This window comes from Xanthomonas sp. LMG 12459 (assembly GCF_009192905.1).
In the GTDB taxonomy this organism is placed as follows: domain Bacteria; phylum Pseudomonadota; class Gammaproteobacteria; order Xanthomonadales; family Xanthomonadaceae; genus Xanthomonas_A; species Xanthomonas_A sontii.
The window spans coordinates 115,344-160,787 of sequence record NZ_NSGT01000033.1; the positions used below are offsets into that span (position 1 = coordinate 115,344).

Annotated in this window: 27 protein-coding genes and 1 pseudogene (1 of these 28 cut by a window edge); 9 read left to right on the top strand and 19 right to left on the bottom strand. The window is 66.7% G+C overall.

Annotation, left to right across the window (positions count from 1 at the left end):
- Positions 1–1,681 carry the 5' portion of an autotransporter assembly complex family protein gene (locus tag CEK65_RS08970; RefSeq protein WP_152181476.1) on the bottom strand. It extends 101 nt beyond the left edge of the window, so only the first 1,681 of its 1,782 coding nucleotides appear in the window; its start codon is at positions 1,679–1,681; its stop codon lies beyond the left edge, outside the window.
- A 216-nt stretch (positions 1,682–1,897) separates the two neighbouring features.
- On the opposite strand from CEK65_RS08970, the gene CEK65_RS08975 reads away from it, so the two are divergent.
- Together CEK65_RS08975 and CEK65_RS08980 are read left to right on the top strand one after the other, a co-directional pair.
- Positions 1,898–2,434, top strand: a complete 537-nt coding sequence (locus CEK65_RS08975) for a GNAT family N-acetyltransferase (protein WP_152181477.1) — start codon at positions 1,898–1,900, stop codon at positions 2,432–2,434.
- 2 nt (positions 2,435–2,436) lie between these two features.
- On the top strand, positions 2,437–2,979 hold the full coding sequence (locus CEK65_RS08980) for a DinB family protein (protein WP_152181478.1): 543 nt from the start codon (positions 2,437–2,439) through the stop codon (positions 2,977–2,979).
- A gap of 160 nt (positions 2,980–3,139) precedes the next feature.
- Here CEK65_RS08980 and CEK65_RS08985 read toward each other — a convergent pair whose 3' ends face one another.
- From CEK65_RS08985 to CEK65_RS09045, 12 genes are all read right to left on the bottom strand, one after another.
- Positions 3,140–3,790 carry a DUF480 domain-containing protein gene (locus tag CEK65_RS08985; protein ID WP_152181479.1) on the bottom strand — a complete coding sequence of 217 codons (651 nt, stop codon included), beginning with the start codon at positions 3,788–3,790 and terminating at the stop codon, positions 3,140–3,142.
- Between the two features lie 19 nt (positions 3,791–3,809).
- Positions 3,810–4,196, bottom strand: coding sequence for a hypothetical protein (locus tag CEK65_RS08990; RefSeq protein WP_192578937.1), 387 nt, complete (start codon positions 4,194–4,196; stop codon positions 3,810–3,812).
- Between the two features lie 121 nt (positions 4,197–4,317).
- On the bottom strand, positions 4,318–4,599 hold the full coding sequence (locus CEK65_RS08995) for a colicin immunity domain-containing protein (RefSeq protein WP_148828862.1): 282 nt from the start codon (positions 4,597–4,599) through the stop codon (positions 4,318–4,320).
- Positions 4,600–4,716: 117 nt separating this feature from the next.
- On the bottom strand, positions 4,717–4,971 hold the full coding sequence (locus CEK65_RS09000) for a hypothetical protein (protein WP_152181480.1): 255 nt from the start codon (positions 4,969–4,971) through the stop codon (positions 4,717–4,719).
- Positions 4,972–5,194: 223 nt separating this feature from the next.
- A complete protein-coding gene (locus CEK65_RS09005) occupies positions 5,195–5,470 on the bottom strand; it encodes a YrhB domain-containing protein (protein ID WP_148828864.1) in 276 nt (91 codons plus the stop codon).
- 175 nt (positions 5,471–5,645) lie between these two features.
- Positions 5,646–6,269 carry an S-layer family protein gene (locus CEK65_RS21165; protein WP_226980528.1) on the bottom strand — a complete coding sequence of 208 codons (624 nt, stop codon included), beginning with the start codon at positions 6,267–6,269 and terminating at the stop codon, positions 5,646–5,648.
- Between the two features lie 97 nt (positions 6,270–6,366).
- Positions 6,367–6,864 (bottom strand): hypothetical protein, encoded by a 498-nt coding sequence (locus CEK65_RS09020; RefSeq protein ID WP_226980529.1) that lies wholly within the window; start codon positions 6,862–6,864, stop codon positions 6,367–6,369.
- 2 nt (positions 6,865–6,866) lie between these two features.
- Positions 6,867–10,094 (bottom strand): hemagglutinin repeat-containing protein, encoded by a 3,228-nt coding sequence (locus CEK65_RS09025; protein ID WP_226980530.1) that lies wholly within the window; start codon positions 10,092–10,094, stop codon positions 6,867–6,869.
- 3 nt (positions 10,095–10,097) lie between these two features.
- A complete protein-coding gene (locus tag CEK65_RS09030; protein WP_226980531.1) occupies positions 10,098–10,919 on the bottom strand; it encodes a hemagglutinin repeat-containing protein in 822 nt (273 codons plus the stop codon).
- A gap of 204 nt (positions 10,920–11,123) precedes the next feature.
- Entirely contained in the window at positions 11,124–11,450 is a 327-nt protein-coding gene (locus tag CEK65_RS09035) for a hypothetical protein (protein ID WP_152181483.1), read from the bottom strand.
- Between the two features lie 2 nt (positions 11,451–11,452).
- Positions 11,453–25,576, bottom strand: coding sequence for a hemagglutinin repeat-containing protein (locus CEK65_RS09040; RefSeq protein ID WP_152181484.1), 14,124 nt, complete (start codon positions 25,574–25,576; stop codon positions 11,453–11,455).
- Positions 25,577–25,655: 79 nt separating this feature from the next.
- Positions 25,656–27,296: a ShlB/FhaC/HecB family hemolysin secretion/activation protein gene (locus CEK65_RS09045; protein WP_193314737.1), complete on the bottom strand. Its 1,641-nt coding sequence runs from the start codon at positions 27,294–27,296 to the stop codon at positions 25,656–25,658.
- 343 nt (positions 27,297–27,639) lie between these two features.
- Between CEK65_RS09045 and CEK65_RS09050 the strand changes: the two genes are divergently transcribed.
- The 3 genes from CEK65_RS09050 to pyrF all read left to right on the top strand — a co-directional run bounded on the left by CEK65_RS09050 (position 27,640) and on the right by pyrF (position 30,004).
- Positions 27,640–28,263: a hypothetical protein gene (locus CEK65_RS09050; RefSeq protein ID WP_152181486.1), complete on the top strand. Its 624-nt coding sequence runs from the start codon at positions 27,640–27,642 to the stop codon at positions 28,261–28,263.
- Positions 28,264–28,358: 95 nt separating this feature from the next.
- On the top strand, positions 28,359–29,273 hold the full coding sequence (locus CEK65_RS09055) for a 5'-nucleotidase, lipoprotein e(P4) family (RefSeq protein ID WP_152181487.1): 915 nt from the start codon (positions 28,359–28,361) through the stop codon (positions 29,271–29,273).
- Positions 29,270–30,004 carry an orotidine-5'-phosphate decarboxylase gene (gene pyrF, locus CEK65_RS09060; RefSeq protein ID WP_152181488.1) on the top strand — a complete coding sequence of 245 codons (735 nt, stop codon included), beginning with the start codon at positions 29,270–29,272 and terminating at the stop codon, positions 30,002–30,004. Before CEK65_RS09055 ends, pyrF begins: the two co-directional genes overlap by 4 nt.
- A gap of 187 nt (positions 30,005–30,191) precedes the next feature.
- Here the strand turns inward: pyrF and CEK65_RS09065 are convergent, their stop codons facing one another.
- From CEK65_RS09065 to CEK65_RS09080, 4 genes are all read right to left on the bottom strand, one after another.
- Positions 30,192–31,709, bottom strand: coding sequence for a tryptophan halogenase family protein (locus tag CEK65_RS09065; protein ID WP_152181489.1), 1,518 nt, complete (start codon positions 31,707–31,709; stop codon positions 30,192–30,194).
- A gap of 117 nt (positions 31,710–31,826) precedes the next feature.
- Positions 31,827–34,859, bottom strand: a complete 3,033-nt coding sequence (locus tag CEK65_RS09070) for a TonB-dependent receptor (protein ID WP_152181490.1) — start codon at positions 34,857–34,859, stop codon at positions 31,827–31,829.
- A 91-nt stretch (positions 34,860–34,950) separates the two neighbouring features.
- On the bottom strand, positions 34,951–35,997 hold the full coding sequence (locus CEK65_RS09075) for a LacI family DNA-binding transcriptional regulator (RefSeq protein WP_152181506.1): 1,047 nt from the start codon (positions 35,995–35,997) through the stop codon (positions 34,951–34,953).
- Positions 35,998–36,008: 11 nt separating this feature from the next.
- Positions 36,009–39,074 (bottom strand): discoidin domain-containing protein, encoded by a 3,066-nt coding sequence (locus tag CEK65_RS09080; protein WP_152181491.1) that lies wholly within the window; start codon positions 39,072–39,074, stop codon positions 36,009–36,011.
- Positions 39,075–39,452: 378 nt separating this feature from the next.
- Here CEK65_RS09080 and CEK65_RS09085 point away from each other — a divergent pair, with 378 nt between their 5' ends.
- From CEK65_RS09085 to CEK65_RS09095, 3 genes are all read left to right on the top strand, one after another.
- Positions 39,453–40,391, top strand: coding sequence for a hypothetical protein (locus CEK65_RS09085; protein WP_152181492.1), 939 nt, complete (start codon positions 39,453–39,455; stop codon positions 40,389–40,391).
- Positions 40,391–43,063 carry a glycerol-3-phosphate 1-O-acyltransferase PlsB gene (plsB, locus tag CEK65_RS09090; RefSeq protein ID WP_152181493.1) on the top strand — a complete coding sequence of 891 codons (2,673 nt, stop codon included), beginning with the start codon at positions 40,391–40,393 and terminating at the stop codon, positions 43,061–43,063. The genes CEK65_RS09085 and plsB overlap by 1 nt, the downstream gene beginning before the upstream one ends.
- 216 nt (positions 43,064–43,279) lie before the next feature.
- Entirely contained in the window at positions 43,280–44,122 is an 843-nt protein-coding gene (locus CEK65_RS09095) for a DUF2884 family protein (protein WP_152181507.1), read from the top strand.
- 94 nt (positions 44,123–44,216) lie between these two features.
- Here the strand turns inward: CEK65_RS09095 and CEK65_RS09100 are convergent, their stop codons facing one another.
- Both CEK65_RS09100 and CEK65_RS09105 read right to left on the bottom strand, forming a co-directional pair.
- Positions 44,217–44,795 carry a DUF488 domain-containing protein gene (locus CEK65_RS09100; RefSeq protein WP_152181494.1) on the bottom strand — a complete coding sequence of 193 codons (579 nt, stop codon included), beginning with the start codon at positions 44,793–44,795 and terminating at the stop codon, positions 44,217–44,219.
- Positions 44,792–44,995, bottom strand: a complete 204-nt coding sequence (locus tag CEK65_RS09105; RefSeq protein WP_010342388.1) for a DUF465 domain-containing protein — start codon at positions 44,993–44,995, stop codon at positions 44,792–44,794. Before CEK65_RS09105 ends, CEK65_RS09100 begins: the two co-directional genes overlap by 4 nt.
- A 165-nt stretch (positions 44,996–45,160) precedes the next feature.
- Here CEK65_RS09105 and CEK65_RS09110 point away from each other — a divergent pair.
- Positions 45,161–45,444, top strand: a pseudogene (locus CEK65_RS09110) (hypothetical protein); the annotation flags it as partial.

The window sequence follows — 45,444 nt, forward strand, 5'->3', positions numbered from 1 at the left end:
AGCGCAGGCCGAAGCCGACGCCGGTGTGCCAGTCCGGCGTGTCGTCGAAGGCGCTGCCGCTATCGACGAATACCGCGCCGCCCCAGGGCCCGCCCTTGAAGTAATGCTCGTACTCGGCGCTGCCGGTGAGGATGTGCTTGGCGCCGAGCGCGAAACGGTCCGGCCGCGGCGTGCGCGGGCCGACTTCTCGGAACGCATAGCCGCGGATGCTGTTGTCGCCGCCGGCGAAGAACCGCAGGCTCGGCGGCATCGCCACCAGCGCGTCGGTCCAGGTACTGCCGGCTTCGCCGCGCAGGATCAGGCGGTCGTTGTCGCCGATGCCGTGGAACCAGTTCACCCGCATGTGCGCCTGCACGAAGCTGGCATCCGAGCCCACACCTTCGGCGCCACCGCGCAGGCTGATGTTGCCGCTGAAGCCCTTGCGCGGGAACACCTTGTCGTCCACGCCGACGTAGTCGGCTTCGATCTGCGGATAGAACAGCGTCGAGGTCTGGTACAGCGCACCGTCGAAGACCTCGTCGGTGGCGTAGCGCCAGCGTTCGCGCAAGGCGTTGATCGAGGCGATCGCGGTCCAGTGCTCGTTGATCTGGCCGCTGCGGCTGCCGGTGAGCTTGACGTTGCGCAAGTCGATGTAATCGGTCTGCTCGTCGTAGACGCGCAGCGAGGTGGTGTACCAGCCGTCGAGCCAGCGGAACGCCGGGATCCGGTAGCTGGTGATGAAACTCTTGCGCTTCTGCGCGTAGTCCAACTGCGTGCTGAGCTTGTGCCCGCGCGCGTTGACGTAGCGGCGGTCCACGCCCAGGCGCACGCCGGCGCCGCTCTCGCTGCCGTAGCTGAGGCCGGCGGTGTAGATGCTGCGCTTGGCGCGGGTGAGGTTGACGTCCACCGGCACGTCGCCGTTGGCGTCGGCTTCTTCCGGCTTGGGCTGGATGTCGATGACGCTGAAGTAGTCGAGCTTGACCAGCGACTCGCGCAGGCGGTCGAGCTTGCCCTCGTGGTAGTAGCTGCCTTCCTTCCAGTACACCAGCGGATCGAACAGCGTCTGGTTGAAGTAGTCCTGGTGGAAGCGGATCGGACCCATGTTGTAGCGGCGGCCGCTGTCCCAGCTCAGGTCGATGTCTGCGGCGTGGTCGGCGCGGGTCACCTCGACCTTGCGCTGGGTGAAGTCGGCATCGAAGTAGCCGCGCTCGGCCAGGCGCCGGGTGATGGTGACCTTGCTGGTCTCGTAGACGCTGCTGACGAAGATGTCGCCCTTGCGCGGGCGGAAGTTCTTCAGGTCCTCGCCCAGGTAGCGGTCGTCCTCGGCCGGGCCGGTGATGCCCACCTGGAAATTGCGCACCCGCACCGGCTCGCCCTTGTCCACGTGCACCACCACGGTCAGCTTGTCGTCCTGGCGTGGCGCGTCGACGGTGATCTTGGGAGTGAAGTAGCCGAACGGCTCCAGCGCCTGCCGGGTCTGGCGTTCGGCCTGGCTCAGCAGGTACTCCAGGCGCGACTCGCCCTGGTCCTTGCCGATGGCGTCGTACAGCGACAGCGAGACCTGGATATTCTCGATCATCGCCGCGTCCTCGTCCTTGTTCAGGCCCTGGATCTGCACCTTTTCGATGACGCCACGGGCCTCGGCGAGGCCGGCCAGGGAGAGCAGGGACAGGAAGGTGGCGAGACGGGGGATGGGTCGCATGGGCGTCAGAATACCGGCACCCCATGTGAAGCTGTTAACTAGACGTTTGTTACATGTGACCGGGATGTCGGGGGCGGCGGCCTTTGCGCGGGGATGTTTCGCGGTTCCAGACCCAAGGCAGCGATGCGTCTGCGTCACGAGTCGCCCGCCGAAGGCGCCGCTTGCCAAGCCGCTGCTGCGGCGCCACGCTGGCCGCCCCACCCGCAGGAGCGCCGCATGTCCACCGTGATCGAGACCGGGCGCCTGCTGCTGCGCCGACTGGACCCCGAGCGCGACGCCGCGCCGATGCTGGCCCTGCTCAACGACCCCGGCTTCCTGGCGCACATCGGCGACCGCGGCGTGCGCGACGAAGCGCAAGCCAGCCGCTACCTCGCCGACGGCTCGGTGCGCAGCTACGCCGAGCACGGCTTCGGACTGTATGCCGTGGAGCGTCGCGACGACAGCGCCTGGCTTGGCGTGGCCGGGCTGGTGTTGCGGCCGACCCTGCCCGCGCCCGACCTGGGCTATGCCCTGCTGCAACCCTACGCGGGCCATGGCTACGCCAGCGAGGCGGGGAGCGCGGTGCTGGAGTATGCGCGCAGCGTACTGGCGCTGCCGCGCGTCTACGCGATCGTATCCCCTGGCAACGCACGCTCGCAGCGTCTGCTCGCTGCGTTGGGCTTTGTCGCCCAGGGACGCGTGCGCCTGAGCCCGGAAGCGGCCGAGGTCGAACTCTATTTGTGCGAACTGTACGCACCCCAGGAGCACGCCTGAGCATGGACACCTTGCACACACTGCGGCTGTTCGCCAACTACAGCCAATGGATGAACCAGCGTCTCTACGCCGCGGCCGCAACCCTGCCGGACACCGCGATCACCGAGCCGCGCGGCGCCTTCTTCGGGTCGCTGTTGGGCACGCTCAACCATTTGGTGGTGGCCGATACGATCTGGCTGCAGCGCTTCGCCCAGCATCCGGCACGGCACCCGGCGCTGCGGGCCATCGCCGCCAAGCCGGTCCCCACCGCCCTGGATGCACCGCAGGCGGACTGCCTGGCGGACCTGCGGGCGCAACGCGAGTCCCTGGATGCGACGATCGCCGAGTGGATGTCGCAACTGCATGCCGACGACCTCGACGTGGCGCTGCGCTATCGCAACACCCGTGGCGAATCGCACGCCCGGCGCTTCGGCGACCTGCTGCTGCACTTCTTCAACCACCAGACCCACCATCGTGGCCAGGCGACCACCCTGCTCAGCCAGGCGGGTGCCGATGTCGGTGTCACCGACATGCTGGCGGTGATTCCGCAGGTGGAGATGGGGTGATCCTGCGATCGCGGGGCGCTGCGCTTGGTGCGTGCCTTGATGTTTAGGGCACCTGTAGTAACGCGCCTTGCCGCGGTTTTGCGGGGGGCTGCCGCCGCTCCTACAAGTGAGCGTTCTTTGGTTAACCAGAGGCTTCGTTTAGAATCCCATCCACGCAGCGTCACTCGTGCGCGAGCTGCGCCTGCAACTGCGCCACGATCTCGCGCAGCTCCGCCACCTCGGCCTCCAACGCCTGCACCCGCCCTTCCAACTCATCGTTGCCCGAGGCGGTCGGCCGCGCCTTGAACGTGGTCGCCAGCGCCTCCGCATCCACCGGACCAGCGAGCAAATGCATGTAGCGGTCCTCGCGCTGCCCGCTGGCACGCGGCAACTGCACCGCCAACTGACGCTGCGCCAGCCGTTCTAACTGATGGCGGACGTCGTCCGCATCGGCGAAGCGCGCCATGCGTTCGGCACGCGTCAGCAACTCATTGACCGTCTGCGGGCCGCGCAACAACAGCAGGCCGAGCAAGGCCACCTGTTGCTGGGTCAGATCCAACGCCGCGGCCAACCGATGCTCGTAGCGCTCGGCGCGCGAGGAGAACTGCTGCCGCACCAGACCGCGCCCCTCCAGTTGCCGTAGCGCGTGTTGCACATCGCCCGGACTCAACGCCATCACCGGCTCGCGCGAGGTCTTCTGATTGGCCGCCACCACCGTCGCATTGACCGTGAGCGGATACGCATCCGGCGTGGTCGCCTCCTTCTCGATCAGGCAGCCTAGGGCGCGGGCTTCGATGGCGGAAAGAGTGGGGGTGGTGGGGGTGTCGGTCATGGCATTGGCTTCTTGCTGGTCAGGGGCGAAGCATACTGCTTGAGAGTTTCGGCTCTGCGGGCTGCTGCCGTACCGATCTTGGTGCCGTGTCATTGAAATGCTTGCGCGTCTGCAGGTTGGTGCTGCTGTCGACCATGGTCAGGGTGCTGCTGTTGAGGTCGTTGCCGGCGACCACGGCCAGGCCGTTGCCGGCGTCGAGCTTGGCGGCGGTCAGGTTGACGTCGTGGCCGGCGGTGAGTGCCTGCTGGTCGAGGTCCTGGGTGGTCGTGGCGGTGACGACCCTGGTCTTGCCCTGACGGCTCTGGTCGGTGACGGTGCGGCTGCCGTACAGCACCGAGGTCACGTCAAGGTCGTAGCCGGCCACGGCGATCAAGTCGCCGTCCGCCTGTGGCGATGCTGTGCGCACCGTGGCCTTGTCGTTGGCGTCGGTGACCGGGGTCAGCGACAGGACGTGGCCGGCCTGTAAAGACTATTGTGTTGTCGACGGTTAGGCTGATGCCTGCACCATCAGGCAGTATTAAAAATGGTCAGACATTGGCTTTTTCAAACCTATTTATTTCATCGCATACTTTGCTAAGTAACCCCGCCTCATCCAATTCGAAATATTGCCTTGCGTCGGCATCTTCACTATACATATCAGCGAAACAAAAAATACTAGACAAACACTCACTTAACGAAGCCGCATCTTCCCGTAAAACTCCTCTGTCGCGCTCTATTTTCCAAATCTCCATATAAGCCTCAGAAAAAACGCGCGCATCCATTCGACCTAGCGCAAAAGATTTTGCGACATCAAAAAGAAGAGTACTCATCTAAGAATGACCTGATTTTTCAAAAATTTGCCTCCAAATGGAGCTTTTGCACCGGCATATAGCCATAATTCAACCGTGCCTGATTCATCAGGAAAATAAGTTTCGCGATATTCATGGCTAATCTATCAGCCCAAGATTTTCAGGCAAGCTCAATATAAAAGATGAAAACTCCTTATCGTAATTACTCGCTATTTCGTTAAAAATTTCACAAACACTTTCTTTCTGACTCTCTGAGAGACCCTGTAGTTCAGATGCAATTTGCTCCATCATTTTAATTGCAGCGTCACGATCTATAACACTTGAACCCGAAAACTCAAAAAACAAACAAGCGTCTATAACTATTTTTGCCAAGATAGTGCTCATCTCATTCATGACTTGAACACCTTTACTTTTGTGTTTTTAATTTCAATCTGCGGCACCTGGCCGGTACCTGGATCGATCTGCTGGTACCGGCCGGGCACGCTGCCGGCGGTCAGTACCGCCTGTACGCCGCTCTGAACATGAGATGCAGATGCCGCGCTTCAAACCACATGTTGCGCTTGCAAATTGAAACCGCCCGCCCCACCAGATACTTTTGCACCGACTATTTATCTTGCTACTTGCCTCTCTTCCTCAAAGAGTATTCTTCAACATATTCCTTTGGCGGAAATGCCGTACCAAAAACTTGCAATTCGCCGGTGTCCTTATCAATCAAAATAGGACCATTTCCAACGAGATGGAAAGAGAAATCACCCGTTTCAACATATTCTTTAGAATCGAAGCAAAACAACCACCCTTCAGGAAACTCTTCAGAGTGAGTTATCACCAACTGCGCTGAGGACTTACTCAGGTGACCAACGACCACCTTCAAAGCCTCCTCAAAATCTATCATTGATTTGTCCTCAAAAATTTAAACGACTTGAATTTATCAAGGTCAGCCGCCTTCCCTGTTTGCCCATCCAAAAATCTAATGGCCCCATTTTGGTTTACAACATTAAACACATGCCCAGGCTGACCAGGACCATATGAGCCGTATACAATTCCACGCGCACCAGCGCCTATGTCAATCATCTTCTGATAGATACTTTCAGCAGATGGGACCGACACAAATTTTGTGCCGACAGCGCGCCGTCGCTGCGCAGGGTCAGCGCGGTCTTCGACGACAGGTATACCACCGGCACCAGCACCTTCTGGCCCTGGTATTCCTGTTCCACCATCCACACGATGTCGTGGGTCAGCGCGGCGACCTGGTCGGCGGTCAGCGCCACGCCCACGCTCAGGTGCAGCGTGCCGGCCTCGGCGACGCCGCCATCGAGCAGCGCGCGGTACTGGGCCACGCCGTCGGCGTAGTTGCCCAGGTAGCGGCGGCCGGTGAGCTGGGTGATCTGGTCCAGCACCAGCCGCTGTTCGTAGAAACCATCGCCGAGGCGGGTCTGGGTCCACTGCGGATCCACGCCGAGCTTGTCGAGCAGGTAATCGCTGCTGATGAAGTTGTTGTAGTCGACGCAACGCGGATCGGTCTCGATCAGGTAGCGGCGGCCGGGGGCGCTGGTGTTGGCCTTGACCCCGCCCAGGCCGTTGGCAGCCCGACCCAGCGTGTTGACGCTGGCGCCGTTGCTGCCGACCAGCCGGTACAGCCCGCCCATCGGCAGCACGATGTTGCCCAGCGGCGCGCCAACGCCGCCGACCACCTGCGGCACCTGGCCGGTGCCAGGATCGATCTGCTGGTACTGGAGGCGACTAGGCCATCAGAACCAATATTAAGTTAAAACTAATATATTAGCTTACTCACTGAAGCCAAAAGGGGGTAGCATCTTTTTCAAGACTATCATAATCTTTCAATGGCCTCATTTTTTCAATAACTAAATTCGGCAAGTCTGAAACTAAAATTCTAACCGGTTGGTATATGTTGAATTCATCATAAAATGACATAGCGGATTCTTTGGCCTTTGAAAAGGCTTCGAAATAATTGTAAAAAATACCACTCAAATTAGAACTTCTAAAAGCAAGCAATGTCTTACCATCAACATTTAAAATTGACTTATTCCACTCGATGGATGAAGCTGAAATTTCGCTAAATGTAATTTTAACGAGCCCCATCAACTCGGAGCACCTCTCCAAATCATCAAGTCGCAGATACCTCCGATAAAGCCGATCCGTTAACAAACCCCATTCTTTTCCATGATATTTTCTTACAACAAAAGCGTTTATGCAGTCAAAAAAAAGCACAACATCCGATGGCGTTCCCAGATCATATGTCGTATGTCCGCCGTTAATTCCGATCATTCTCATTTGTCTTTGAAGTCTATGTCGGTGGGCCCAATTATGCCATTAGTTTTTTGCACAATACTTTTAATGATCGCATTTTTCTCTGCAGTAGTTACATTTTGACCACGGATGTCAATAACCACTTTCTGTTGCATGCCTGCAGGTAGCTCTGTCACTCTCTGCAACGCTTGCTTTGAAATTTTATCAATCAGTCCCCTTTGATTTTTTGCAATGCTGTAATTTTTTACCTCAATGCTGCAAACATTTCCAATACACCAATCAGGACGAACACTGTTCTTCGTTCCATAAGGAACTTCTTGACCATTTTTGAAACTGACTTGTGGTCGAGCACCTGCTCCAAGGCCTGCCCCAACATCTATTTCAGATTGTCTGGGGGTTGGCCTGACTAAATTAGAGCTATCTGGTGTAACAGTTAACTCCGGAAGATCAACTATACCTTTCGAAGCACTGCCTCTCGAATAGCCAAGCCCTGCCACAGTTGCTACCAAAGTCTGGGCTGCCATTGCGTATCCCAAATCCTTGGCCACATCTGCATATGAACGGCCGCTATCCTTAGCGATTTTGGCTATACTTGTATCCCATATCCTACTTTCCGGATCCAAGCCGGACGCGCTCTTGCCTGCATTTGCGGCATCTTGCGGATAAAGTTCCTTATAGGAAATCATCCAACTAGGTCCGCGTTCGTAGCCTGCTACAGCGTCTAAAGCCCCTTGCGCCAAACTCAGACAAGCAGCGCTTGCTTTGTTACCTTGAGTGCACGCATCAGCTATTGCCTTGTCTCTTGCACCATCTACACGCTGAATTTCTGCGAGCTCTTTCTTTTCTGAATCAGAAATAGATCCATCGCTTTGCTTTTTCTCAAGCAAAGCCTTTCGAGCTGCTTCTTCGTGGCTTAGGTAATTGTTCACCACCTCATTGCTGGCCGTCGCAGCACCCGCAGTGCCGCCCGCAACCGCACCCGCCGCTGTCGATGCCAAGGCGGTCAACGTGTCTGCCAACGGTCCGGTGACGCCTGCCTCCCGCAGCGCGGTTGCCACGGCGGGCGCAGCGAGCGTGCCTGTAGCGGCGCCCGTAGCACCTTCTAGCCCGCCTGTAAGTCCCCCCACCACGGTGTGCGCCAGTACGCGCAAGCTGCCGTTGTCGCCCCACTGGCTTTCCAGTTGGTCGGCCTGTGCGGTCAGTTGCGCCTTCTGGTCGGGATCGGTCGTGTCATTGGCCTGCCGACGTAGGTCTGCCGCCTCCGTCATCTTCTTCTCGGCGTAGTCACCGATCACGTGCGTGGCCTGCTGCCCGAACGTCGCCGTGATCTGCGCCTGGGCGGCCACCTGCTCCTGCAGCTTTTGTCCATCCCATTGCTTGGTCAGGCCATTGGCGTCATCGCCGGTCACGACATCCCGCTTCAGACCCGCCAACGTGTCGGCGACGCTCTTGCCGGTCTTTGCTTGCTGCCCCACTTCGTCGGTGATGACCAGCGCCCCACCACTGATACCGCTGTGGGTAGTGGATTGCGCATCGCCACTCTCATGACCGTAGCCGGCTGCGGTCCCGCTGGCGCCCGTCTTGAAGTTCTGCCACGACCAGTTGGAGCCGTTGCCGGTCGTCGGCGCCGTTTGTCCATCTGCAGCCTTGGCTTTGTCATCTCCACCTGAGCCGCCATAGCTGTAGCCGCCCGACAGGCTGATGCCCTTGGCGTCATAGCTGCTGGTGTTGGCGATGTCGCTGTACGTCAGCGTGCCGGTGCTCAGGCGGTTCTTGCCTTGGTCGATCGCATCCTGGCTGCTGGCGATCACCGCGCCCTTCAGGTCGGTGTTGCCGCCCACGGTGATGTCGAACCCGCCCTTGCCGGCCTGGATGCCGCTCTGCTCGGTGACGCTGGCGTAGTCGCCATTGACCTTGTTGCTGCTGTAGCTGGCGCTGGCACTGAACCCGATGCCGAACGTGACGTTGCCACCGATCGACTTGTCCTTGCTGGCGTAGCTGCTGCTGTCCTGCAGGCTCTCGATGTTGAGGTTGCCGCCGACATCGGCGATCACCTTGTCCGCGGAGACCTGTGCGCCCTTGAGCGTGGTGTCGTTGCCGCTGATGATCGTGGCGTTGTTGCCCGCAGCCATATGGCTGTTGGTGTAGCTGACATCCTCGCCATTGGCCTTGCCACGCGCCCCACTGGCGCTCAACGTCACGCCCGCCGCGAACCCATCAGCGCCGTAGGTGATCGCAACGCCGACCGCAGCGCTGCTGCTCTTACTCGTGCTGTGCTGTTCGGCCGTGTTCTTCGCGGCCTCGATGGTGACATCATGATCGGCGGCCAGCAGCAGGTCGTGACCAGCGGTGACGTCGCTGCCGCGTACCAGCAGGTTGCTCGCATCGCCGCCGCCAGTAGCGATCAGATTGACGTCGCCGCCTGCCTGTAGCTTGGAACCCTTGGCCTGGTCGGCCGACTGGGTACTCTTGCTCTCGCTCTTGCTGCCACCCACCGTCACGGCGATGCTGATGTTCGCGCCTTGCGCAGCGCTTGCGGCGCTGCCGCTGGCCAGTGCGCTTCCGGTCTGACTCAGCGAGCTGGCGGCGCCATAGGCGCTGTAGGCCGCGGACCCCGCCGCCAGCGCCTGCATGCGCGCATCGCCACTGACTTTGGAGCCAGCCTTGGCCGTATCGTAAGCGGACTGGGCCAGGTTCAGTGCTGCGGAACTGAGCGTGATCGACAAGCCGCCTTGGCTGAACTTGCTGCGCTGCTCGGCATCGGTGGTGTCGTGGACCTCGGTGATGGCGATGTCCTTTGCCTTCACCGTGATGTCGCCGGCATTGGCCAGCACGTCGCTGCCGGTCTGCGCGTAACGATTGCCCGCAACCAGCGTGACGTCGCCCGCCACGCTGCCGACCGTGCTGCCCACATGCGTGACATCGGCGGTGTCGGCATTGTTCTGGATCTTCTGCGTGCCGAACGTCACGCCGATGCCGCCGCTGCCGAACATGCCGGACTTCTTCGTTTTCTTCTCGTGCTCCTCGCTGTGCGTGTTCTGCGCCGTCTCCAGCGTCAGGTCGTTGCCCGCAGCAACGACCACATTGCCGGTGCCGGCGACCTGCGCGCCCTGCGACAGCAGGTCGTGGCCGGCGGCGATCTGCACGGTGTTGCCACTGAGCGTGGTTGCCACCGCGGTGCTGTCGTGCCATTCGTCATGCGTGGTCGTGGTCTTGCTGGACAGGAAGCCGGTTTTCTTCTTCTGCATGTCCTACACGGCGTCGTGCTGCTCCTGCTCGGTGAGCAGGTTGACGTCGTTGCCGGCGGACACGGCCAGCGCACCGGTCTCGGTGAACGCTTTGGCCGCGGTCAGGTTCACGTCGTGGCCGGACTGCAGGGCGATGTCGCCGCCGGCGGTGAACTCGCTGCCGTGGACGGTCTCGTCGCGGGTGCTGGTGGTCTGCTTGAAGCGCTTGCGCGTCTCCAGGGTGGTGCTGCTGTCGACCGTGGTGAGCGTGGTGCTGTTGAGGTCGTTGCCGGCGACCACAGCCAGGCCCTTGCCGGCGTCGAGCTTGGCGGCGGTCAGGTTGACGTCGTGGCCGGCGCTGAGCACCAGGTTGCCGCCGGCGGTGAGTGCATGCTGGTCGATGTCCTGGGTGGTCGTGGTGGTGACGACCCTGGTCTTGCCCTGGCAGGTCTGGTCGGTGGCGGTGCGGCTGTCGCCCAGCACCGAGGTCACGTTGAGATCGTGCCCGGCCGCGGCGATCAGGTTGCCGTAAGCGCTGACCTGCGCCTGGCGGATGGTGAGGTCGTTGCCGGCGGCCAGTTGCAGGCTGCCGCCGGTAGCGATGCTGGTGCGCACCGTGGCCTTGCCGTTGGCATCGGTGACCGGGGTCAGCGACAGGTCGTGGCCGGCCTGCAGGGCTGCGTCGCCGCCGGTGGCGATCGCTACGCCGTGCAGTTGCAGGTCGTTGCCGGCCTGCAGGGACAGGTTGTTGCCAATGGTCAGGCTGGTGCCGGTGCCACCGCGGGTCAGGCCTGACTCATCGCGCAGCGCTGTCGGCTGTAGCGCGGCGCTGTTGCCCGCCTGCACCGCGGTGCCGGTGAGGCTGAGGTCGCGGCAGATGGGTAGCAGGGATTTTAGTCAGCGCACCACTGAACTTATTTTTAAAGGAGCTATTGGTCAAGTTTACGCCAACCACATCATGTTTTTCTGGATTTAGGCGAGCCCATGGCGCCACGAGGGAACAGCCGCTTAATTTGAAAATTTTTTACTGATTTTTAGAAAATTTATTTTTTAATTTTTACTTGAACTATAGAAGAAATTCGTTTTTGCCTCGCCGGACGAATTTAATTTAACCGCGAATTTTTCCCAATTTCCGCGATTTTCTTGCTCCATTACTTGGTGCAACTCACGGACTAAACCAGAAACTTCATCATCTGGATCGTCCAACAAATCACTAAATGAAACCCCACCTCGCACAAAAGAGTATTTAGATCCTACAGACCAGCTGTCTTCATACTTTTCGTACGAAAATTCGCAAATCGCCTCCTCATAACCATCAGGAGCAGAATCATGCATCAGTTGAACAATCTCATTAAGAATATAAATCTCTCTTTCCATCCTCAACCCCCGGCTTCATTTCTGAATGTTTTTCGCATCAATTCGCCATTTACAGAATAATCAATAGTTAATGCATCAGGCCTTGCTGATTTCGGGTCCGCTCTTGAGAACCTAACCTTTACGAAATCGACATCACTGCCATTTTTTAGCTTTGCTTTAATTTCATTCTCCCATTTCTTGTAAGCGGAATTGTTAAAGTTCTTGTCTTGAGGAAAAAGATTGAACCTATGGCAAGATCCGTCGAACTGGCATCCTTGGATATGCCCACCAACGTCTGTTGAGCGCCCCTCTTTACCAACAGCAGCCTGCCTAGCATCACGCTCGCCTTTAGCTAAAGAGGGGGTAAAAGTTATTTCTTCCACATATCCACTGCTATTAGTTTTGAACTCAGTTCCATTGCTAAGTCTAACGTGACTATTTGGAGGGGGGTTATTTAGCACATTGTACTCAGGCGTCCCTTTTACAGCTTTTGAAACATCGATATCCAGAATACCCTGTTGCTCATACTTGGCTGCGACCCTATCAGCATTTCTAGCTTCGCTAGAGATATCAGACACTGCTTCCGCAGTGTGTTCCAAAGATTTTCCAACTGAGCCAACAGGCACAACACTGGTAGCAAAATTTATCGCGGCATCATTGACAACAGTCTTGTAGTCGCCGTCCGCCAACGATACCCACGTAGCACCAGGTGGACCAAAGATGCCGAGCTGTGCCATCTTCCGCAGATCGTTCTTATGAACGAACCCAACCATCGTGTTCAGATCTTCGTCGCTCCACTTTGAGACGTCCGCTGGCCGGGTCGCGCGCCATTCTTGGTACTGTCCCTCCAACTTAAGATCAGCTGCAGTGGAAAGATACTTATCATTCGAGATCGAGAATGTTCCAGTCCAATTGGTCCCCAAGACCTTGTCCGTCAACTTAGTGAAGATGGTTCCGCGATAAGGACCATCGAATAAAGTCGAGTCATAGAACTGGCTAATAGTCGCTGTAAATGCTTGTTGCGACTGACCCTTTTCATTAACGAAGCCCAGATTGACGTTTGCCGCTTCATTGGCAAGCCAATTCGCAGCCGCTTGGTATGTTGCCGCGTCCTTGCTCCTCGTGCGCTGCTGCGCACCGTTATCTACTTGGTCCAGGGTCGCATTAATCAACAATTGCACCGCTTCTTTCTCGCTGATACCGGCGTATGCAGCGTAGTCGTCGGCTTTCGCCGCGATGAAGCTGAGTTCGATTGGATGGAGCTGTCGATTGAACTGTTCGCCTGCCAATGCAGTACTGGCGCCAGTCTGCTGACCAACCAGTCCCCCCAATGCGGCACTGCCCAGTTCCATCACGCTCTTGAACGTTGGGTCGTTCGGCGAGAGTCCTTGAGCGAGCAGGTAGTCGAACATCGCCTGCTTTGCTTTTTCGGAGACGGCGGCGCCAACTGCTCCGCTGAGCGCATCGCCACCACCGAGCGCCGCTACCGCAGCGCCTGTGACGCCATGCAACAGGGTCTTCGAAGTTCCACCATCACCCCAGCTCGCCAAGCGCGACAATGCGTCATCGATCCCCGCTTGATCGCCGGCCGCCTGGGCCTGGGCGAGATCTGTTTGCGCCTTATGCTGCATGGCTACGGCAACATCGCCAGCAACACGGAACCCGACCTCGCCCGCCACAGCGGCCAACTCCTTCTGCTCTGCCAGCTTCTTCTCGTCGAAGATTTCCTTCAGGCCCGACTGCTGCAACTCGGTGGCCTTGCGGTCCAGGCCCGACAGCGCCGCGGTGTCGCCGTTGCGCACCTCCACCGTGCCAGCGGCGATGTCGCTCTTGGTAGTGCTACTGCTGCTGTCGCTGCTGTTACCCAGCATGCTCAGCCCGGTACGCGCGGCAACACTGACCATGCTGCTTCCGGTCCCACCGCCGACCGACACGCCACTGCTCTTGTACTCGGCCTTGTTCTGCAGGTCCTCCACCGTCAAGCCGTTGGTGGACAGATGGTTCTTCTCGGCGTCGGCAGTGCTGGCGATGGCGGCGCCAATGAGATGGGTGTCGCCGCCGACGGTGATATCGAATCCACCATTGCCGGCCTGGATGCCGCTCTGTTCCTTGACGCTGGTGTAGTTGCTGTTGACCTTTTGCTGGCTGTAGCTGCCACCACTCCCGGAGCCGGTCGCCAGGGTCAGGCTGGCCTGCTGCTGCTTGCTCTTGTAGTCGTTGGTGTCCTGCTCGCTCTGGATCAGCAGGTCGCCACCAACTTTGGCCAGCACGGTGTCGCCGATCGCTTGCGCGCCCTTGATCGTGGTGTCGTTGCCGCTGGCCAAGGTCAGCGTGTCGTTGGCCGTGACCACGCTTTCGGTGTGGAGGTTGCTGTTGCCCTTGGCGTTGCCCTTGCCGGCCGACACGGTCAGGTAGTAGCCGGTCGTTGCGCCGACGCTGACGCCGATCTCGCCGCCGGCGTTCTTGTTTTCCGACTTCGTCGTGTTGGTTTCCTGCTGGCTCAACAGGTTGAGATTTTTCGCCGCCGCCAATGCGACGTTGTCGCCGGCGATCTTGCTGCCGATGACGTTGAGATCGCCGCCCGTGGCCGCGATGGTCACATTGCCGTCGCTAAGGATGCGGCTGCCGCCGGTGGTCTCTTCGTGGGTCGTCGTCTTGCTGGACGAGCTGCTGGCACCGATGCCGATGCGCAGGCTCACGCCGGTGGCATTGGCCGCTCCCTGGGCACCATCGGCTGACGCCTCACCGGTTCTCGTCATGTTGCCCGCAACTGCTTCGCCGTTGTAGCCCTTCAGGCCGTTGCTGGCCAGGCCAGCCGCATCGCCGATCGCGTAACCGGCCTTCGCCGCGTAAAGCGCCTTGAGCCGATCGTCGTCTACGTCCGAGCCACGCTTGACCACCCCATACGCGGTTTGCGCCGCATCGACCAAGCCACCGGTCAATCCAAGGGTGATCCCCGCACTCTGCTGCTTGGACGTCTGCACCGTATCCACACGGTTCTCGACCGCTGCGATTGTCACGTCCTTGCCGACGATGGCGGTGCCGGTCTTGCTCAGCACGTCGCTGCCGGTGATCGCCACGGCATTGCCGGCGGTGAGGGTGACGGAGCCATCGGTACTGCCCACCAAGCTGCCGCCCTGGCTCACCTCGGTGGTGTTGAGTGTATTGGTCTGCTTGCTCGCGCCCAGGGTGACGCTGAAGCCGCCGCCGCTGTACAGGCCGGTCTTCTTGACCTTCTTGTCGTGCTCCTCGCTGTGCGTGTTCTGCGCCGTCTCCAGCGTCAGGTCGTTGCCCGCAGCAACGACCACATTGCCGGTGCCGGCGACCTGCGCGCCCTGCGACAGCAGGTCGTGGCCGGCGGCGATCTGCACGGTGTCGCCACTGAGCGTGGTTGCCACCGCGGTGCTGTCGTGCCACTCGTCATGCGTGGTGGTGGTCTTGCTGGACAGGAAGCCGGTTTTCTTCTTCTGCATGTCCTGCACGGCGTCGTGCTGCTCCTGCTCGGTGAGCAGGTTGACGTCGTTGCCGGCGGACACCGCCAGCGCGCCCTTGTCGGTGAACGCCTTGGCCGCGGTCAGGTTCACGTCGTGGCCGGACTGCAGGGCGATGTCGCCGCCAGCGGTGAACTCGGTGCCGTGGACGGTCTCGTCGCGGGTGCGGGTGGTCTGCTTGAAGCGATTGCGCGTTTCTACGGTGGTACTTGTATCGACCGTGGTCAGGCTGGTGCTGTTGAGGTCGTTGCCTGCGACCACCGCCAAACCCTTACCGGCATCGAGCTTGGCCGCGGTCAGATTGACGTCGTGGCCGGCGCTGAGCACCAGGTTGCCGCCGGCCGTGAGAGCTTGCTGGTCGATGGCTTGGATGTTGCTGGCCGTGACGATCTTGGTCTTGCCTTGGCGGGTCTCGTCGGTGGTGGTGTGGCTGTCGCCCAGCACCGAGGTCACGTCGAGGTCGTGTCCAGCTGCGGCCATCAGGTCGCCGCCGGCCTTCACCGGCGCCTGGCGGATGATTAGATCGTTGCCGGCGGCCAGTTGCAGATTGCCGCCGACCGTCAGACTGGATGTATCGCCGCCGCGCATCAAGCCGGATTCGTCACGCAGCGCTGTGGGTTGCAGCAACAGGTTGTTGCCTGCTTGCAACGCGGCATTGTTGCCGGCCTGCACGGTGGTGCCGGTGAGGCTGAGGTCACGGCCGGCCTGCAGCAGCAGGTTGTTGCCGGCAGTGATGCCCGAACGCAGGTCGCCGCCGGCGAGGGCGTCGCGGGTGGTGCTGGTGAGGTCGCGGCCGGCACTGAGCAGCACGTCGCGGCCGGCGATCTGGCCGCCGAGGTTGAGCAGGTCCTGATTGGCCTGCAGCGCCACGGTGCCGCTGGACACGATGCGGCCCTGGTTGAGCAGGTTGCCGACGTTGGCGCTGACATTGGCGCCGCCGATGGTGCCGGTGTTGCTCAGGCCGGCCGTGGCGTTGAGCGAGACGTCGCCGTTGTCGCTGGCCAGCAGCGCGCCGTCGCTGCGCAGGGTCAGCGCGGTCTTCGACGACAGGTACACCACCGGCACCAGCACCTTCTGGCCCTGGTACTCCTGTTCCACCATCCACACGATGTCGTGGGTCAACGCGGCGACCTGGTCGGCGGTCAGGGCCACGCCCACGCTCAGGTGCAGGGTGCCGGCCTCGGCGACGCCGCCGTCGAGCAGCGCGCGGTACTGGGCCACGCCGTCGGCGTAGTTGCCCAGGTAGCGGCGGCCGGTGAGCTGGGTGATCTGGTCCAGGACCAGGCGCTGTTCGTAGAAGCCGTCGCCCAGGCGGGTCTGGGTCCACTGCGGATCCACGCCGAGCTTGTCGAGCAGGTAATCGCTGCTGATGAAATTGTTGTAGTCGACGAAACGCGGATCGGTCTCGATCAGGTAGCGGCGGCCGGGGGCGCTGTTGTTGGCCTTGACCCCGCCCAGGCCGTTGGCGGCGCGGCCCAGCGTGTTGACGCTGGCGCCGCTGCTGCCGACCAGGCGGTACAGCCCGCCCATCGGCAGCACGATGTTGCCCAGCGGCGCGCCGACGCCGCCGACCACCTGCGGCACGTGGCCGGTGCCAGGATCGATCTGCTGGTATTGGGTCGGCACGCTGCCGGCGATCAGCACCGCCTGCGCGGTGCCGGCCTGGACCTGGCTGCGGCTGCCGCTGCCGGCGCCGCCGAGCTGGGCCTGCACGCCGCTGGCCTGGACCTGGGACGCAGTGGTACTGCCGCCATCGGCCAGGGTGGCCTGGCCGTCGTCGATGCGGATGGCACCCAGGCTAGCGGTGGCGATGTGGTTGCCGACGTTGGCCTTGGTCGGCGCCGCAGCGGTCTGCGCCTGCACGGCGATACCACCGGCGCCGTCGGCGCTCATCGTGCCGTACTGGTTCAGGGCACCGCCCTGGGCGACGTTGAAGGACGCGCCGCCGATGCTGCGGCCGTCGCTGCCGACCGCGCCGTTGCTGATGGTGGCGCCGCTGATCGATACGCCCTGGCCGCCGGTCATGTTGGCTGCTAGGGCAATGTAGCTATTGTCTATTACGCCAGAACCTATTTCGTTTGTCTGCACTGCATAAGTACATCCTTGGTCCGTATAGCCTCTCGCGCAATCTCCATCCTCTAGAACAGCTACTGTCTCGATGTCCGTGTACTTAGTTTTCTGACTAAGAGCCAAAGCGTTGTTACTTATAACCTCCCCATGATTTATAAGGCTGTCGCTCAACCCAGCGGACCCGGCCTTGTTGATTTGTAACGCTCTAGCAGCAGCAACTGTGGAAGCAGCGTTATTAAAACTTCCCGAAATTAAAATGTTTCCACCAGAAACAATACGTCCCTCCGCACTTGCGGAGATGAGCTTGTCTCGGCTCATCACATCATAGGTTCTCGATGCGCCTAGGCGGATCTCCGCTCCATGATTCCTACCGTCGCGCGGCGGCATCTGGTCTCCAACATAGAGAACCTCATCAGGCGTGCTTCTATTGATTTCCTCTCTTTCTGAATCTGAGAGAGGTGTAGTTACTGCATTGACCACCCGCCGCCGATTGTTGATCTGATTGGCCGCAATCAGGATGCTGCCATCGGCCTCGATGCTGCCGGAGACGTTGTCCAGCGTGCCGGTGCGCGCGGTGAGCGTGCCGTTGCCGTCGCGCGCGGCGCCGATGGCGATGTTGCCGAGGCTGAAGATGCGCGCATCGCGGTTGACCAGTTGGTCGCGCACCAGCAGGGTCATGCCGCTGGTGGCGCCGATCAGCGCGCTGCCGTAGGCGGCGTTGTCGGTGGCGCCGCCCAGGTCGGCACCGTTGACCAGGGTGCCGGTGTCCACCAGCACGTTGCCGCCGACCAGGCTGCCGGTGTTGGACACCGACCCGGCAGTGACCTGCAGGTTGCCGCTGGCGGAGAGGTCGCCGGCGTTGCTGACGCCACCGCCGGTGTTCAACTGCACGTTGCCCGAGCGCATGCTGGCGCCGGCCACGTTGTTGATGCTGCTGGCATTGATGCCCAGGCTGCGCCCGGCCTGCAGCGTCGAGGCGTTGACGAAGTTGCCGCCCACCGCCAGGCGGAAGTCGCCGTTGCTGGTGATTTCGGCACCGGCGCGATGGGTGTAATCGCTGCGGATGGTCAGGTCGAGCAGGTTCTGGCCGAGGATGCTGCCGCCGCCGTCGAAGCCGACGGTGTCGATCACCACGTCGCCCGCGCCGCCGGCGCTGCTGCCGGCGCCGATCTGGCCGCCGCTGTTGCTCAGGCTCTGCAGGGTCAGTCGCACCGCCTGTTCGGCCTTGATCCTGCCGCTGCGGTTGTCGAGCGTGGCGCCGCTCCGCTGCAACAGCATGCTGGCGCCGGCGTAGACGCTGCCGCCCTGGTTGTCGAGCGCATTGGTGTTGGCGATCAGGTCGCCGCCGGCCACCAGTTGTCCGCTGCCGTTGGCGATGCTGGCGGCGTCGAGCACGACGCTGCCGCGCCCGCCCAGGCTGCCGCCGACGTTGCGCAGGTCGCCGCCGGTGGTGAGCCGGGTCAGGCCGCCGCCGTTGTTGACGACGCTGCCCTGGCTGTTGTCGATGCGGCCGCCGGACAGGGTCATGGCGTTGCCGCTGTCGAGCTGGCCGCCGCTGTTGAGCAGCGCGCCGGTGACGGCGACGCTGAGGTCGCGGGCGGCGCCGATGCGGCCGCTCTGGTGATTGTCGAGCTGGCCGCGCGCGGTCAGCGCCAGGTCGCGCCCGGCCTGCAGGGTCCCGGCGCTGTTGCTCGCGTTCTCCGCGTTCAGCGTCAGATCGGTGCTGGCGCCGATCACGCCCGCGTCGTTGTTCAACGTATGCGCCAGATCCACGCGCAGGTCGCCACCCGCACCACCGCTGCTCAGCGCCTGCATGGTGCCGCCGCGGTTTTCGAGGCTGTCGGCGCGCAGCACCAGGCTGCCGCCGGCGGCTTGCACCACGCCAAGACGATTGTCGAGCGCACCGCTGCCCAGTTGCACATTCAAACCGCGCCCGGACACGCTGCCGCCGATATTGCCCAGCCCGGCCGCGGTGACGCTGGCATCGCCGGCCGCGGCGACGGCGCCGCCCTGGTTGTCGAGCGTGTTGCCGGTGCTGAGCTGCAGCTGGCCCTGGGTGAGGATGCGACCGCCGGCATTGCCGAGGGCGCCGCTGCTGCTGACCGTCAGCGTGCCGCTACCGGCGTGTTCGATGCGCCCTTGCGCATTGTTGATGGACGCAGCGCCGAGTTGCAGGTCGTTGCCGTTGCTGACCAGGCGGCCGCCGCCGTTGTCGAACGCGCCGGTGACGGCGATGCGGGTGGTGCCGCTGCCGCTCTGCACCAGGCTGCCGCTGCCGTTGCGCAGCGTCGCCGCGCCCAGGTCCAGGCCCGCCGCCTGCAGCGTGCCGCCGACGCCGTTGAGCGCGCTGTTGTCCAGCGCGCCACCGGCGCGCACGGTGAGCAGGCCGCCGGCCAGCAGGTCGGCGCCGCGATGGTCGACGTCGCCGCTTGCGGTCAGCGCGGCGTTGCCGCCGACGCGGGCGGTGCTGCCGGCCAGCGCGAGTTGCGCGGCATCGGCGGCGAGGTTGCCGGCGGCGATCAGGCGGCCGCTGGCGCTGAGCGTGCCATCGGCATGCAGGGTCAGCGCGCCGCTGTTGCCGAGGCTGCCGTCGCTGCGCACGCCGGCCGCGGCCACGCCGCCGATGGCGACATCGGTGCCGCTCAGGCGCAGGTTGCCGCTGGACAGGGTCTGCCCGGCGTTGTCGATGCGCTGGCCCTGCAGCGCGATGTCCGCACCGCTGACGGTGCCGCGCTGGAGCACGCCGGCGTCGCTGCCGAGCACGACCTGGTTGGCGTTGAGGGTGCCGGCCACGGTCAGGTCGCCGTGCGCCTGCAGTTGCAGCGTGGTCGCTGCGCTCAAGGCGCCGCTCTGGTTGAGCGCGCCGCCGGCCTGTGCGCTGAACGCGCCGGCCGAGGCCAGGGTGCCGCCCAGGTTCAGGTCGCCCTGGCTGACCAGGGCCACGTCGCCGGTTTCGCTGCCGAGCTGGCCGCTGCTGGCGACGCTGGCCGCCTGCACGCGCAGGGCGCTGCCGGCGATCAGGTCGCCGCGGTTGTCGACGGCGCCATTGGCGGTCAGCGCCAGGCGCTGCACGCCGTAGCTGCGCCCGGTCTGCTGCAGCGAACCGACGTCCAGCTGCAGGCGCTGGCGCGCACGCAGCGCGCCGGCGTTGCTGAGCAGGCCGCTCACGGTGAAGGTGGCGTTGCCGAGGGCGGCAAGCGTGCCGCTGCCGCTGTTGGTGGCACTGGCGGCAGTGAGGCTCAGGTCGCTGCCGGCGACCAGCTGGGCGGCGTTGGTGAGCGCGCCGGTGGCACGCAGGTCGATGGTCGATGCGGCCTGCACCAGGCCGCCGAGGGCGAGATCGCCCGTGCTGTTCATCGCCAGGGTGGTGCCGGCGTCGACGGTGCCCTGGCTGTCGATGGCGGTGCCATTCAACTGCAGCGCGCCGGCGCTGTGCAGCACGCTCTGGCTGCCGCCGCGCAGGGTGCCGCCGGCCTGCAGGGTGGCGTCCCGGCCGGCGCTGACGCTGCCGTTCACCTGCAGATCGCGCTGCGCCTGCGCTTGCAGTTCCTGTGTGGTGGCGAGTTGGCCGCCCAGCGACAGGTCGCGCCCCGCACGCAGGTCCAGCGCCTGCGCGCTGAGCGTGCCGGTCTGCAGCAGATCGCCCTGCGCCTGCGCGCTGAGTCCGGTGGCAGCGGCGACGGTACCGCCCAATGTCAGATCACCTTGGCTGGTAAGCGTCACCTGGCCGCTCTGGCTGCCGAGCTGGCCTGTGCTGGCGATACGCGCGGCGTCGAGCTGCAGGTCGCGCTTGGCGATCAACTCGCCCTGGCTGTCGATGGCGCCGCTGGCGCGCAGGCTCAGCGTGTCGCCGGCGTAGGCCTGGCCGCCGTGCTGCAGGTCGCCGACCTGCAGGGTCATGGCCTGGCCGGACTGCAGGGTGCCGGCGTTGGCGAGGGTGCCGGCGGTGGTCAGGGCCAGTGCGCCCTTCGCGGCGAGGCTGCCGCCTTGGGCATTGGCGATGCCGGCGGCGGCGACGCTGAGGTCGCGGCCGGCCAGCACCTGCGCGGCATTGGTCAGTTGGGTGCCTGCGGCGAGCGCGACGTCGCGCCCGGCCTGGGCCACGCCGGCCACGGCCAGGGTGCCATCGCTGCGCAGGGCCAGATCGGTGGCGGCGTCGAGCGTGCCGCGGCTGTCGAGGCTGCCGCCTTGCAGGGTGATGGCGCCGGCCGTGCTCTGCAGCACCGCCGCATTGCCGGTGGCGACGCTGGCGCCTTGCAGTTGCAGATCGCCGGTGGTCAGGGCCTGGCCATCGATACGCAGCGCGCGTTGCGCCTGCAGCGTGGCGTTGGTCGCGCTCTGCAACCCACCGGCGACGCCGACATCGCGCCCGCTCAGGGCGATCGCGCGCGCCTTGGCCACGCCGTCCAGGCGCAGGTCGCCCAGCGCGGTGGCGTTCAATGCCTGCGCGGCGATCACGCTGCCGCCCAGCTGCAGGTCGCCCTGGCTGGTAAGCGTGACCTGGCCGTTCTGGCTACCGAGCTGGCCGCTGTTGCTGAGGCTACCCACGTCCACCAGCAGGTCGCCGCCGGCGATCACGTTGCCGCGGTTGTCCATCGCGCCGCTGCTGCGCAGCGTCAGTGCCTGGCCGGTGGAGAGCGTGCCGCCGTGCTGCACGCTGCCCGCCTGCAGTTGCAGCGATTGTTCGCCGCGCAGCAAGCCGGCGTTGTCGAGCAATCCATCGACGTGCAGATCCAGCCCGCGGCCGGCGGCCAGCGTGCCGGCAGCGCGGTTGACCGCGCTCGCCGCTTGCACCTGCAGATCGCGCCCGGCCACCACGCGGGCGCTGTTGTCGAACGCACCGGCGGCAGTCAGCAGCACGTCGTTGCCGCCCTGGGCGATGCCAGCCAGGCGCAGCGCGTCCTGGCTGTGCAGGGTCAGGTCGGTGCCGGCGTCGAGCGCACCCCGGCTGTCGATGCTGCCACCGTCCACGGCGATGGCCGCGGTGCTCTGCAGCACCGCGGCGCTGCCGGTGCCGACGCTGGCGCCGCGCAGCTGCACGCTGCCGCCGGCCAGCGCCTGCCCGTCCAGTTGCAGCGCGTGTTGCGCCTGCGCCTGCAGGGTCGACGCACTTTGCACCGTGCCGGCCATGCTCAGATCGCGCCCCGCCTCCAGCTGCACGGACTGCGCCTTGCTGGTGCCAGCGTGCAGCAGATCGCCCGCCGCCTGCAGGCGCAGCGCGGTGCCGGCGATCTGGGTGCCGGTGAGTTGCAGATCGCCGGCGCTGACGACGCCGAGCTGTCCGTCCTGGCTGCCGAGCTGGCCGCTGCTGGCGACGCCGCCGGCGCTGATCGCCACATCGTGCTTGCCGATCAGGTCGCCGCTGTTGGTCAGTGCGGTGGCCGCCTGCACGGTCAAGGTATCGCCGGCATAGCTGCGGCCGCTCTGTTGCAGGCTGCCCACGTTCAAAGTCGCAGCCTGGCCGGCCTGTACCAGACCGGCGTTGTCGACGTTGCCCTGCACGTTGGCGTCGAGCGTCCCCTGCGCGAGCCACTGGCCTTGCGCCTGGTTGCGGGCGCTGGCGGCGGTGAGCTGCAGCGCGCGTCCGGCGAACACCTTGGCCTGGTTGTCGAGGGTGCCGCCGGCCAGCACCGCGACGTCGCGCCCGGCCTGGGCGATGCCGGCCAGGTGGATATCGCCCGTGCTGTGCAGGCGCAGATCGGTGCCCGCGTCCAACGCGCCCTGGCTGTCCAGCGCGGCGGTGTCCACCTGCAGGGCGGTGGCGCTCTGCAGGATGGCGCCGTTCCCCAGTGCGACGCTGGCGGCGTTGACGCCGACCGCGCCGCTCGCGCTGGCCTGGCCGTCCACGCGCAGCGCACGTTGCGCCTGCAGTTGCAGGGTGTCGGTGCTCTGCACCGTGCCGGCCACGCCCAGGCTGCCCGCGGCAGCGAGCTGCACGCCGGCCGCACGCAGGCTGCCGCGCTGCTGCAGATCGCCGAGCGCCTGCGCGTTCAAGGCGCCGGCAGCCACGACCACGCCGTCGAGTTGCACGTCGCCGCGGCTGTTCAGCACGACCTGACCGCGCTGGCTGCCGAGCTGGCCGCTGCTGGCGAGGCTGCCCACATCGAGCTGCACGTCGCCGCCGCCGACCAGGTCGCCCTGGTTGGCAACGGCACCATCGACGCTCAACGTCAGCGTCCTGCCGGCATTGGCCGAGCCGGTCTGCGTAAGGCTGGCGGCGCGCAGGCCCAGCGCGCCGCCGGCGTACAGCTGGCCGTCGTTGGACAGCACGGTCGCGCTGCTCAGGCTGGCATCGCCCAGCGCCGACAGGCTGGCGCCAGCGGCGTTGCTGAGGCTGCTGGCGTTGGCGCTGAGCGCGCCGCCGGCCACGACCTGGGCCTGGTTCTGCAGCGCCCCGGCGCTGCTCAGCGCGAGGTCGCCACGCGATTGCACGGTGCCGGCCAGCGACAGGTCGCCGACGCTGCGCAGCGCCAGGGTCGTGCCGGCGTCGAGCACGCCGGCCTGGGCGATGCTGGCACCGTCCAGCGCCAGTGCGCCGCCGCTCTGCACCTGACCGCTCTGCAGCAACGCGCCCTGCGCATGCAGCGTGGCGTTGCCGCCGGCCGCCAGGGTGGCGCTGCTGCGCAACTGGCCATCGGCACTCAGCTGCAGATCGCCATCGGTGCGGACCACACCGTCCAGCGTGGCGTCGCCCGCCGCCTGCAGTTGCACGCGGCCCGCGCCCAGGGTGCCCGATTGCAGCAAGGCGCCGCCGGCCTGCGCGGTCAGCGCGCCCTTTGCCGCCACCTGCCCGGCCAGGGCCAGGTCGCCGCGGCTGCGCAGGGCGACGTCGCCGCCCTGGCTGCCGAGTTCGCCGCTGCTGCGCAGTTGCGCCGCGTCCACACTCAGCGCCGCGCCGGCCACCAGGCTGCCGCTGTTGTTCAGCGCCGCCGTGCTGGCGAGCGTGGCGTTGCGCCCGGCGTAGCTGCCGCCGGAGTTGCCGACGCTGGCCGCGTCGATGCGCAGGTCGCGGCCGGCGTACAGGGTGCCGGCGTTGTCGAGCGCGCCCGGCGTCGCCAGCGCGATGTCGCCACCGGCCGAGACCACCGCACCGGCCGCATTGCCGATCGCCGCCGCGCCCAGGTCCAGGCGCCCGCCGGCGCTGAGCTGGCCGAGCGTGTCCAGGCGTCCGCCGGCCTGCACGCTGGCGTCCTGCCAGGATTGCGCGAGGCCGGACAGGCGCATGTCGGCGTCGCTGCGCAGGCTGAGGCCGGCGCCGGCGTCGAGCACGCCGGCCGCATCGATCCGCGCCGCCTGCACCGCCAGGCTGCCGGCGCTCTGCACGGTGCCGGCGCGCTGCAGCCAGGCCGCGCCGGCCTGCAGCTGCGCTGCGCCCCCGGCGTAGGCGCTGCCGCTGCTGCGCAACTCGCCGCTGGCACTCAGCGCCAGATCGCCGCCGCTGTACAGGCTGCCGCCGGCATCCAGCTCCGAACCGAACAAGCTGATGGCGCCGGCGCTGCTGCGCCCGCTGTGCGCCAGCGCGCCGCTGGCCGCGGCATCGAGTAGGCCATGGGCGATGGTGTCGCCGCTCAGCGCCAGTTGCGCGGCGCGCAGGCGCACGCCGGCCTGCTGCGAGCCGAGGACGCCTTGCTGGCTCAGCGCGCCGGCCGCGCGCAGGTCGACGTCGTCGCGGGCCACCGCGGTGCCGGCCAGGCTCAGCTGGCCGGCGCTGTCGATCTGCAGGCTGCCGCTCTGCGCGGACAGGGTGCCGCGGCTGACCACGCCGACACCGGCTTCGGTGGCGATCAAGCGGATGCGGTCGGCGTACATGCCGCCCAGGTACGCCACGTCGATGCCGATCGCCGGCGGTGCGCCGTCGCTGCCCGGCAGCACCTCCAGCAGCATGCCGTCGTAGCCGATACGCTGCGCACCGGCGCTGGCCAGCAGATCCTTAGCCCACACCGAACCGCCCACGCTCAACTGCCGCGACAGCAGATCCAGGCGGTCCACGTTGTACGCGTCCAGACCGTTGCTGCCGATGCTCAGCGCACCGCCGGTGATGGAGAAACCGTTCAAGGCGCCATCGGCGCCGAGCAGCGGCGTGCCGGTGGCCAGGGTGACGCGCGAGGTGTTGAGGAAGCCGCAGCCGTCGCAGACGATGCCGTTGGGATTGGCGATCACCAGCTGCGCCTTGGCCCCGGCGATCTCGGTATAGCCCTGCAGGCGGCTGGTGGTGGAGGTGACTTCGTTGAGGATCAGCGTGGCCGCGCCACTGTTCTTCAGGTTGTCGTTGCCGGCGATGTAGCCGCCGAGTTCGGTCTTGGAGATCTGCGCGCTGTTGTTGAGGATCAGGCCGTTGCTGCCGACGTCGAAGCGCGAATAGCGGTTGTGCGAGACGCCGCGCGCGTTGGGGGCGACGATGTCGACCACCGGCACGCCGTTGGCGGCGGCCTGCTGGCCGGGCTGGCGTCCGTCCGGATTGGCGACCGGTGCGACCTGCGCGTACAGCGGCAGCGAGGTCCAGGTGACGGTGCAGCACAACAGCGCGGCCAGGCCGCGCTTGAGCGGCTCGAGCAGGCGGTGGCGGCGGTCGTCGGTACGGTCCATGTGCATCGTCGTCTCTCTCGTGCCGCGCACCGCGGCAAAACCCATCGCGTTGCCTGCCGCCGGCTGGCGGCAGGCTGTGTCAGAACTGGTAGATCAGGCGCACGCCGTAGGCCGGCTGCGCGCTGTGGAAGTCGCGCGGTGCGTGCAGGTCCCAGCCGGCGAAGCCATCCCAGCTGAGTCCGCCGCGCGCGCCACGCACGCCGACGAAGCCGCCGACCAGGCTGCGCCCGGCCAGGCCGGCGGCGCTGGGCCCGGCGATGCGGCCGGCATCCACGCCCAGGTACGGGGTGATGCCCAGGCGCTGCACCGGCAGGTTGAGGGTGTTGCGCCAGTACGCGCCGCGCTCGGCGCCGAGGGTGCGTTCGCCGTCGAAGCCGCGCACGCTGTAGCGCCCGCCCAGGGTGATGAATTCCGAACCCAGCAGCAGTTGCGGGGACGTCTGCGCATGCAGGCTGCTGTCCCAGCTCATCGCCACCGGGCCCAGCGCGAACGGCAGACCGGCGCTGACATCCAGCGTGGTGACGCCGTAGCGGTAGCCGGGGAAGCCCACCGCCGGGTCGTAGCCGGTCCATTGCCCGTCGAACCACGGGGTGCCGCGGCGGTGCCCAAGGCGCGTGTCCAGCTGCAGCTTGCCCAGGTAATGGCGATGGCTGAGGTAGAGCTCGGCGCTGGTGGTGTGGCGGCGCTGGATGCCGATCTCCACGCCGTCCAGGTAGCTGCGTGCCGCCCGCTTGGCCACCACCATGCCCAGCGTGGTCTTGCTGGTACCGGTGCGGTGGATCACCCGCTGCAGATCCAGTTGCGCGCTGTCGGAGCTGCCGCTGGACTGGAAGCTCTGGCGAAAGCCGTCCACCTGCTGGTGGTAGTGATACGACGACAGCGACAGCGACAAGGTCCACCAGCCCCACGGCACGCTGTAGGACAGGCTGTTGCCGCGGGTGCCGCGCGCGGCGCCGTCGTCGACCAGGTCGTGGTTGTAGCCGATCGAGAGCAGGTCGTTGATGCCCAGCGGCGCATCCAGGGCGAAATCGACGCCGCCCTGGTAGCGGCCGGTCGCCTGCACGCCCGAATCGTCGGCGTTGAGCACCGCGCGCCAGCGCTTGCTGCGCTGCATGGTGATCAGCAGGTCCGACTCGCCGGGCTGCTCGCCCGGCGCGATATCGATCTTGGCGTCCTGCGACGGCACCCGCTTGAACTGCTCCACGCCCTGCTCGATCGCGCGCAGGTCGAGCACGTCACCCGGCCGCAGCGGCAGCGCGCCGCGCCAGAACACGCGGCCGTCCGCCGACTGCACCCGCACCTGGCGCAGGCGCCCGGGCAGCAGCTCGAAGCGCAGCTCACCGCGGGACAGGTCCTGCGCCGGCACGCCGAGGCGAGTGGTGACGAAGCCGCGCGCGACCAGTTGGTCGAGCGCGCGGCGGCGGATCAGGTCGATGCCGGCCGTGCCGATGCAGCGGCCTTCGTAGCGGCGCAGCGACTGCCACAGCCAGGAAAAGCGCGCCGCGTCGGGACCGGCGCCGCTGAGGCGGACGCGCTGGATCGGGAAGCACAGCGCTTCGGTCGGCAAGACGGTGCTGCGCATGTCCGCCGGCGCTTCGGCCTCGCGCGGGCCCACGAACGGCGCCTGCCGGTCCTGCTCCTGCTGGCGCTGGACCTGCTCGGCCTGGCGCAACTGTTCCTGGCGATCGAGCGTGCTCGGCGGGTCCTGCGCCTGCGCCATGGGCACGCTGGCGAACAGGCACGCAGCCAGCACAATGCGAGAAGCTCCTTTTCTCCGGCGATCCACTGCGACGTCCCCTGTGACGCTTCCCGCGTTTGCCTGCGGTGCAGGCGCGATCGCGTCGCAGCGCACCAGGCGCCGCGTCGCACGGTTTTCCATACTTGGAAGTGTGGTGGAAACCACAGTGCGGCGGCATCGGGAGGCTCCCGACACGCTGTCGGTAAATTCCCTGCAAAACAGGCGCTTGCGAGAATTTCATCACCCTCGCAAAGGACTTGCGTCACAACTGGCGCGCGATCCACGGCGGCTGCCACACTCTTGGCTCACACCTCGAAGGGCTCGCATGCTGCCGCTCCTCCTCCTGCTGGCCCTGGCCTCGCCCGCTGCGCCCGGCGCCGTGCCCGCCCCCAGCGCCGCGACGCCGACGCCGACGGACTGCCGCGCGGCATCGGCCGTGCCGTCCGATACCGACGTCTGCGATCCACGCCGCGGCCTGCTGCATCTGGCCTATCGCGCGGGCCGTGTGGTGCTCCAGCTGCCCGGACGCACACCCGCCGTGCTGGAGACCATTCCGCACGCCTACGCACCGGAGCGGATCGGCGCCGAACGCGCCATCCGCCTGTTGCCGACCCGGTTGCAGCCGTATCTGGCGCGCGACCGCCTGCTGTACCTGTCCGTGCGCCGGTCTTCGCCCGGGGATGGACACGGCTACTGCGGCGCCGGTGCGGAGATGGCGCTGACCGTGGTCGACCTGCACGGGGCGCCTTCGATCCTGGCGCGGATACCGGTGTCCAGTTGCTTGGACAACATCGACCTGGACGCACTCCACCTCGAGGACCTGACGCCCTACGCCGTGCGCGACGGCCGCCTGCGCATCCGCTTCAGCGCCTATGCCGGCCACGACGATGCCGACCCCATCGAGGCGGTGCTCGCCCCGGACCTGCACGGACTGACGTTCGCGCCCTGAGCGCGGCGACCTGCCTGCGCCACCGCGCGCTGCGCCGCGCCTGTCATCGCAACCGGCTAAAATCCGCGATTCATTTGCCCAGGTTCCCACGCCCGATGACGCCGATCGCCCGCACCGCACTGGCCTGCGCCGTGCTCGCCCTGTCCGCCTGCAAGCCGCAGGCGCAGGTCGCCGACCCCGCCGCCAAGCCGGCCGCCCCTGCCGCTGCCGCCACGCCCGCAGTTGCCACGCCGGGCGCCGCCGACGACAACCTCAACGCAGTGCTGTGGATGCAGCGCTCGGCCGAGTACCAGGCCCTGGCCGAGCAGACCTATCGCGCCGCCGCCGACCGCCTGGATGCGGCGCTGAAGGAGCCGAACTGGGACGCGCTGGTGCCGGAGGAGCGCGGCAACGCCGCCGCCGGATTGAAGCCGGCGGTGGTGATGGACGTGGACGAAACCGTGCTGGACAACTCGCCGTACCAGGCGCGGCTGATCCGCAACGGCAAGGAATACGACGAGGTCACCTGGGACCAGTGGGTCGCCGAGAAGAAGGCCAAGCCGATTCCCGGCGTGGTCGATTTCGCCAAGGCCGCCACCGCCAAGGGCGTCACCGTGCTGTACGTGACCAACCGCGCGGTGCACCTGACCGACGCGACCCTGGCCAACCTGCGCAGCGCCGGCCTGCCGGTGGCCGACAACAGCGTGCTGCTGGGCCTGGGCACGGTGGTCAAGGACTGCGAGCAGAACGGCTCGGAGAAGAACTGCCGGCGCAAGCTGGTCGGCCAGCAGTACCGCGTGCTGATGCAGTTCGGCGACCAGCTCGGCGACTTCGCGCAGGTGGTGGCCAATACCCCGGAAGGCCGCGCGCAGTTGCTGCAGCAGTACCACGACTGGTTCGGCGAGCGCTGGTGGATGCTGCCCAACCCCAGCTACGGCTCCTGGGAGCCGGCGCTGTTCAACAACGACTTCACCCAGTCGCGTGCCGCCCGCCACCAGGCCAAGGTGCAGGCGCTGGAGCTGGCGCAGTGAGTCGCGCGCCGCTGGCGCTGGCGCCGCACGAGCGCCTGATCTTCGCCCTCGACGTGCCTGGGCGCAGCGAGGCGCTGGAGTGGATCGAGCGGCTCGGCGATGCGGTGGCGTTCTACAAGATCGGCATGGAACTGCTCGCCTCCGGCGAATATTTCGACGTGCTGGATACGCTGGCCGGGCGCGGCAAGCGGGTGTTCGTGGACCTGAAGTTCTTCGACATCCCGGCCACGGTGGGCGGGGTGATCCGGCGGCTGTCGCAGTGGCCGGTGGACTACTGCACCATCCACGGCTGGCACCCGCCGATGATGCAGGCCGCGGCCGAGGCCAACGGCAGCGACATGCGCCTGCTGGCGGTGACCGTGCTGACCTCGATGGGCCGCGCCGACCTGGCGTCGATGGGCATCGACCGCGCGCCGGAAGACGTGGTGGTGGAGCGCGCGCTGGCCGCGCAGGCGGCCGGCATCGACGGCGTGATCGCCTCCGGCCAGGAAGCGGCGCCGATCCGCCGCGCCACCGGCGCCGGCTTCTCCATCGTCTGCCCCGGCATCCGCCCGGGCGGCCCGGTCGGCGACGACCAGCAGCGCACCGTCGGCGTGGCCCAGGCCTTCGCCGACGGCGCCGATGCGATCGTGGTCGGCCGGCCGATCCGCCAGGCGGCCGATCCGCGTGCTGCCGCCGAGGCGGTCCAGCGGGAGATCGCGCTGACATTGGCCGGCGGCGCTGTCAGTTGATTTCAAATCAATGACTTAGAAAGCAACTTCTAAAGTATTGCTTTAGCTCCGGCATGCCGGTAGCATGCCCAGCGTCCGGCGTTGCCGGAGATGTGCCATACCGTTCTCCGGCTTCGGTCGGATTTGAAGAGGCCCGCGCCTGGTGCGCGTGGCCTCTTTTTTTGTGCCCGCGCGGCGCGGGCCGTGCTCACACAGGCCTGGCCGCGCAATAGCGGTCGATGAAGGCCTGGTGCGGCGGCATCGCGTCGGCGCAATGGCCGATGGTCTGCTCGACGCTGGCCATGAAGCGCTCCAGGTCGGCCTGCGGCACCTGGTCCACCAGCGGATGGTAGGCGCGCGGCAGGATGCCCTGCCCCACCATCACCTGCACCCAGCTGATCTCGGCGAACATCTCGTCGCCGTTGCGGTAGAAGCGGCCGCTGTCGCGGAACAGCGCCAGCGTCTCCTGCAGTTCCGGGGTGATCGGCATACTGCGGCAGTACCGCCAGAACGCGCTGTCGTCGCGCTCGGTGGCGTGGTAGTGCAACAGCAGGAAGTCGCGGATGCGGTCGAACTCGAAGGCGATGCGCTCGTTGTAGCGCCGCACCAGCACCGGGCTGATGCCCTCGCGCGGGAACAGCTCCAGCAGCTTGGAGATGCCGGACTGGACCAGGTGGATGCTGGTCGATTCCAGCGGCTCCATGAAGCCGCTGGCCAGGCCCAGCGCGACCACGTTGCGGTTCCACACCTGCTTGCGGCGGCCGGTGACGAAGCGCAGCGGGCGGGGGTCAGCCAGGGCCGGGCCGTCGAGGTTGGCCAGCAGCGTGGCCGCGGCCTCGTCGTCGCTGATGTGCGCACTGCAGTACACGTAGCCGTTGCCGGTGCGGTGCTGCAGCGGAATGCGCCACTGCCAGCCGGCCGCGCGCGCGGTGGCGCGGGTGTACGGCGTGGGTGGGCCGACCTTGGCGCAGGGCACCGCCAGCGCACGGTCGCAGGGCAGCCAGTGGCTGAAATCGTGGTAGCCGGTGTGCAGCGCCTGCTCGATCAGCAGGCCGCGGAAGCCGGAGCAATCGATGAACAGGTCGCCGGCGATCGCCTCGCCCGATGCAAGCCGCACCGAAAGCACGTCGCCCGATTCCGGATGCAGCTGCACCTCCTCGACAATGCCCTCGCGCCGGGTCACCCCGCGCTGTTCAGCGTAGCGGCGCAGGAAGCCCGCGTACAACGCCGCATCGAAATGGTAGGCGTAGGCGATGTTGGCCAGCGGCGAGTTCGGCGGCACGTCCGTGGCCGAGGTCATGAATCGGTCGCGCTTGGCGGCGACGGTGTTGAGCGTATAGGCGCCCAGCGGCCTGGCCTTGCCGGCCAGCGCCTGCTTGAACCAGTACTGCTGGAACGGCAGCAGCCCGAGCGGATGCCCGATCTCGGTGCCGAAGCCGTGCACGTACGACGTGCCGGGGCGCTGCCAGTCGGCGAACTCGATGCCGAGCTTGAAGCTGCCCTGGGTGTGGCGCACGAACTCGGCCTCGTTGATGCCGAGCAGATTGTTGAAGGCCTTGATGTGCGGCACGGTGGCCTCGCCGACGCCGACGATGCCGATCTGCTCGGACTCGATCAAGGTGATGCGGTAGTCGGGGCCCAGCACACGCGCCAGCGCGGCAGCGGCCATCCAGCCGGCGGTGCCGCCGCCGACGATGACCAGGTTGCGGAGAGGGGCGGCGATCATGCGTGCGTGGTCCTGTACCGAAGAAAGGGCGACCGCAAGCGCGGACGGGGCCACGCGGCCCCGTCCGTTGAAACCCCACGCGCGCCGGTCGGGCACGCGCGTGGGTGATGCGGTGGATCAGAACTTGGCGCCGATCTCGAAGGTCACCGTCCGCGGCACGTACATGATGTCGCCGGTCTTGTTGATGCTGATGTTGGGATCGTACCGGCCGTTGCTGCCGAAGTCGTTGTAGACGTACGTGTTGTAGTTCTTGAAGTTGAAGGCGTTGAGCAGATTCACGCGCGCCGACAGCTTGAAGTCCTTGTACACGGTGAAGTCCTTCGACGCCTGGAAGTCGACCGTACGGTAGCCCCAGATCTTGCCGCCGACCAGGAACTTGCCATTGCCCGGCGGAATCGCAGCGACCTGCTGGCAGGTCGCGCCGTCCGCATCCGTGTGGCCATAGCAGGCGATGGTGTTGATCGGCTCCGGCGTCGCCAGCACCACCTTGGCACCGAAGGTCATGCCCCACGGACCGTCGATCGAACCAGACGCGACGAAGCGGTGGCCCGCGACGGCGTCGGACTTCACGAACGGATAGTCGCGGATGGTGGCCTTGTCGAAGGCGAAGGGCTCGTCGATGTTGCGGTTCTGACGCGCGTTGGTATGCGTGTAGGACAGGGTCAGGCCCCAGCCCGATTCCTTGGTATAGGGCTTCTCTGCCGACAGCAGCACCTGGGTGGTCCGCTGTTCCAACCCATTCATGCCGATAATGGTGTTCTTGTAGCCCGGCACCGGCTGACCCCACGGCGCGCTACCGGTCGCATCGAAGTAGGAACCGTCCGGATAGCGGTTGATCAGCGACATAGCGAAACCGTCGTAGCTCAGGTTGCGCTGCACGGTCACGTCGGTCAGCCAATCGCCGACCTGGTTGCTGATGCCGATGCTGTACTGGTCGCTGTACGGGGTCTTCAGGTGGTTGTTGAACATGAACAACTCGCCGCTGCCGCTGACGCCGGAAATGGCATTGAGGTTATCCATGCCGTTAAGGTACTTCGTATCCCATGGCACGCACACGCGGCCGCTGCGATAGCACTGCCCGGTGGCGGGGTTCTGGAAGAACACCGCGACCGGCGACAGCGCCGCCTTGCTGGTTTCGTATGCCATCTGTTCGAACAGATTGCGGTCGTAGGACCGCCCGGCACCACCATGCAGCACGGCGGACTGGTCACCGAAGAAGTCGTAGGAGAAGCCCAGGCGCGGCTGCCAGGCATCCTTGAAGTTCTTGCGGTTGTGGCCGTTGCTTATGTAATCGGCGGCATTGACGCCGCTCGGCAGCAGGCGATCGGCCCAGGGATGGCCTGGGTTCGCCGGATCGTCGGCGTACAGCGCCTGCACGAAGGCGGCCGAGGTGACGAAATCGGTATAGGCCGGGTTGTCCTCGTAGTCCCAGCGCATGCCGATGTTCAGCATCAGCTTGTCGTTGACCGCCCAATCGTCTTGCAGGTACACACCATACTGCTTGGCCTTGGTCGTAACCACTGCACTCTGGCCGGGGGTGGCGTACGGCGAGTAGAAGTCCACGCGATAGGGCGTGGAGGCCACACCGTTGGCATCGACCGAGTAGCTGAACTGCGGATTCAAGGAGGCGGCATCCTGCGCCGTCAGCTCGATGTCCTTGAAGTTCACGCCCATCTTGATGGTGTGGTCGCCATGCCACTGGAAGCTGGTGAAGGTCAGGTCGTTCTGCAGCGACCAGCCCTTCTGCTGACGCTTCTGCACGCTGGCGCCGCCCGAAGGGCCAGTGGACAGGAAGTTGTACTCGCCGATGTTGGGATCGGTGTAATCCAGGTAGTTGTAGATGACGCCATTGCCGATCGACATCGGCAGCGGATCGTTACGCCCGTCCTCGCGGCTGACGATCAACTCGTTGTACCAGGCATCGGCGCTATGCGCCCAGCGCAGCGCCACACGCTTGTCCTTGTTGATCTTGTCAAGGCCGTGATCGGTCGCGTTCTGCCCACCGACGTTGTCGGTCTGGGTCTCGTCGCGGACCTGCGCGCTCAGTTCGAAACGGTCGCGATCGGTCGGCTCGAAGTCGATCTTGCCGAAGTACAGGTCTTCGGTGAACGGCAGGTTGGCTGCGCCATACTGGCTGGACAGATTGGACGGCAGGAAGCCCACATAGCGGGCCGCCTTGGCATCCGGATAGATCGTGCGCGGCACGACGTTGTCCTTGCCTTCGTACGCGAAGAAGAAGTGCATGCGGTCCTGCAGGATCGGGCCACCGATCGCGAAGCCGTATTCCTTGGTCTGCGAGTCCACCTTCTTGCCGGTCGCTTCCTCGGCCGGGCTCTTGTCGCGCAGATCCTGGTCGGTGTAGCGGTAGAACACCTCGCCGTGGAACTCGTTGGTACCGGACTTGGTGGCGGCGGTGACCGCCGCGCCGCTCACCTGGCCGAACTCGGCCTTGTAGTTGGAGGTGATGACCTTGTACTCGCCGATCGCCAGCTGCGGGAACGGGTTGCCCTGGCTGTCGTTCTGGCCGGCGATACCGCCCTTGGCCACGTAGCTCTTCTGGCTGACGCCGTCGATGTACAGATTGCCGGCACTGCTGTTGGAGGCGCCACCGCGCAGCGTGGTGTGACCCTGCGAATCGATCTGGAACACCATGCCCGGCACGGTGTCGGCGAACTCCAGGAAGTTGCGGGTGGCCTGCGGCAGCTGCTCGATCTGGTGCAGCGACACCACGTTGCCCACTTCCGAGGTCTTGACGTCCTTCAGTAAAGGCGCGCTGACGGTGATGGTGTCCAGGGTCGTGGCGTTGCCGCCGGCAGCCGGGGTGGCGGCGTCCAGATCGACGGTGGACGAGGACGCGACCTGCAGGGTCACCGTCTTGGTAACGCCATTGGCCTCGACCTTGTAGGTGCCCGGCGGCAGGCCGACCACGGTGTAGCTACCGTTGGCGGCGATCGGCGCGCGGCGCACCGAGCCGGTGGCGATGTTGGTGACGGTGACCTCGGTACCGGCCTGGGCGGCGGCAACCTGACCACGCAGCGTGGCGTTGCTGGACTGGGCCATCGCCGGCATGTTGGCGAACAGGCAGGTGGCCAGCGCGCAGCACAGCAGGCTGCGTGCGGGCAGGTTGGAGGCGGAACGCGATTTCTTCATGACTAAAGCCCTCCCAGGGCGGTCAACGGGATCATTGTTGTGTTCTTTTAGGTGGTGCAAAAAAACGACATCGGTGCTGCATGCGTCGGTGTCAGTCCATGGCGGTCCCTCGCTGGGCACTGGAAGCACGAACGATGAGTTGCGGAGCGATCGCATTGGCCGCTGCCGCCGACGCCGCCGGAGCGGCATGCGGCTCCAGCGCACCGAGCAGCAGTTGCATGGCGCGGGCGCCGAAGCCGGCGATGTCCACGCGCATGGTCGTCAGGGCCGGATGCACGTAGCGTGCCATCGGCACGTCGTCGAAGCCGGCCAGGGCGATGTCCTCGGGCACGCGCAGCCCCGCATGGGTGAAGGCGAACAGGCAGCCCAGCGCCATCATGTCGTTGGCGGCGAACACCACGTCCGGGCGCTGGCCCTGCAGCAGGGCTTCGCCGGCGCGGTAGCCGGAAGCCTCGTCGAACGCGCCGGGCAGCACCAGCGGTGCCACCTGCGGGCAGCGCTCGCGCAGTTCATCGCGGTAGCCGCGCAGGCGTTCGCGCGCATCGAAGTTGTCGTCCGGCCCGGCGATGAAGGCGATGCGGCGATGGCCCACGTCCAGCAGATGACGCGTCATCGCACGCGCGCCGCCGTAGTTGTCCACGTTGAGCACCTGCGCCTCGCCGATGCGCTCGGCGCAGTTCATCAGCACCGCCGGCAGCGTGCCGGGCAGCATGTCGGCCGGATCCTCGGCATCGCTGGCCAGGGACGGCGACATGATCAGCAGTCCGTCGACGCGTCCGGGCATGCGCCGCACCGCCAGCCGCTGCTGTTCCGGCTCGCCGTGGTAGCTGGACACCAGCAGGTGCAGGCCGCGCTCGCGCGCCACCGTGTCGATGCCGCGGATCAGTTCGGAGAAGAACTCGCCGTGCAGGTCCGGCAGCACCACGCCGATGGTGTGGGTGCGGCGGCTGCTCAGGCTGCGCGCGGCGTGGTGCGGCACGTAGTGCAGGGTGCGCGCGGCTTCCAGCACGCGCGCGCGCACCGACTCGGCCACGTGCTGATGGCCGTTCATGGTGCGCGACACGGTGGCCACCGAGACGTTGGCCAGGCGCGCCACGTCCTTGATGGTGATGTTGGCGCGCGCATCCGGCGCCGGCACGGGGGGCGGACTCACCAGCGTGCCTCCAGGGTCCGGAACGGCTTGGACAGGGTCACGCCGCCGGCGTCGTAGTGGTCGATCCGGCGGCCGTCCACGCGCACCTGCGCCGGCCGCGTGCGCGTCGGCCAGACCACGCGCACGGCGGTGCCGGCGCGCAGGCCGCTGTCGAGTTCGACCCGCAGCCGCCCGTCGCTCTGGCGCGCGCGCAGGCCGAGCGTGCCGTAGGCGGTGGGCAGGCGCTGCACGGCCAGGCCATCGTCGGCGAGCCAGGCTGGCGGCACGCCGGGCAGCAGCACCAGCGCATCGTCGCCCTCGTGCATGAGCATGCCGAACAGGGCGCGCGCGTACTCGGCGCCGATCCAGGTATGCGGCATGTCGCCCAGGTAGCGCGGGAAGCGCAGCCGCGACTGCACCACCTCGGCCAGCACCTGCCATTCGAACGGGCGGCGGTCGCGCAGCAGGTCCTGCAGCAGTTCGTCGGCCGCCTGCGGCTGGTCCAGATGCACGTAGGTCAGCACGTTGCGCATCTCGTACGGGGTGTAGGCCCACAGCGCATTGGGCTGCTTGCGCTGGCGCACGTCTTCCAGATAGCGCGCGAAGGTGGTGCGCAGCGCCGCCTCCGGCAGCAGGTCCTGCTGGCCGGTGGGATCCAGCGCGATCGAGACGCTGGTCGGATCGCCGTCGCCCAGGTCGGCCGCAGCGGGAATGTAGTCCGCGCCCTTCCACGCCATGGTGGCGCGGATGGACGCGGCCAGCGAGCTGCGCAGCGCCGCGTACTGTTCGCGCGCCCAGGCGGCGGTGGCGGCATCGCCCAGCGATTCGGCCAGCCAGGCGCCGTCGTGCCAGCCCTTCAGCGCCCAGTAGTCGTCCCAGTAGCTGTGGGTGGGGCTGGAATAGCCTTCGTGACTGATCGACGGGGCGAGGATGCCGCGGAAGCGTTCCGGCGCCGGCTGCTCGGCCATGTAGCCCGGCACCAGGGTGCGCTCGCGCAGTTCCTGCAGGAACTGCATCGCCAGCTTCACCTTCGGCAGGTAGGCGCGCACGCTTTCCGGGCCGCCGTCCAGCCGCGCGACGTCGGCGACCAGGGTGATGTACTCGCCCTGGCTGTCGTACTCCAGGTCCGAGCCGAAGCCATCGTTGACGCTGCCGTCGTCGTTGAGGATCGGCGAGACCAGCCCGTTCGGGTGCACCGCGTGGTCGCTGTACCACTGCAGGTAGTCGCGCGCGACCTGCGCCTGGCCCATCCGCAGCAGGATCGCCGAGGTGGCCATACCGTCGCGGATGAAGGAGCGGTTGTAGTTGCGCGGCCCCGGCTGCATCGCCGGGCCGGTCTGGTTGATCAGCATGTACGCGGCCTGCGCGCGCAGCATGTCCACCAGGCTGGCGTCGGGCAGGCGCAGGCCGACGTTGCCCAGGCGCTGCTGCCAGTCCGCGGAAACCTGCTCGGCCAGCGCGTCGAAGCTGCGGCCCGCATCGCCGCGGCCGGCGGCGAGCAGGGCGTCGCGGTCCAGCGGCGGCGCCGGCGGCAGGCGGCCCTGGGCGTCGGCGCTGGCGGTGCCCAGCGGGAACGCCAGTACCACGTCCTGTTGCGCACCCGGCGCCAGGCGCACCGTGTAGTTCAGCATCGCCGCGGCCAGGCCGTCGGCGTCGTGCGCCTGGCGCTGCGCCGGCAGCGTGCCGGCGGCGACGTGGCGGGTGATCTCGGTGGCGCCGTTCGCGCCGAACGCCTCGGCGCCGCCGCCGCTGGGCGCGCTCAGCGAGGTCAGCAGCGCACGGCCGTTGACCCGCACGACGTCGCCGTCGACGGCGACGTCGTGGATCGGCGACAGGCCGCCGTTCTGCCACGGCGGATTCATCTGCATCGGCCGCACCAGCAGCGACAGGGTGCCGCTGACCGGCGCGGTGCCGGTGTTGCGCAGGCGATGGCGCAGCAGCGTCACCGGCTGGCCGTCGCGTTCGATCGCGAAGGTCTCGCTGCGCAGTTCCAGCCCCGGCTGCGGCGACCAGCGCACCGACGGCATGGGCTTCCAGCCGTCGCGCAAGGCGTGGGTCAGCGCATGGCCGTCGGCGCCGGCGGCGGTGCCGGAGGCGTCGCGCCACAGCGGCTGCACCAGCGGCGCGCCCTTCCACGCCTCCAGGTTGCCGTACTCGTCGAAGATCGATTTCTGCCGGCCGGCGTGGATGCCGACCGCGGTCCAGTAGGTCTGCTGCATGTGCAGCGAGGCCGGGAACAACGCGCGGGTGGCGCCGCGCTGCGCGGCGACCTGGTAGCGCTTCATCGGCGTCATCACCGCCTTCGGCCCCAGCAGGCGCAGGCGCGCCAGGGTCGGCGCGACGCCACCGGGCGCGGCGTCGACGCGCAGGCGCAGCGCGCGCACCGGCAGCGGCGCGGTGCCGGCCAGGTAGGCGCTGTCGCTGTCGCCGGCCTGCGGATCGTCGGCCAGCGTGCGCCAGCGGCCCGCGGCGTCCTGCGCCTGCAGCTGCGCCGCGCCATGCGCACCGGCGAACTCGACGATCAGGCCGGCGCTGTCGAACGCGCGCGGGAAGGCGATATCCAGTTGCCGCGCCTGCGCGCCGGTGCCCGGCATCGCCACCGCGGCACCGCCCTGCCACAGCGCCGCGGCGTCGGCCGCGGACACGCCACGCAACTGCACGGCGCCGGCACCCAGCGGCTCCATCTCGTAGATCGACACGCCCCAGTCGGCGCTGCGCGCGGGCGCAGCCAGGCGCAGGTAGCGGGCCAGCTGCGGCGCGAAGAACACGGTCTCGGTGCCGCCCAGCGAATCGGCCATCGTGTACACCGTGTCCCAGCGCTGGCCATCGCGCGAGGTCTGCAGCAGGAAGCCTTCCGGATTGGAGGTGTCCCATTGCAGGCGCACGCCGCCGACCTGCGCGGCGCGGCCCAGGTCGATCTGGAACCAGTGGCCGGGACTGAAGGCGCCGGCGGTGCGGGTGCTGGCGTCGCCGTCGATCAGATAGCCGATCGCCTGCGCCTTGACCTGCTTGGAGGAACTGGACGCCTGCCATTGCACACGCGGCGGCAGGCGGCCGTCCTGCGCCTGCACCGGGGCCGTCATCGCAAGTCCGTACAGGACTGCGGACAACACCCAGGCGCAGCGGCGCGCGCCACCGTGACCGAGCACTCGGATGATCTCTGACGAATATCGCACTGGGTCCCCCGGCCAGCACCGCCTCAATCGAGGTGGGCGGACGTTAGCAGCAACTGCAAGCGGTTACATGATGCATTGCAACATCCGCAATCCACTGGCACATCTGGCCATACGCCGACATGCCTGTCCCGACAGCCCAACGCCGGGTCATGAAATGTCCCGCCGCGACAAGCCCAGCCCCCTGGCTGCCTGCCGGTCGTCCCCGCACCGCCGCCCCGCCCGGCTTGCCGGAATCGCCCGCGCCCAGCAAGATGCGGGACGTTTTGGGGAACGAGCCCGCATCGTATGTCGTCCTGCCCGACCCGGGTCATCTCCTCGCGCGCGCTGTGCGTCCTGCTGTTGGCGATGCTCGCCCTGGCCGTGGGCGGATGCAAGCGCACGCCCGCCGAACTGCCCGGCGCCAGCGCCGAGCCGGCGGCCGCAGTGCGCACGCTGGCGCACGCGCTGCAACGCAACGACCTGCTCGGTTACGCCCGCGCCGCGGTGCCGCCGGCCCAGTACCAGCGCCTGCAACAGGCCTGGAGCGAGGACCGCAGCCGCTGGCCGCTGACCGAGCTGCCGCTGGCCGAACGCCTGCCCGAGGTGCTCGACACCCTCGCCGCGCCGGACGCCGAGCGCCAGCTGCAACGCGCCTTCGACGCGCAGTTCGGCGGCCAGGCGGCGAGCCTGAAGCAGGCGGCGCACTCGCTGGGCCTGTTCGGCGTGCAGTTCCTGCGCAACCAGGGCCACTACACGCCCGAACAGCGCGGCCACTACGTGCAACTGGTGCAGGCGCTGAGCGCCTGGGCCGCGCGCGCGCCGCTGTCCGAGCGCAAGCGCGCCCAGGCGGCGCTCGCGCGGCTGTGCGCGGGCGCGCGCCGCACCGGCGTGCGCAGCGATGCCGACCTGCGCACCCTGGGCATGGACGAGAGCCTGCGCCGGCTGGGCCCGTTCCTGGCCGACCTCAAGGCGGTGCTGGCCGACTACGGCCTGGACCTGGATGCCAGCGCCGGCGCGCTGCGCACCGGCCTGGTCAACCAGCAGGGCGACCAGGCGGTGGTGCGCATCCAGTACCCGCTGGACGGCGAACAGATCGACACCACCGCGGTGCTGGTGCGCCGCGACGGGCACTGGTACCTGCGCGACACCCTCAGCGAGGTGGATGCGCTGCTGGCGGCCAGCGCCGGCACCGCCGCCGCGGCCGCGGCACCCGCCGCCGACCCCGTCCCGCCGGCTAAGCGATAATGGCCCAGATGCCAGAACAGAATCCCCTCCCGTTCCCCGACGACGCCGCGGCCGCACGCGCGGCCGACGCGGCACGTACGCCCGCCGACGCGCCCCCCGCCGACCCCGGCGCCGCGCCCTCTTCGACCGTCGTCCCTTCCACCCTGCCCGTGGCCGCACCAGCCGCGCGCCAGGCCAAGGGGCCGCTGTGGGCGCGCCTGCTCGGGCGCCTGGCCGATCCCTGGCTGGGCCTGAAGATCGAACCGGCCGAGCCGGGCCAGTACAACGACGGCCGCCCGGTGGTGTACGTGCTGGAGGACTACGGCCTGTCCAACGCGCTGATCCTGGACAAGGCCTGCCGCGAATCCGGCCTGCCCTCGCCGCTGGTGCCGCTGCCCGGCGACCCGCTGGGCCGCAAGCGCGCCTACCTGGCGCTGTCCCGGCGCAGCAGCAACCACGCGCTGCTGCCGGAGCAGCGCGGCGCCAAGACCCACTCCGATTCGCTGGCCAAGCTGCTGCAGGCGCACCGCGAGCGCCCGGACCTGGACATCCACCTGGTGCCGGTGTCGATCTTCGTCGGCCGCGCCCCGGACAAGCAGAGCGGCTGGTTCGCCGTGCTGTTCTCGGAAAACTGGGCGCTGGTGGGCAGCTTCCGGCGCCTGCTCGGCGTGCTGCTCAACGGCCGCAGCACCATCGTGCGCTTCGCCCCGCCGGTGTCGATGCGGCAGACGGTGGAGGAAGGGCTGCCGCCCGAGCGCACCGTGCGCAAGCTGCAGCGCGTGCTGCGCACCCACTTCCGGCGCATCCGCGAGGCGGTGATCGGCCCCGACCTGTCGACCCGGCGCCTGCTGGTGGACCAGGTGCTGGCCGCCGAGCCGGTGCGCGAGGCGATCGCCGCGCAGGCCAAGCGCGACAACAGCAAACCGGTGGACGCCTGGCGCAAGGCGCACGCCTACGCCTGGGAAATCGCCGCCGACTATTCCAGCCCGGTGGTGCGCTCGGCCAGCTTCCTGCTGACCCACGTCTGGAACCGCATCTACGCCGGCGTGCTGGTCCACCACCTGGACAAGCTCAAGGACGCCGCGCCCGGGCACGAAGTGATCTACGTGCCCAGCCACCGCAGCCACATGGACTACCTGCTGCTGTCCTACCTGCTGTACGAACGCGGCATCGTGCCGCCGCACATCGTGGCCGGCATCAACCTCAACCTGCCGGTGGTCGGCACCCTGCTGCGCAAGGGCGGCGCGTTCTTCATCCGCCGCTCGATCAAGGGCAACGCGCTGTACTCGGCGGTGCTCAGCGAGTACGTGGCGCAACTGGTCGCCGGCGGCTACTCGATCGAGTACTTCGTCGAAGGCGGACGCTCGCGCACCGGCCGCCTGCTGCAGCCCAAGGGCGGCATGATCGCGATGACCTTGCGCGCGTTCCTGCGCCAGCCGCGCAAGCCGGTGCTGTTCCAGCCGATCTACGTCGGCTACGAGAAGCTGATGGAAGGCAACAGCTACCTCGACGAACTCAGCGGCCGGCCCAAGGAGAAGGAATCGATCTGGGCGCTGCTGTGGGGCATCCCCAAGGTGCTCAAGCAGAACTACGGCCAGGTGGTGGTGAACTTCGGCGAGCCGATTCCGTTGAGCCAGGTGCTGGCGCAGCGCGCGCCGGAATGGGACGGCCAGCCGCTGGGCGAGGACGAGAAACCGGCCTGGTTGAACGGCACCGTCGATGCGCTGGCGCAGCAGATCCAGGTGCACATCAACGCCGCCGCCGACGTCAATCCGGTCAACCTGCTGGCGCTGGCGCTGCTGTCCACGCCCAAGCACGCCATGGGCGAGGCCGACCTGATCGCGCAGATCGAACTGTGCAAGAAGCTGCTGGCGGAACTGCCGTACTCGGACCGGGTCACGGTGACCCCGCATTCGCCCGAGCGCATCATCGCCCACGCCGAAGAGATCAACGTGCTCACCCGCACGCCGCATCCGCTCGGCGACGTGCTCAGCGTCAACGGCGACAACGCGGTGCTGCTGAGCTACTTCCGCAACAACGTGCTGCACCTGTTCACCGCCTCCTCGTGGGTGGCGTGCTGTTTCCAGAACAACCGCCGCATGAGCCGCGCCGGCCTGCTGCGGCTGGGCCGCACCGTGTACCCGTTCCTGCAGGCGGAGCTGTTCCTGCCGTGGAGCGAGGACCAGTTCGCCGAGCGCATCGAACGCACCATCGAGGTGTTCGTGCGCGAAGGCCTGCTGCTGCAGCTCGCCGAGGACGACGGCAGCGTGCTGGCGCGCAACACCGGCCAGACCGACGAGGTGTTCCGCCTGCGCGCCATCGGCCACTCGCTGCAACAGGCGTTCGAGCGCTATTACATCGCCATCTCGGTCCTGGTGAAGAACGGCCCGGGCAAGCTCGGCGCCGGCGAACTGGAGAGCCTGTGCCAGCAGGCCGCGCAACGTCTGAGCCTGCTGTACGCACCGGCCGCGCCGGAGTTCTTCGACAAGACCCTGTTCCGCGGCTTCATCCAGAAGCTGCGCGAACTGAAGCTGGTGTGGCCCGACGAGAACAGCAAGCTGGTGTTCGACGAACGGCTGGATGCGTGGGCGAAGGACGCCAAGTTCATTCTGGGCCGTGAGCTGCGCCACACCATCGAGCGCGTCAGCCCGGAAGCGGCGAAGGTGGAGGAGCCGCCGGTTCCGCAGGATTGAGGCGGCAGTCGCAGCACTTGCCGTCGTGATGCGGTGAGATCCTGGCGCGTGGCGACGCGCCAAACAGAAGGGCGCCCTGTTATCACTGCGGCGCGGCGGTTGACGCCGCGGCACAGTGACTTCCGACACGCGACCCAGGGGCCGGTGCGGCCCGAGCATGCTTGAAACTCCCTGCTGCGGGTTCCGGCGATGCGCACAGCTCCTCTTTTCGCTCTGTTGCTGCTTGCCGCCTCCAGCGGACTCTCGTGGGCCGACCAGGGCGACGACGCTGGCAAGCACGACCATCGGCCGCAGGTGTCCTCGCGCCAGTGCGGCCTGAGCACACCGTTCAACGTGCTCGCCGACACTGGCGGCATCTGGCTGAGCCGCAGCGATGGCGACGGGCCGCGCGAGATCTTCTTCCATGCGGGCGAATTGAGCGTGGATCGCCAGGTGCAGCAGATCGGCGACGCCGATGCGCAGCGGCTGCTGGAGATGGAACGCGAAACCCGCGCGCTGATGCCGCAGGTGGCCGATCTTTCGCACGAGGTGGTCGATCTCAGCTACGACGTGCTGGGTTCCGTTGTGGAGATGCTGACCGGCAGTGCCGGCAACGCGCGCAAGATCGAACGGCTGCGCACGCACGCCAATGCCTATGTCGACGGCACCCTCGGCAAGGGGCGCTGGGACCAGGAGGCGTTCGACGACCGGTTCGAGGACTATGTCGAGACGCAGGCGGAAAGCTTCGTGGGCAGCATCACCCGTCACGTGCTCTGGCAGGTCGTGACGGGCCGCGCGGAGGCCATCGGCGAACGCGCCGACCGCATGGACGCCGCCCTCGAGGCGCGGCTGGATGCGCGCAGCAAGGGGATCGAAACCAAGGCGCAGGCGCTGTGCGCGCGGGTGGCGCGGCTGGACCAGCTGCAGCAGGCGCTGGAGTACCGCTATCGCGGCCAGCCTCTGCGCCTGCTTGCCGCCAACCAGGACGGAGCGAGCGAACAGGGCACCACCACGCTCGTCAGCACCGACGATACGCCGCGCAGCAATGCGATCGCGGTGCCGTCGGTTCCGCAGGACTGAGTCTGACGCCGCAGCGCGTGGCGCGACCCGCAGTGGACTCCCGGCGCGTGGCGACGCGGCGGATACCCTGACGCGGCGACCATGGAAGCGCGGCTCAGGCGTCGAACAGGTCTCCGGTGCGCGGTCCGGCATCCGCCGCATCCGGCGGATAGACCAGTTGCCCCTGCGCGTCGCTGCGCGCAGCCGGGTTGAGCGTGGCCGGCTCCTGGTGGCCGACATCGATCAGGTGCACCACCGGATGGCCATGGTGCAGCAGGTGGTCGCAGACGATCTGGCGGTGGCACTGCCGCCAGTAGGCCTCGGCGCACATGACCGCGCACGCGCCGTCCTCGCCGAAGACTTGCAACTCGGCCAGCGCCTCGGCGAATTCGGCGCCCAGCGCGTAATCCGCGTAGTTGTGGAAGCTGACGCTGCGCCAGTGGCCGTTGCGCTGCGGATCGACGCCCGGCTGCTTGCCGCGGCGTCCGCCCAGGGCGCGGAAGTGCCGGTAGGCGATCCCCGCGGCGGCCAGCGCCGGTGCCAGCGCGCTGCCGTCGAACTGCGGGAACCGCCGCGAAGACGGAAAGGCGCGCACGTCGGCGAGCCGGGTGACGCCGGCGCCCTGCAGGATCTGCAGGAAGGTCTCCAGGCTGCGCGTGGAATGGCCGACGCTGAAGAAGGTCGCCGCGCTCACGCCGGTTCGTCGGGGATCAGCAGATGCTCCAGGCGCATGATGCAGTCCTTCAGTTGCAGCTTGCGCTTCTTCAGCCGCTTGGCTTCCAGCTCGTCGTCCAGATTGGCCGGGATGCGCTGCAACTGTTCGTCGAGCGCGCGGTGCTCGCGACGCAGGGCGTCGATGCGCAGGGAGATCTCGGCGGGCGTCAGGGTGTCCACGAGGTTCGAGCATACACAGGCCACCGGTCCGCCGTCACCGTGCAACGCGCCGCTATCCCAGGTGCAGGCCAGCCGGCACAATGCGCGCGGGCGCCGCGGCGGAGGCGGTGCCCTCCCACCCTCGTGCCACCCGCGGCAGGATCGCCGCGCCGAAAGGAGTCAGCCATGCGTTCGTTCCGTTCCCCGTTCGTTCTCGCCCTCGCCCTGGCGGCGGCCCTGCCGCAGCTGGCCGCGGCGGCCGATGCCAAGTTCTCCGGCTTCCTGTGCTGCAACATGCGCAGCGACGGCAGCTGGATCAGCGACAGCAACTACGCCGAAGACGGCAAGCGGGTGATCCCGGCCGGCACGCCGGTGCAGGTGACCGGCTACGGCCGCTACCGGGTCAATGTGCTGATCGACGGCAAGAAGCAGTCGATCGGCAACGACTACAGGGCACCTCTAAAAACCCC

What these genes read in the sequence shown, in the direction of transcription:
- CEK65_RS09035 (WP_152181483.1), bottom strand. Translation starts at nt 11,450, where the DNA reads ATGGAAAGAGAGATTTATATTCTTAATGAGATTGTTCAACTGATGCAT.
- CEK65_RS08980 (WP_152181478.1), top strand. Translation starts at nt 2,437, where the DNA reads ATGGACACCTTGCACACACTGCGGCTGTTCGCCAACTACAGCCAATGG.
- CEK65_RS09080 (WP_152181491.1), bottom strand. Translation starts at nt 39,074, where the DNA reads ATGACGGCCCCGGTGCAGGCGCAGGACGGCCGCCTGCCGCCGCGTGTG.
- CEK65_RS09040 (WP_152181484.1), bottom strand. Translation starts at nt 25,576, where the DNA reads ATGGACCGTACCGACGACCGCCGCCACCGCCTGCTCGAGCCGCTCAAG.
- CEK65_RS09020 (WP_226980529.1), bottom strand. Translation starts at nt 6,864, where the DNA reads ATGATCGGAATTAACGGCGGACATACGACATATGATCTGGGAACGCCA.
- CEK65_RS08985 (WP_152181479.1), bottom strand. Translation starts at nt 3,790, where the DNA reads ATGACCGACACCCCCACCACCCCCACTCTTTCCGCCATCGAAGCCCGC.
- CEK65_RS08995 (WP_148828862.1), bottom strand. Translation starts at nt 4,599, where the DNA reads ATGAGTACTCTTCTTTTTGATGTCGCAAAATCTTTTGCGCTAGGTCGA.
- CEK65_RS09065 (WP_152181489.1), bottom strand. Translation starts at nt 31,709, where the DNA reads ATGATCGCCGCCCCTCTCCGCAACCTGGTCATCGTCGGCGGCGGCACC.
- CEK65_RS09070 (WP_152181490.1), bottom strand. Translation starts at nt 34,859, where the DNA reads ATGAAGAAATCGCGTTCCGCCTCCAACCTGCCCGCACGCAGCCTGCTG.
- plsB (WP_152181493.1), top strand. Translation starts at nt 40,391, where the DNA reads ATGGCCCAGATGCCAGAACAGAATCCCCTCCCGTTCCCCGACGACGCC.
- CEK65_RS09000 (WP_152181480.1), bottom strand. Translation starts at nt 4,971, where the DNA reads ATGAATGAGATGAGCACTATCTTGGCAAAAATAGTTATAGACGCTTGT.
- CEK65_RS08975 (WP_152181477.1), top strand. Translation starts at nt 1,898, where the DNA reads ATGTCCACCGTGATCGAGACCGGGCGCCTGCTGCTGCGCCGACTGGAC.
- CEK65_RS09025 (WP_226980530.1), bottom strand. Translation starts at nt 10,094, where the DNA reads ATGCAGAAGAAGAAAACCGGCTTCCTGTCCAGCAAGACCACGACCACG.
- CEK65_RS09005 (WP_148828864.1), bottom strand. Translation starts at nt 5,470, where the DNA reads ATGATAGATTTTGAGGAGGCTTTGAAGGTGGTCGTTGGTCACCTGAGT.
- CEK65_RS09050 (WP_152181486.1), top strand. Translation starts at nt 27,640, where the DNA reads ATGCTGCCGCTCCTCCTCCTGCTGGCCCTGGCCTCGCCCGCTGCGCCC.
- CEK65_RS09055 (WP_152181487.1), top strand. Translation starts at nt 28,359, where the DNA reads ATGACGCCGATCGCCCGCACCGCACTGGCCTGCGCCGTGCTCGCCCTG.
- CEK65_RS09045 (WP_193314737.1), bottom strand. Translation starts at nt 27,296, where the DNA reads ATGGCGCAGGCGCAGGACCCGCCGAGCACGCTCGATCGCCAGGAACAG.
- CEK65_RS09085 (WP_152181492.1), top strand. Translation starts at nt 39,453, where the DNA reads ATGTCGTCCTGCCCGACCCGGGTCATCTCCTCGCGCGCGCTGTGCGTC.